The organism is Micromonospora sp. CA-246542, assembly GCF_050942905.1.
GTDB lineage: Bacteria > Actinomycetota > Actinomycetes > Mycobacteriales > Micromonosporaceae > Micromonospora.
Map to the genome: position 1 here is coordinate 6,095,173 of NZ_CP192040.1, position 57,671 is coordinate 6,152,843.

Sequence of the window (57,671 nt, forward strand, 5' to 3'; positions counted from 1 at the left end):
GAACGTCTCGGATTGGCTTGGACGTGAGCCACCAGCCAGGTCAGGGTGATGCCATTCGTCCAGCCGCAGAACCTCGGGCAGGTCGACGGGGACTCGGCGTCGCAGTTCCCGTTCGTCCGCCAGGAGAAGCTCGCGATGACGCGGAACAAGCCGACGCAGCACGTCGATCAGATCCTCACCTGGTTCGCCGGCAACGGCGATGTCCTGACCGCGAAGCACCAAGGGGCCTCCCCGGTACGTCTCCGGCTCCTCCGGATCCTCTATCTCGTCCCAGTTGTCGACCCGATCGAGAAAGTCGCCGTTGTCGGTGCCGGGTTCGCCGCTGATCAGGCAGTTGCCGAACACGTGGAGCACGTCGGTGAGGTTCCCGGCCCGTGGCGAGTAGCCGATCAACTCGACGACGAGCGCCCATCGCCCCGCGTCCCGATATCCGTGCAGCCGGGCGTCGACGGCGTAGTAGTAGCCGTTGTCGAGGTCCGGAAACCGGAACTCTCGGGCTGCGGCGTCGAACTGTTCGAGGATGTCGGCCGGGCGCACAGCCGAGCACTGTAGTGCCCAACGCGGTGACCAGAGCATTCACCTCGTCCTTACGTCAGCTCTCCTGGGGCCTGATACCGATCCGGGGCGGACCGCCATGCTTACAGCACCCCGAGGTTGATGGCGAGCTGGGTGATCGTGGGTGGGGCGTCCGGGTGGCGGGCGGCCTGGGCAACAACGTGCCGCGCACAAGGCCGGTGGCGGATCTCGGCGGGCGCGATGCTGTGGACCCGCACCAGAAGCCCGGCCGCATTGCCGGGGTCGTTCGTCTGGAGGTGGGCACGCGCCGCGTCGATGAGGTGCGCGGCGCGATGTTCGACCGGCAGCCACCGCCAGCCGTCCCGCCCGATCGCCCCCCGATGCCGGGCGACCGCCTGCGGACCGTCGCCCAGTTCCACTGCTGCGGTGACCCGCGCCAGCTCGACGGCCGTAGGCCCAAAGGCCGTCCGGTGATGATCGTGTCCATCACCTACCCGAGCGGCCAGCCCGGCGGCCTCGTCCAGCAGGTCACCGCTCGCCCGGTCGTCACCCGCCACGGCTGCCGTCAGGGCAGCTTGCACGAGCAGCGATCCGCACAGCGACAACTCCTGGGGCGTTTCCGGGGTGATCTGGGAAGCGGCAGCCAGCAGCACCGGCCTGGTTCGCGCCGATGCTCGCAGCACCTGGCCAAGCTGCACCGCCGCGCAGGCGAGCAGCACCCGGTCGCCGGCGGCGGCGGACATCGCCCGATCAGCGGCCAACCAGGCCAGACTTTCCTCGCCCAGCTTGACCAGCAGCGCTGCCGTCACCCGGTACACCTCCACCACTGTTTCCGGCCCAGCCGCCGGCACCTGCGCGTCCACGCGGTGAACCTCGGTGACCAATGCGGGCAACAGTTCGACCACACGCGGGTACCGGGCGTACTGGTACGTCATCCACACCTGCCATACATCCCGCGCCAGCCGGTCCGGCGACATCACCGCCTGGTCCGCCGGACGATGAAAGGCCATGGGATACGCGGACAGCGCTGCCCGAATCCGCGCGACGCCTTCGCGGCACTCGGCCACCCCAGCGGGCTGTGCATCTCGCCCGAGTAGCGCGGCGGGATCGACTCGCAGCACCGCCGCGATCTCCCGGATGGTCGATACCCGCTCCAGCGAGCGAACCCCTCGCTCAACCTTGTCCACCCAGCTCTTCGACTTTCCCAACCGATCGGCGAACGACTGCTGCGACAACCTCCGCCGAGCCCGTAGGTACGCGACCCGCCGACCGATGGGAACCGGATCACCGCCCACGTCGCCACCGCCGATCCGGCACCGCCCGAGTCGTCTCCTCCACCGGTATCCGCTCCGACTCGGCCTGCGCGAGCAACCGGCGCTTGGCCGCCTCTCGTTCGGCGGCGTCGATCTGCTCGCCCGTGTTGGGCATCTCGTCGTCGCGCTTGGACATCATCACCTCGCCGCTGGGCGTATCGGCATAACCGCCGTCGTCGCTGACCACGATGACGCCGATTAGTCGCCGGATGCGACGGCACAGGAAATGACATAAGGGATACCTCGGGGGCGACATTTAGACGACCTAGAGTTATCGTGGCGAACATGAACGCCCCGAATACCGCCTTGCGCTCGGTCCGCATCGGGATGCGCATGAGCCAGGACGACTTCGCCCGCGCGCTCCAAGCCGCCGGCCTCCGCATCGGCGAGCCCAACGACGCCAACAAGAGGCTCGTCCAACGCTGGGAGGCCGGTGTGATCGCCGCACCCCGGCCCGTGTACGCCCGCGCCTTGGAGGTCGTTACCGGCCTACCGGTCTCCCTACTGGGCTTCGCCGCGATCCCCGACGGTCATGCCGACAGCGACCAACAGGGTGGTCACGACCTGACCTCGCCCATGTCCAGCCTGGCCACCCCGACGCCCAAGCCCTTCACCGTGCACAAGTCTTATGAGGGGGTGTGGCTCAGTCGCTACCAGTACCACTCCAGCGGGCGAAGCGAATCATTCGCCGGCCAGCACTTCGTTGTCGTACTCCAGCACGGCGACCGCCTGACCGTGCGCAGTCTGCCTGGCTCGGCGGCATCGTCACTGTCGCTGGATCTCACCGTGGACGGTGCCGTGGTCACCGGGACGTGGGTGGAACAGACCGATCCCGCCGGCTACTACCGCGGAGCCCGTTACCACGGCGCCATCCAGCTTCTGGTGGAACCGACGGGCAGGCGGATGGCCGGAAAATGGGTCGGATTCGGCAAGGACATGGACGTCAACACCGGCCCATGGGAACTGACCTTCCGCGATGCCTCCACCTCGAAGGCGACGCTCGACCGGTACAACACGTCACCCGAATAGGCTGCCCTCTTGCGGTCAGGCGCGAGGCCTGGCAAGAGCTCTGCTGAACAGGGCGAGATAGCTGTCGTGGGCCAGGCACAGTCCGCCGAGCTCGTCCTCGGTGAACCAGCCGATGGCGTCGTGTTCGTCGGGCGCGGCGTTGACCGGGGACCCCTGCCACGCGTCGACCAGCCAGATCTGCATGTCGAACGTGTCGGTATGCACCTCGTGCACGGGCGGCGCCGTGGGTGCCGTGATGTCGATGCCCACCTCCTCCCGAAGCTCCCGGGCCAGGGCCTCGCCGGGTAGTTCCCCGGGCTCCACATGCCCGCCGGGCATGTCCCAGACGTCGGGGTACCACCGCCGTCGCCGAGAGCGGTGACACAGCAGCACCCGATTCCCGTCGCGCAGCAGGCCGGCAACTATGCGTGCCTTGGCAGAGCTGTCCGCGGTGTTCGACACGGCCCTATGGTGCCGCCTGTCGCGGCTCAGCGATGCCCCGCGCCCCGCGCAACATCACCGATGTTGCTGCTCTAGAGGCTCGGCACACAGCAACATCAGGGTTGTTGCTGCCTCAGGGGCTCGGCAGGCACCACCGTCGGCGTCGTTGCTGGGGCGGTCAGGGAAGGTCGCGCCGACTCGGCGGCCAGCGGTCGGCGCGCCAGTCGTTCCAGGTCGCAAAACCGGCCGGTGGGTCGTCGACGGGTTCGGAGCCGTCGAGTTCGCCTGGCGTCGGGATGTCCATGCGGGTGGCCCACTCGGCGAGTTCCTCGTCGGTCATCGGCCACGTCGTGTGCGGCGCATCCGCCTGGCGCTGATCGACCCGTTCGCGCTGCTCGGCCGGGGTGAGTTCGAAGTAACGCAGCTCCACCTCCGCGCCGAGGTCGGCCGCGGCCCGCCGCAGAGCGGAACGCTCGTCCCGACTCCAGAGGCCGAAGTCGATCACCACGTTGTTGCCGAGTTCGAGGGCGCGCAGCCCGATCTCGATGAGCCGCCCCTCGATCACGTCCGAGGCAGCGGGCGGATTGTCGACCCCGTAGAGAGCCTTCACCCACTCGTCCTTGGTCAGACGAAGCGCCTTCTGCTCGACCTCGATCCGCCGGGCGGCAGTGGTCTTTCCCGTACACGGGAGCCCCACCGTCAGGAACAGTGTCGGTCGCGTCATCACGGCTCCCATCCGGTCAGCGTGCCCGGGCCTCCCAGACCGGCTTCTGCGGCTCGTCATTGTGCACGACGAAGTCGACGTGATCGGTCGGGCGCACGGTGTCGAAGTAGAGCTGTTGGGCGGGGATGTAACGCTCCCGCCAGCGCCGTTCGACCTCCGCCCGGGATGACACCCGCCGCTCTCGGATCACGGCACGGTCCACCGTCGTCTCGATCGCCGTGGAGACGAGAATCCGCAGCTCCCACCGATCGATCAGTTCCGGGCGCATCAGGAAGACGCCGTCGAACACCAGCACGGCGTCGGCGGGGGCCGTCCTGCTCGGCGGGGACAGCACGGTATCCGTGGCGCGGTCGTACACCGTGGGTCGGAAGCCCCGGTCGCCGCCCGGTCCGAGCGGATCGAGCAGAGCCCGGTTCAGCGCCGCCCAGTCGTGGGTGTCGAAGTAGCAGCCTTCAGCCGAGTACTCGCCGCGCGGATAGCGTCGCGCCCGCGGAAAGAGGAAGTCGTCGATCGTCGCGCGAATGACATGTCGGCCCTGACTCCGCAGGACGACGGCGAGTTCATCGGCGAGGGTGGTCTTGCCGGTGGCCGGTGGACCGTCGACGGCAACCCGTACCGGATGTGCGACGTCAACGGACCCGACCGCCTCGGCGAGACGGCCGAGCAGCTCCACCCGGCGCGACCCCGGCCGTACCTCACTCACCGCAACTCGCAATCTTGGATCTGCCACCACAGCCTCACGTCAGTCCTCCTCGATGCGCCCGGTGGCGGGATCGACCATGGCCAGGAAGTCGCGGATATTCTCCCGGTGCTCGTCGAGCGACAGGCCGAGAGTCGGACCAACACCGAATCCGTAGCCGGGGTTCGGCCCGGTGAGCCACGTGTAGTCGGTGCCGTCGCACTCGTTCGGGCGGAGAGCGAACATCTCTCCGTCAACGTCGACCGTGACTGACGTCGCGTCGTCCGTAGGTACCGGGCGCAGGCCGGGTACGGCGTTCCGATCGACATGGCCGTCATCGGGGTAGATGGGCTTCACCTGGCCATCATCGCGCGCAGGGGCCATGCGCTGGCGATCCGGCCACGACTACCCCCTGCTGCTTCGCCAACCAACCCGCAACCACGCCGAGCACGACGCTGGCGGTCGCCGTCATCCCGGTGCCAGAACGGCCGTCGACCGGTAGATCATGATCGACGAATGGACCGTCGCACACATCAACCATCGAGAAAGCGTTGACAGTTGCGCCTAAACTGTCGCACGTGAATCGACTACCCCCGAACAAGATCGGCGTAGCAAAAGAAGGTGGGAATCGCCCGCAGGTCCACGACCTGTTCATCAGCTACTCGCACAGCGATCGCTCGCTGGTTGAGAATTTTGCATCCGCACTGCGGGCGCGACGCATCCGAGGCTGGTTCGACGGTTGGGAGATGAAGCCCGGCGACGTCCTACGCGAACGCATTTCCGCAGGCATCGACAACACGTCGTTCTTCCTCGTCATTCTGTCGCCGGAGGCCCTGGCGTCGAACTGGGTGAAATACGAACTGAACTCCGGGATGGTTCATGAGATCGAACGTGGGCACGTTCGAGTAATCCCGGCGATGGCACGGGATGTGACCGTGACGGACCTGCCTGCGGACCTCAGATCAAAGTTCTGTCTGGATCTGCGCACGGCGGCCGCACGGCGGCTCGCGGTTGACGCAGTTGTCGATCTGGTCCAACCAGAAAAGAGACTGCGGAAGGAGTTGATGGCATCGCTGCGCTCCCCCACGGACCACACGCCCGCGACCATAGCGCTCCTGCGGGAGTACGCGAATCGCTACGGAGACCAAGGGATGCAGTCATCCGCGCTCAGAGGGCTGGCGAAGATCAAGACGCCGGCGGCAACCCTGGTCATCGCCGAACGAGTGTTCGACGACTGGGGGGTGCAGGCCATAAAGGTGGCACTGAGGATGCTGGCTCGTAACCGCGACTCTGGCGGACTGCTCGCGCTGACCGCCCTCATCTTTGACGATCTACGCTTTCTGCACGACAAGATTAATCTTATTTGCGACCTTGTCGCGAACGATGAACCCGACGTGACACATCTCTTGCGGCAGCATGCGCACCACGGCCGGGGAATTTTCGTTCGACTAGCCGACATTTTCGACAAAGCCACCGATCTCGACCTGCGTCATGGTAGTCGTCTGGCCGCATCCATCGGCCATTGGGAACTATATGATCGCCCTCCCCTCGCAGCGCCCCACGAACTGGCCATGGCCGAAGCCTATGCGAACCACCGGATGCCGGGACTGGTCGACCTCCTGCGAAGCAGGATGTGAGCCGCCGATGGCGGAGCACGAGTGGGGATTGCCATTCCTACGCCGCGCACCCGCACCGCCTGACGTCACTGCGGGAACAGGCCCGCAGATCGCGACCGGACGGCGAGCCGTACAGGTGGTACGCGACGTCGACCTAGAGCGGCACCACGGGCGTGTGCTCCTTTATGTTCCGCTCGTCCAGCCTGGCCCACTCCGGGCCCTGGTCGGCCGATGCGAGCGCCAGGATCCGGTCCATCTCGGGCGTTGATCGTCGGATCGTTGAAGTAGGACTGGTTGCTGTTCTGGCGGCGCTGGGTCGTCCGGAGCTGTTCACGCGCGACATCGCCGGCGCCACATGACCTCTGCCGCGAAGGACTCGTCACGAAGGGCGACATCGGCTACGGTCTCTGCAACAAACGCATGTGACAACGCGGGGGCCACCCTGATCGTTGAACCGGCGCCTGCCGAGCCGGCCGTCACATCACGGGAGGACAACGTGTCGGATTATCCGAAGATGATCGTCCCGGTCGACCACATTGAGCCGGTGCCTCGCCGGATCCGGGCCTTCCTCGGCGGCGAGCAGGTATTGGAGACCACGCGGGCGTTGTACGTGTGGGAATGGCCGTACTTCCCGCAGTACTACATCCCCGTCGACGACGTGAATCGCAACCTGTTGATCGAGGGCGAGCGCACCGAGGAGTCCCGGCGCGGGACCGCGCGGCTGCACGGGTTGCAGGTCGGCGAGACGGTCCGCCCTTCGTGCGGGCGGTTGTACGGAGACGACGCGTTAGCCGGGTTGGCGAACACGATCCGGTTCGACTGGGCAGCCATGGATGCTTGGTTCGAGGAGGACGAAGAGGTCTTCGTGCACCCCCGCAACCCGTTCTCGCGGGTGGACGCAGTGCGTTCCACCCGCAGCGTCAGGGTGGAACTGGAAGGAGTCGTCCTGGCCGAGTCGACATCGCCCGTGATGGTCTTCGAAACCGGTCTACCGCCCCGTTACTACCTCAACCGGACCGACGTGAACTTCAGGCACCTCGTGGCGTCGGCCACGAGGACCGCCTGCCCGTACAAGGGCCAGACCAGCGACTACTGGTCCGTCCGTCTCGACGACCAAACCCACCCGGACCTGGCCTGGTCGTACGACTTCCCGACCGCCGCACTCCTGCCGATCGCCGGCCTGATCGCCTTCTACAACGAGAAAGTCGATCTATTCGTCGACGGCGAGCGACTGAGCCGGCCGGCAACGCCCTTTCACTGAACCAACCGCACGCCCTGGCACCGCGTCGAACTGGATTGATCAAAATCCGGCAAGGGTCCCCGCCCGACGGCGTTGTCGGGCGGGGACCCTTGCCTTTCCGCGGTGTGACCTACGGCTTCACGTACGCGTTGACGAACGCCGGGTAGCCGAACACGCTGGAGACGAAGACGCCGCCGGCCTTGGAGCCGTGCACGTGGTACGCCACGTCGACGTAGAGCGGCACCACGGGCGCGTGCTCCTTCATGATCCGCTCGTCCAGCTTGGCCCACTCCGGGCCCTGCTCGGACGGGGCGAGCGCCAGGATCCGGTCCATCTCGGCGTTGATCGTCGGGTCGTTGAAGTAGGACTGGTTGCTGTTGCCCTCGGCCTTGATGCTGCGGCCGTCGTACAGCACCGGCAGGATCGCCGCGCCGCTCGGCCAGTCCGCCGCCCAGTTACCGATGTACAGGTCCCACGGGTTGTCCTTCTTCTTGATCTCGTCGAGCTTCGCGTCGTCGGAGATGTTCCGCAACGTGATCTTGAAGCCGGCGCGCTCCAGATTGGCCTTGAGCTGGGCGCCCTGCTGCTGCTCGGTCGAGTTGTCGGCGACACCGAGGACCAGCTCCGGCGTCTGCCCACCGAGCAGCTCCTTGGCCTTGGCGACGTCGCCGTTGGGGCCCGCCGGGTACGCCTCGTACGCCTTGTAGCCGATCGTGGCCGGCGGCATCAGCGTGGTCAGCGGGGCGGCGACGTTCTGCCCGCCGAGCGCCTTGACCATGCCCTCCCGGTCGATGGCGTAGTTCAGCGCCTGGCGGATCTTCAAGTCCTTGACCCGCTGGTTGTTGATGACGAGCTGGTTGGCGCTCGGCGTCGGCGAGAGGATGCTGCGCGACTTCAGCGCGGCGTCCCCGGCCACCTTGGCGACCAGCGAGGCGGGTACGGCGTTGAAGGCGAGCGCGCTCTGGTCGGCGCCGTTGTCGGCGATGACCCGATTGTTGGCGGCGTCCGCGGTCGGGCCGAAACTCCAGACGAACTGGTCCGGGTACTGGTGCCGGACCGGGTCGGTGTTCGGGTCCCAGTTGGTGTTGCGGTCGAGCGTGATCTGGACGCCGACCTGGTTCTTGGCGACCTTGTAGGGGCCGGACGAGAACGGCTGCTTGTCCAGGTCGATGCCGGTGTCCTTGTCCGGGGGCAGCGGCGCGGTGGTCGGCAGCGACGCGGCGAACGGCAGGTCACAGCGCGGCTTGGCGAACTCGAACCGCAGCGTCTTCGCGTCCGGCGCGCTCAGGCCGGGCGGCAGGGACGTCTTGTTCTTCTTGAAGTCCCACTTGGTGTCGAACTGCGGGGTGTCGGCCAGCCACTCCTGAATGTAGGTCGGGCCACCGGAGAGGTCGGGGTCGAAGGAGCGGGCGATGCCGTACGCGATCTCCTTGGCGGTGATCGGACGGCCGTCCTCGAACTTCACCCCGTCCTTGATGGTGAATTCCCAGACCTTGCAGTCGTTGTTGACGTTCTTGCCCGGCGTCTCGGCGAGGTCACCGACGAGGACGAGGCCACCCTTGCCGTCGTCCTTCCAGGTGGTCAGGTAGCGGGCGAAGAGCGGGTTGGTCATGAGGCCGGCGAACGAGTACGTCCGCTGCGGGTCGAGGTGGGAGATCGGCGACTCCCGGATGATGGTGAAGGTGCCGCCCTTCGCGGCGCCGCTCACCTCGGCCGCCGGCCCCTGCGAGTCCTTGGGGTCGGTCGCGATGACCCCGGTCTGCTGCCGGTTGTTGTCCACCGTGGTGCCCTCGCCCGTGTTCTTCGAGCACGCACCCAACGTCACAACCAGAGCGATCGCGCCGCCTGCGGCAACCGCCACGCGTGGTCGCATGAAGTACCTCCTTCACCCATGTGTCGTGCGGTTCCGTCGGGGCGGGAACCGCCGACGTCCCGAGGATCGTAAGGAAGAAAACCTACAAGTTGTGTAACAGTTGTCGATAAATTCCGCCAGCAGCCACGCGCGGCACGGCGCACGGCTCAGCGCAGCCGCACCCGTGGGTCGATGGCCGCGTACAGCAGGTCCACCAGCACGTTCGCCAGCACCACGAAGACGGCGGCGATCAGCACAGTGGCCATGATGGTGGGCAGGTCACCCGAGCGCACGGCGTCCACCGCCGTACGCCCCAATCCCTGGATGCCGAACGTCGTCTCGGTGATCACCGTGCCGCCCAGCGCCCCGCCCACGTCCAGCCCCGCGATGGTCACCACCGGGGTGATCGCCGCGCGCAGCGCATGTCGCCCGTACACCGTGGGTTTGGCCAGGCCCTTGGCCCGCGCGGTCCGGACGAAGTCCTCGGACAGCGTCTCCAGCATCTGCGCCCGCGACAGCCGGGCGTAGATCGCCGAGAACAGGAACGCCAACGACACCCAGGCGAGCACCAGCCCACTGGCCCACTTCGCCGGATTGTCGAAGAGCGAGGTGTAACTCGGCACCGGCAGCCACCGCAGGTTGTAGACGAACACCAGCAGCAGCACCGCGCCCACGAAGTAGAGCTGCAACGACGCGCCGGTGAGCGAGAAGCCGATGGCCGCCCGGTCCAGCCAGGTGCCCCGCCGCAGCGCCGAGACCATGCCCAGTCCCACACCGAGCAGCAGCCAGAGGATCGCCGCCGGGATCACGATGCTCAGCGTCACCGGCAGCACCCGGGCGATGGTGTCCGAGACGGCCTCGTTGGTGACGTACGACCAGCCCAGGCAGGGCGCGTCGCACCGGCCGCCCTGGGCGCTGCCCAGGTCCCGGCCGGTGACGATGCCCTTCATGTAGCCGGCGTACTGGCTGATCAACGGGTCGTTGAGGCCCAGGTCGTCGCGGACCCGTTCCAACCGCTCCGCGTTGCAGTTCTTGGAGCAGATGCTGCTCACCGGGTCGCGGGGCAGGGCGAAGAACATCAGGAACGTCAACACGCTCACCGCGAACAAGGTCAGCGTGGCGGAGAAGAGTCGCTTGATCAGAAATCGCGCCATGATTGTGACCCCTACCGGGACGACTTCGGGTCGAGCGCGTCCCGCAACGCGTCGCCGAAGAGGTTGAAGGCGAACACCAGCGCGAAGATCGTGATGCCCGGGAAGAACACGTACGCCGGGTCGGTCTGGAGGAAGTCCAGACTGCGGTAGATCATCCGGCCGAAGCTCGGCGTCTCGTCGCTGAGGCCGACGCCGATGAAGGACAGCGCGGCCTCGCTGGTGATGAACTGTGGAACCGCCAGGGAGAACGAGACCAGGATCGGCGCCCAGATGTTCGGCAGGAGCTGCCGGAAGATGATGTGCCCCAACCCGGCGCCGCTGGCCTTGGCGGCCTCCACGAACTCCCGCTCGCGCAGCGCGATCACCTGCCCACGTACCAGCCGGGCCGTGCTGGTCCAGCCGAAGATCGCGAACACGGCGATCAGCACCCCCACCCCGAACGCGGACGACACCTGCCCCCGCTCGCCGTAGAAGCGCAGCGTGATCGTGGGGGTGAGCGCCAACGCGATGATCAGGAACGGCATGGCGAGGGTCAGGTCGGTGATCCAGTTGATCACCGCGTCGAGCCAGCCGCCGAGGTAGCCCGCCAGCGCGCCGAGCGCGATGCCGATCGCGGCCGTGATCAGGGCCGCGGCGAACGCGATGAACAGTGACGTGCGCAGCCCGTAGATCAACCGGATGAAGATGTCCCGGCCCAGCCCCGGTTCCAGGCCGAACCAGTGCTCCCCGGTGACCCCGCCGACGTAACCCAGTGGCATGCCGAACCCGTCCAGCAGGCTCTGGAACTGCTCGCGCGGCCCGACGCCGTAGACCATCTCGATCAGCGGGGCGGACAACCCCAACACCATGAAGAACACCAGGAGTACGCCGCTGACCACGGCCGTGCGATCGCGGCGCAGCCGCATCCAGGCGAGCTGACCGGGCGAACGGCCGACGACACCCTTCGCTGCCGGTCCCTCCGCGTCCGAGCCGGACTCGATCTCGGCCAGCGCCACACCCTCCACCGGGGACAGGCTCACGACGACACCTCCTCGACGGTCGGGGCCGCTACCTCGGGGCCGGTGCTGCCTGTCTCCCCTTCGGGGCCGGTGCCGCCTGCTTCCCCTTCGGGGCCGGTGCTGCCTGCCTCCCCTTCGGGGCCGGTGCCGCCTGCTTCCCCTTCGGGGCCGGTGCCGCCTGCCTCCCCTTCGGGGAAGTGACACGCGGTGGCCTGCCGGCCTCCGTCGCGCGACGTCAGCGCGGGCTGCTCGGTGGCGCAGACGTCCTGCGCCTTCCAGCAGCGGGTACGGAACCGGCAGCCGGACGGCGGGTCGAGCGGCGTGGGAACGTCACCGGTCAACCGGATCCGGCCGGCCGGACCGAGCTGCGTGACGTCCGGGATCGCCGAGAGCAGCGCCCGGGTGTACGGATGTTGCGGGCGCTCGTAGATGTCCTCCCGATCGCCGATCTCCACGATCCGGCCCAGATACATCACCGCGACCCGCTGGCAGAAGTGCCGGACCACGGCCAGGTCGTGCGCGATGAACACGAAAGCCAGCCCGAGTTCTCGTTGCAGGTCCCGCAGCAGGTTGACGACCTGCGCCTGGATCGAGACGTCCAGCGCGCTCACCGGCTCGTCCGCGACGATCAGCTTCGGTCGCAGCGCCAACGCGCGGGCGATGCCGATGCGCTGGCGCTGCCCGCCGGAGAACTCGTGCGGGTACCGGTTGTAGTGCTCCGGGTTCAACCCGACCAGCTCCAGCAGCTCCTGCACCCGCGCCTTGATGCCGCCCGGCGGCTTGATCCCGTTGACCTGCAACGGCATCGCCACGATCCGGCCGACCGTGTGCCGGGGGTTCAGCGACGCGTACGGGTCCTGGAAGATGATCTGGAGTTCCTGCCGCAGCGGACGCAGCTCGCGCCGGCCGGCGTGGGTGATGTCCCGCCCGGCGAACTCGATGCTGCCGCTCGTCGGCTCCAGCAGACGCACCAGCATCCGGCCGGTGGTCGTCTTGCCGCAGCCCGACTCCCCCACCAGGCCGAGCGTCTCGCCGGGGCGCACGTCGAAGTCGAGGCCGTCGACCGCCCGCACGGTGCCGGTCGCGCGCAGTCCCTGCCGTACCGGAAAGTGCTTGGTCAGCCCGCGGACCCGCAGCAGTGGTTCGTCGCTCATCGGGCCACCCCCACGGATGCCACGTTCTCGGCGTAGATCGCCGCACGCTCCTCGGCGCTCAGGTGGCAGGCGACCAGGTGGCCGTCGCCGCCCGCCGGTCGCAGCTCGGGCACCTCGACACGGGACCGGTCGCCGACGCGGTCGTCGTAACGGCAGCGCGGGTGGAAGGCACACCCGGACGGCAGATTGATGAGGCTCGGCGGATTGCCGGGGATCGGCACCAGGTCCGCGTCCGCGTCGCCGTGCAGCGACGGCACGCTGGAGAGCAACCCCCAGGTGTACGGATGCTGCGGCGAGCGGAGCACCTGCTCCACGCTGCCGTGCTCCACGGCCCGCCCGCCGTACATGACCAGCACCTCGTCGGCGACCTGGCCGACCACACCGAGGTCGTGGGTGATCAGGATGATCGCGGAGTGGAACTCGGCCTGGAGGTCGGCGAGCAGGTCGAGGATCTGCGCCTGCACCGTGACGTCCAGCGCGGTGGTCGGCTCGTCGGCGATCAGCAACGCCGGGTCGTTGACCAGCGCCATGGCGATCATCGCCCGCTGACGCATGCCGCCGGAGAACTCGTGGGGGTACGCATCGAAGCGGCGGGCGGGCTGCGGGATGCCGACCCGGTCCAGCATGTCCACCGCCCGCTGGCGGGCCGCACGCCGACCGGCCTTCGGGTGGTGCACCCGGTACGCCTCGGCGATCTGCCGGCCGACGGTGTAGTACGGGTGCAGCGCGGACAGCGGATCCTGGAAGATCATCGCCATCTCCCGGCCGCGCAGTCGGCGTACCTCCTCCTCGGGCAGACCGACGAGCTGCCGTCCGCCGACGGAGATCTCCCCGGTGATCGTGGCCCGCTTGGGATCGTGCAGACCGAGGATGGCCAGCGACGTGACGCTCTTTCCAGAGCCGGACTCACCGACGATGCCGAGCGTGCGCCCCCGCTCGACGGCGAAGGACACCCCGTCGACCGCGCGCACGACGCCGTCCGAGGTGTCGAAGCGGACCCGCAGGTCACTCACCCGCAGGTAGGGATCCGAGCTGTCCACGGCACCTCCCTCAGTGACGAAGAGAACTTACAACAATGTCCAGAGGGTGAAAATAAGCTACAAGTTCGGCACGTGTCAGCGGGCCCGAGCGTAACGACTCCGCATCGGCCCCGCACGCCCCGCGCCCCGCACGCCCCGCGCCCCGCACGCCCCGCGCCCCGCGCCCCGCGCCCCGCGCCCCGCGCCCCGCGCCCCGCGCCCCGCGCCCCGCGCCCCGCGCCCCGCGCCCCGCGCCAAGATCCTCACAACATCCCCGATGTTGCTGCCTCAGCCGTGCCGGAGACAGCAACATCCCCGATCCTGCGCAGATCTTGACGACGGACCCACCCAGCGTCGTCAAGATCATGCTCGAACCAGGATGTAGTGGCCTCGATGCGTCAGGAGACCACTACATCCACGATCGAGCGCGATCTTGACGAGTCACCCTCCGCGATCACGAGACCCGAGCCGCGTCCATGCGTGCTCGCACCACAAGTGCCACTTCAGCAGGCGGAAATGAGGTGCGCTGATCGAGTGATACCCACCGGCATTCCTGGCCGCGGCCTGCCGTGGAGTGAATCGGACTACCTTGCCCTCGGGAGACGGCCGAACGGATCGAGCTCCTCGACGGCGGCCTGCTCATCGAACCGCCACCGTCTGTACGACACCAGGTGATCTTCGGTGCGCTGGCGGCCGCGCTGACACCGGGCTGCGTAGCGGCGGATCGCACCCTGCTGCCGGTGGTCAACCTACGACTCAGCACCACTCGGATCCTCAACCCCGACCTCGTTGTGACGGCGGAGCTGGACCTCACCGCCGATTGCGTGCCGGCGAGCGCGGTCCTGCTTATCGGCGAGATCGCCGCGCCTCACACCGCCGTCATCGACCGTCTGTTGAAACCACACGTCTACGCCGCGGCCGGCATCGAGTGGTATCTCCTCGTCGAGCAGGAAGCCCTGACCCTGCGCCTTCATCGACTGAAGCGTTCCGATACGTGCAGCAGTCGATGACCAGGGTCGGCGAGGTGCTGGAACTGACCGAGCCGGTGCGGGCAACGATCCGGCCGGAAGAACTTCTTCCCTGACGGGCGTCGGTCCGCTGCCCTAGGGTCGTCGCATGACCGAGTTCGACGCGGCCACCGCCGCCGTCCAGGCCGCTCTCGACGCGGGGGCGCGGTACGCCGACGCGCGGGTGATGCACCGCCGATACGAGTCGATGACCGCACGCAACGGCGACGTGGAGGAGCTGACCCAGGACGAGAGCATCGGGCTGGGCGTCCGAGCGCTGGTCGGGGCCAGTTGGGGCTTTCACGCCGTACCCGATCTGTCGGACGCCGCCGCCCGCGACGCCGGCCGGCGCGCGACCCGGACCGCGATGGCCAGCGCCCGGGTGCCCGGCCCCGCGGTCGACCTGGTCGCGGTCGAAGCCGTGACGGCGAGCTGGTCCTCGGACTGCCGGATCGACCCGCTCGGTGTTCCGCTGTCCGACAAGGGCGACCTGCTGGTCGGCGCGACCCGCACCATGACCGAGCACGGCGCGGACCTGGCCGAGGGGCTTTACCAGATCTGGGACACCGCGAAGTGGTTCGTCTCCAGCGAGGGTCACCGCATCGACCAGCGCATCCGTGAGTGCGGGGGCGGCATCTCGGCCACCTCGATCGGCGACGGCGAGACGCAGCGGCGGTCCTGGCCCAGTTACCGGGGGCAGTACGGCACCACCGGCTGGGAGTTGGTCGACTCGCTCGACCTGGCCGCGCACGCCGCGCAGATCGCCGAGGAGTCACGGGCGCTGCTCACCGCGCCACCCTGCCCGGCCGGCGAGACGGATCTGATCCTCGGCAGCGAGCAGCTGGCCCTGCAGATCCACGAGTCGGTCGGCCATGCCATCGAGCTGGACCGGATCCTCGGCTGGGAGGCCGCGTTCGCCGGTACGTCCTGGCTGGACCTGGCCCAGCTCGGCTCGCTGCGCTACGGCTCCGAGCTGATGAACATCACCATCGACCCGACGATCCCCGGCGCGCTGGGCAGCTTCGGTTTCGACGACGAGGGCTCCCCCGCCGTCAAGCGGGACGCGGTACGCGACGGCCGGTGGGTGGGGGTGCTCGCGGGCCGCGACTCCGCGGCCGTAGCGGGTCTCGACTACGGCGGCAGCGTACGCGCCGACGGGTGGGCCCGGCTGCCGATGGTGCGAATGACCAACGTGGGCCTGGAGCCAGGTCCGCACACCCTGGAGGAGATCATTGCGGCCACCGACGACGGGGTGCTGATGGACCTCAACCGCTCGTGGTCGATCGACGACAAGCGGCTCAACTTCCAGTTCGGTTGTGAGATCGGCTGGGAGATCAAGAACGGTCGGCGGGGGCGGATGTTGCGCAATCCGACGTACACCGGGATCGGCCCGCTGTTCTGGCGTTCGATGGACATGCTCTCCGGCGAGACGGTGCCCTGGGGGACCCCCAACTGCGGCAAGGGCCAGCCGGGCCAGGTCGGGCACACCGGCCACCCGGCCGCGCCGGCCCGCTTCCGCAACGTCCGGGTGGGGGTGTCCGCGTGAGCGCGAGGAGTGAGCGGGTTTTGCGAGCCCCGCAGCCGCGAACGAAAGGCGGCCCAGCGTGAGCGCGAGGAGTGAGCCGGTCCTGCGAGCCCCGCAATCGCGAACGAAAGGCGGCCCAGCATGAACGAGTTGGATCTGGCGGGGCAGGTCGTCGAGTTGGTCCGGCGGCTCGGTGGCCCGGCCGTGCAGGCCGAGGTGGTGGCGACGCGTGCGGATCTGGCGCTCACCCGCTTCGCCAACTCGGCCATCCACCAGAACGTCTCCGAGTCGACGGTCGGCGTCCGGCTGCGGGTGCACCTCGACGGACGCACCGTCGCCGGCAGCGGGAGCATCGTCACCCCTGACGGGCTGCACGCGCTTGTCGAGCGGACCTTGGCCGCGACCCGCCTCGGTCCACTCGACCCGGGATGGCCCGGCCTGGTGCCGCCCACGCCCGCGCCGGTCGCGCCGTCCGTCGACGAGGCGACCGCCCACTCCGAGCCGGACCAGCGGGCCGACCGGGTGGCCGCGTTCGTGGCCGCCGCCGGCCCCTCACGACGGCGGGTTACTGCCGTACCGCGCATCGCTCGTCGGCGTTCGCGAACTCGGCGGGGCACAGCGCGTACGGCCGGTCGGCGGAGGCGGCGATGGACGGCATCGCCCGCCGCGACGGCGCGGACGGCGTCGCGCGGCACAGTGCGGACCGGCTGTCCGACCTCGACGGGGCCGAGTTGGGCGCGCATGCCGCCGCGAAGGCGCAGGCGGCAGCCGATCCGGTCGAGTTGCCGCCGGGGCGCTACGAGGTGGTGTTCGAACCGGCCGCCGTGGCGGACCTGCTGCAGAACCTGTCCTGGTACGGCTTCAACGGCAAGCGGTACGCCGAACGGCAGTCCTTCGCCGAGCCGGGGGCGGCCCAGTTCGACCCGCTGGTGACCCTGGTGGACGATCCGCTCGGCGCGTCCGGCCTGCCGTTCGATGCCGAGGGCACCGGCCGGCGGGCGGTGACCCTGGTCGAGGCGGGCACCACGCGGGCCGTCGCACACGACCGGCGGACCGCCGCCGACGCGGGCGCGGAGTCCACCGGACACGCGATCGCGGGCGGCGCCACCTGGGGCCCGATGGCCCGCAACCTCCGACTCTCGCCCGCGGCGGCCGGCCCGGCCAGCGCGGTGGGCCGGAACACCACGGGCACGGCCGCCGGCGCGGTGGTCGACGCGGACACGGCGGCGCTGGTCGCCGGAGTACGACGGGGGCTGCTGGTCAGCGACCTCTGGTACACCCGCGTGCTCGACCCGAAGAGCCTGGTCGTCACCGGGTTGACCCGCAACGGGGTGTGGCTGATCGAGGACGGCACGGTCGTCCGGGCGGTCCGCGACCTGCGGTTCACCGAGTCGTACCCCCGCGCGCTCGGGCCGGGCGCGGTACTCGGGCTGGGCTCGGAGACGGTGCGCCAACCGGACCGGGTGGACGGTGCCTGGTGGGCGGCGCCCTCGGTGCGGCTGGCGTCCTGGCACTTCACCGGAGGCGCGTCGGGCTGATGACCGCGACGGCCGGCTCGCCTCGGCGTTTTACCAGGCCAGACACACGGGACACTCCCTTGCGCGGACGGCTCGCAAAGATCGGCGTAACGTGTGTCACTTAGCTGCGTCGGTCGATCCGGCGTGGTCGTTGGTGTGCGCATGACGTGGCAGCGGGTGCGGGTTCGCCGGTCCGCGTGCCGACCGGAGACAGCAGCCCGCCCGTACGGGCCCGTCGAGGAGACGACTCGAATGACTTCAACGGCAACGAGGCCGCGGGGGGCGCGGGCGCGCGCCGCCATCACGGCGAAGACGTTGCGTACCGACCGATGGTGGTTCGCCCCGCTGATCACGGTGATCGGGCTCGGCGCCTGGGTGGCGTACGCGACGGTCCGGGTGTTCATGCACAAGTGGTACTGGGTGGACCAGTTCCACTACCTGACCCCGTTCTACTCCCCGTGCGTGACCGACCGGTGTGTCGAGCAGGCCTCGCACTTCGGCCGGTTCCTGCCCGGCTGGTGGATCATCCCGGACGCCGCGCTGACCCTGCCGTTCCTGCTGCTGTTCCGGCTCACCTGCTACTACTACCGCAAGGCGTACTACCGGTCCTTCTGGCTGTCGCCGCCGGCCTGCGCCGTCCCGGACGGTCACAAGGAGTACGGCGGGGAGACCCGTTTCCCGCTGCTCGGTCAGAACCTGCACCGCTACTTCTTCTACGCCGCCGCGATCATCTCGCTGATCAACACTTGGGACGCGATCCTCGCGTTCCACTCACCCAAGGGCTTCGGCTTCGGGCTGGGCAACCTCGTCCTGCTGCTCAATGTGGTCATGCTCTGGGCGTACACGATCTCCTGCCACTCCTGCCGGCACATCATCGGCGGCCGGCTCAAGCACTTCTCCAAGCACCCGGTGCGCTACCGCGCGTGGACCTTCGTCTCGGCGTTGAACGTCCGGCACATGCAGCTCGCCTGGATCACCCTCGGCACCCTCGCGCTGACCGACTTCTACGTGATGGCGCTGTCCGCCGGCTGGTTCAACGACCTGCGGTTCATCAACTAAAGGGCCCCTGACATGACCACTACCACTCGTATCGAACGACACCACTACGACGTCGTCGTCATCGGGGCCGGCGGCGCCGGCCTGCGCGCGGCCATCGAGGCCCGCCTCGCCGGCAAGAAGACGGCGATCATCTCGAAGTCGCTGTTCGGCAAGGCGCACACGGTGATGGCCGAGGGCGGCGCCGCCGCCGCGATGGGCAACGTGAACAGCCGTGACAACTGGCAGGTGCACTTCCGCGACACCATGCGCGGCGGCAAGTTCCTCAACAACTTCCGGATGGCCGAGCTGCACGCGAAGGAGTCGCCGCAGCGGATCTGGGAGCTGGAGACGTACGGCGCGCTCTTCGACCGTACGAAGGACGGCAAGATCTCCCAGCGCAACTTCGGTGGGCACGAGTACCCCCGACTGGCGCACGTCGGCGATCGGACCGGCCTGGAACTGATCCGTACCCTCCAGCAGAAGATCGTCTCGCTGCAACAGGAGGACAAGCGCGAGTTCGGCTCGTACGACGCCCGGATCAGGGTCTTCTCCGAGACGACAATCACCGAGTTGTTGCTCGACGGCGACCGGGTAGCGGGTGCGTTCGGCTACTACCGCGAGTCCGGCGAGTTCATCCTCTTCGAGGCGCCGGCGGTGGTACTGGCCACCGGCGGTGTCGGACGCTCCTACAAGGTCACCTCGAACTCCTGGGAGTACACCGGGGACGGCCACGCGCTGGCGCTGCGCGCCGGGGCAACGCTGATCAACATGGAGTTCCTCCAGTTCCACCCGACCGGCATGGTCTGGCCGCCCTCGGTGAAGGGCATCCTGGTCACCGAGTCGGTCCGTGGCGACGGTGGTGTCCTCAAGAACTCCGAGGGCAAGCGGTTCATGTTCGACTACGTCCCCGACGTCTTCCGCAAGCAGTACGCGGAGACCGAGGAGGAGGCGGACCGCTGGTACACCGACCCGGACAACAACCGGCGTCCACCGGAACTGCTGCCCCGCGACGAGGTGGCCCGAGCGATCAACAGCGAGGTCAAGGCCGGTCGGGGCTCCCCCGCCGGCGGTGTCTTCCTGGACATCGCGAGCCGGCGCTCGGCCGACGAGATCCGCCGGCGGCTGCCCTCGATGTACCACCAGTTCAAGGAGCTGGCCGACGTCGACATCACCGCCGAACCGATGGAGGTCGGGCCGACCTGCCACTACGTGATGGGCGGCGTCGAGGTGGACCCGGACTCGGGCGCCGCCTTCGGCCACGTACGCGGACTGTTCGCCGCCGGTGAGGTGTCCGGCGGCATGCACGGCTCCAACCGGCTCGGCGGCAACTCCCTGTCCGACCTGCTGGTCTTCGGCAAGCGGGCGGGTGGGCACGCGGCCAGCTACGCCGACGGGCTGTCCGCCCGACCGAAGGTGGCAGTCGACGCCGTCGAGGCCGCCGTGGAGACCGCCCTCGCCCCGCTTCAGCGCGACACCGGCGAGAGCCCGTACACCCTCCAGCAGGACCTCCAGGCGGTCATGGGGGATCTGGTCGGCATCATCCGGCGCGAGGGTGAGCTGGCCGACGCGCTGGTCCGCCTCGCGGAGCTGCGCGAGCGGGTGGCCAAGGTGAGCGCGGCCGGTGGTCGGCGCTACAACCCGGGCTGGCACCTCGCCCTGGACCTGCGCAACATGCTCGTGGTCTCGGAGTGCACCGCGAAGGCGGCGCTGGAGCGGCAGGAGTCGCGCGGCGGGCACACCCGCGAGGACTTCCCGGCGATGGAGCCGAAGTGGCGGCAGGTCAACCTGGTCTGCGCGCTCGACGGTGACACCGTGCAGCTGACCCGCAAGCCGTTGCCGACGATGCGACCGGAGTTGATCGGCCTCTTCGACCGGGCGGAGCTGGCCAAGTACCTCACCGACGAGGAGCTCACCGACTTCGACGCCCTCGTCGCCGACGCTGGAGAGGCGGACAACCGATGAGCGCGAAGCGTCAGTTCCGGATCTGGCGGGGCGACGAGACCGGCGGCGACCTGCAGGACTACATGGTGGAGGTGAACGAGGGCGAGGTCGTCCTCGACGTCATCCACCGCCTGCAGGCGACCGACGCGCCCGACCTGGCCTGCCGGTGGAACTGCAAGGCCGGCAAGTGCGGCTCCTGCTCCATGGAGATCAACGGCAAGCCGCGGCTGGGCTGCATGACCCGGATGTCGACCTTCGGCGACGACGAGACGGTCACGGTCACCCCGCTGCGGACCTTCCCGGTCATCCGGGACCTGGTCACCGACGTCTCGTTCAACTACGAGAAGGCGCGGGAGACGCCGGCGTTCGCCCCGCCGGCGGACGTCGCGCCGGGTGACTACCGGATGCAGCAGGTCGACGTCGAGCGCTCGCAGGAGTTCCGCAAGTGCATCGAGTGCTTCCTGTGCCAGACGGTCTGCCACGTGATCCGTGACCACGAGGAGAACAAGCAGGCGTTCTCCGGGCCGCGGTACTTCATCCGGGCGGCCGAGCTGGACATGCACCCGCTGGACGCCCGGACCGACCGCAAGGAGTACGCGCAGGCGGAACAGGGCCTCGGTTTCTGCAACATCACCAAGTGCTGCACCGAGGTCTGCCCCGAGCACATCAAGATCACCGACAACGGGATCATCCCCATGAAGGAACGGGTCGTCGACCGCAGGTACGATCCCCTTGTGTGGCTTGGTAGCAAGATCTTCCGTCGGGGCGAGACGCCCCAGACCAGCGTGACCACCGCCCGTCAGGGCTCGGCGAACCTGCCGGGTACGAGCCGAGGTGGCGTGCACTCGCACGCTGGCGGCTCGCACGACCCGCAGGCCGAGGCGCAGGCGCAGAGCGGCGTCAACTGGGATCGCGAGGTGCCCCACCCGACCGCGCCAGCGGTCGACGACCGGGGTCGCCTGCCGCTGACCGAGCTCACCTTCGACCGGCCCGCCGCGCCGTCGCCCTTCGGTGACGACGTGACCTTCCCGCTGCCTCCGGAGCACCTCAACTTCGCGCACCCGGACCAGGACGACAAGCACTAGCAGGACCACCGGATACGGGGGCTGTCGGCGATGCCGACAGCCCCCGCCCCCATTCCCCCACCCACCCAACCCCCACCCTTCGCCCCGTTGATCATGAAGTTATTGCGCTTCCCGCCGGCGAGTCGTGGCAATAACTTCATGATCAACGGGGGCGGGGGCGGACCCGGGGGCCGAGGGCCGGCGCGGACCGGGGGCCGGGGGCCGGTGGGGTTAGGGGGTTTTCAGGTGGGGGCGTAGGGCGGCCACGATGGGGGCGTCGGCGGGGAGCCAGGTGACCGAGTCCAGTTCGTCGACGGTCAGCCAGCGCAGCGCCTGGTGCTCCAGCGCCTGCGGCTCGTCACCGTGGAGCAGGCGGGCGGCGTACACCTTCAGCACCGACCGGCCATGGGCCATTCGGACGTTGCGGCCGACCCGAGCACCGATCTCGACGCGTACGGCCAGCTCCTCGGCGCACTCCCGGATCAGCGCCTCGGTCTCGCCCTCCCCCGGCTCGACCTTCCCACCAGGGAACTCCCACATGCCCGCCACCTCCGGCGGGGCGGAGCGCGCGCAGGCGAGCACCCGTCCGTCCCGGATGATCGCCGCTCCCACGATCACCTTCAGGTCCCGTCGCTGGGCCTGCCCGCCATCATTAGCCCGTTCGGTCTGCACGGGCGTCCAGGGTGCCAGATCAATCGGCGGTTTGGGTACCGACACCGTCCGCTAGGCCAATAGAACACGGAAGTGTGGGCGTGGACACCCCTACCGAGCGACGACAGACTAGGAGGCACCGACAAGACACGGGATGGCGACGATTTGGCCACAAGCCGGCAACGGCGCTTGGGGGGTGCGGTAATGCGCGTGCTGTTCAGCAGCCGAGCCAAACACGACTACCTTTCCGACGCGTTGACCTTGCTATCTGGTTGGACGCGGGACGGTGAACAGATCCGGCGCACGCTGGTGATCGACGATACCCAACACGCGGCCCTGACTGAACGGGTCAAGGTCGTGGCGGACGCCCTGCACCTGCGTCCCGAGATAAGCCGCCGGTCCGACAGCACCCTGATCCGGGTGGGGCATGGCAACGGTGAGCCCCTGACCGAGGGCGAGGTCCTGCTGGCCGCCCGTATCGAGGACGCCTACCGGGCGGTCACCGAGTCCTGACGAGCCGGCGCGTTGGCACCGGTTTTCTAGCCTGGATCGTATGGCGAACATCGCGTACGACCGCAAAGAGCAGGTCCAGCAGATCGAGAGTGGGCTGCTCGACGGCGAGCAGATCATCGCCGTCTACGACGCCGTCGGCACCGGCACCGGCTTCATCGGGCTGACCGACCGGCGCGTGATCATCCAGGACCGCTCCTTCGTCGGTAAGCGGTATGCGATCACCAGCATCCCGTACTCGAAGATCACCAGCGTGAGCGTGGTCAGCAACAAGTCCTGGGGTGGGTCGTTCTTCTCCACCGGCGCGATCGCGATCCACGTCGGCACGCACACGTACGAGGTGGAGTTCCGCGGCGCGCAGAAGAGCCACCACGTGCACAACGTGATCCTGCACCACATCTCCTGACGATCTTTCCGACCGGGAGCCCGGCGGGCGTAAATGCCTTGCCGGGCTCCCGGCGTCTCTGGTGTCCTCGGTGCACAGCCGCCCGAAGGGAGCAGTGCCATGCCCAACACGACGAAGTCCCCCCGACCGAACGTCATCCGACTTGAGGAAACGAGGCTTCGTGAGCAGAACTGCTCCGCAGAGGACGCGCGTCACTGAGCACAACCGCGGAGGCCGCTGATGTCGGTCTTCGACGATCCCGGCCTCTTCGGCCGGCTGTGGGCTGCCGGATACGACAGCCCTGGCAACCCTGACCCGGCTCCCGCCGTGGACTTCCTGGCCGATCTGGCCGACGGCGGTCCGGTCCTGGAACTGGCGATCGGCACCGGCCGGGTCGCACTGCCACTGGTCGAACGCGGCCTCAGCGTGCACGGCATCGAGGCGTCCGAGGAGATGCTGGCGCTGATGCGGGCCAAGCCCGGTGGCGACCAGATCCCCACGGTCGTCGGTGACATGGCGGACGTGGGCGTGCAGGGCCCGTTCCGCCTGGCGTACCTGGTCTTCAACACGCTGTTCAACCTGGTGGACGCCGAGCGGCAGGCGGACCTGTTCCGCAACGTCGCCCGGGTGCTGTCGCCCGGCGGGGCGTTCGTCATCGAGACGTTCGTCCCCGACCCGAGCGGTTTCGACGCGGACGAGCAGTTGCAGGTCCGCGAGGTGACCGAGGACTCCGTGACGATCCGAGTGCACCGGTACGACCGGCCGGCGCAGCGCTTCATCCGCCAGACCATCACCTTCGACGGCAACGGCGTGCACCTGAAGCCGTTCGCGATGCGGTACGCGTGGCCGCACCAGATCGACGAGATGGCGCGGCAGGCGGGCCTTGCGCTCACCGAGCGGTACGCCGACTGGCACCGGCAGCCGTTCACGGCGGAGAGTCCGTCACACATCTCCGTCTACCGGGTGCGGTAACGGTCGGTCGACTCGGGTCCGCGGTGGCCGTCCACCGGGGACCCGAGTCGATCCCGACACCCGAACCGAGCGCATTGCGCACTTGGCTGAATCTGCTGACAGCAGCCCCGGCTGGCCGCTGGCGTCGATGCCCGGTCGACTGCTCTCATGCCTCGTTCTCCGCGTACCTCGCCGTACTGGCCGGTGGTCAGTCATCCCTTGCTGCGACGCGTACTACCCGGGTTGGCCGTGTCCGCTCTCGGCGATGGCATGGCGGTGGTCGCGGTGACCTGGCTGGCCATCCAGCTCGCACCGACCGGTCAGCGCGGTCTCTGGATCGCGGTCGCCGTGGCCGCGTACACCCTTCCCAGCGCTGTCGGAACGGTGGCCTTCGGTCGGCTGCTGGGCGGGCGCGGCGGCGCCCAGCTCGCCGGGTGGGACGCGATCCTGCGCGCCGCAGCGCTCGCCGCGATCCCGATCGCCCACCTGGCCGGCATGCTGACGGTCGAGCTGTACGTCCTCCTGCTCGCCGCGTCCGCCCTCCTGCACTCCTGGGGTTCGGCCGGGCGGTTCACCCTGATCGCCGAGTTGCTGCCCCGGCGACACCACCTGCCGGCGAACGCGGTGCTCACCACCATCTCCGGCTTCGCCACCGTCGTCGGCCCACCGCTGGCCGGCATCCTGATCGGCTGGGTGGGGCCGGTGTGGGTCATCGCCGTCGACGCCGCCACCTTCGCGGTGCTTGCGCTCACCTATCGGCTCGCGCTGCCCACCACCAGGACGATCCCTGGGTACGAGCGCAGCGCCTCCCGTACCGCCGGCTTCGCGTTCATCCGCCGTCAGCCCACACTGCTGGGCCTGCTGGTGCTGAGCGTCGCGTTCTTCTTCCTGTTCGGCCCGGTGTACGTCGCCATGCCGCTGCACATCACCGACGACCTGCGAGGTTCCGCGACGCTGCTCGGCGCGTACTACACCGCCTTCGGCATCGGCGGCCTCCTCGGCGGTGTGCTCGCCGGCCACCTCCGGCACTGGCCGCTGCGCGCGACGATCATCGGGATCGTCATCGGGTTCGGCGCGGCGATGCTGCCGCTCGGTCTGGGAGCGCCAGTCGTCCTGTCCCTGCCCGCGTTCGCCCTGGCGGGCCTGATCTGGGCGCCGTACATGTCTACGTCGATGGCGCTGTTCCAGCGCAGCGTGTCGACCGGGCAGCTGCCCGCCGTACTCGCGGCGAACAGCGCTGTGCTTGTGCTCGCGGTGCCTCTGGGCACCATGCTCGGCGGCCCGCTGGCCGGCGCGATCGGTCCCCGCCCGACGCTGCTCCTCTGCGGTACGGCGATTCTGGCGCTCGGGCTGGCCGCCGCAGGGCTCGCGATGCTGCGGCGGAGCGCAGGAGGCCCGGTCGGAGTGCCGCGCCGGTCCAGCTCGCGGCCATGTCACTCACATGGCGAGCGCGAGCCCCAGGCCGATCAGCACCGACGCGGCGGCGCCCGTCGCGAAGACCCGCCTGCTCCGAGGCCGCATTCCCCAGGTGTTGTCCCTGAACGGCACGCGCTGGCCGCTGATCCTGCCGTGCAGCCACCTGGCGGTGAGGAACAGCAACGTCCAGACCATGGCGGCACCGAACGCACCGACCAGCCCGGAGGCCAGCGCCTCGCCAACGGGAGTGTGGGCGGCCAGCCGGTAGGCGTCCGAGGAACGCCGTTCCTTGCGCAGGATGGTGGGCACCTGGCCCGCCAGCACGAGGCCGGACAGCGCTATCGGGGTGAGCCAGGGCTGCCGCATCGGCGGCGCGTCGAGCCGTGCCGAGTCCGCAGCGAGGAAGAGGATGAACGACCCGAACGGCAGCCAACTCGCCACGACGACCAGCGGCAGCCAGGCGCCGGACATGACATCGACCAGCATGACCATCAGGTCGTCACCGACGAGGGTGCCGGCACCGAAGATCGCGAACCACAGCACCAGGTAGGGGAAGCCGAACCGTCGTAGATCCTGAGGCGTCACGGTCGAGGAGTGTATTCAGCAGCGGCGACAGGTCGGCCGAAGGCGTGGCGCCGGATCGATAAACCCGTGCAGCCCTACGACGGCTGTCAGAGTCGGCGGGCGCGAAGGACGCCGGTCAGCATGGGCAGGGTGAAGTCACCCTCGGCGGTCTCGGGCCTTCCGGCGAGGAACTCGCGGATCCGGTCGAGCGTGGCCGTCCGCTCCGGCCCCGGCATGACCAGCAACCCGGCCCGGGTGGCGAGCGTCCCGACCAGGGAGTCGGCGCTCCGGCGCTGCCCGTGGGGGAACTCGGCCTGCTCGGGCGTACCGAACCGGCCGGCGACCCCGCCGCTCGGAGCGAGCAGGTCCGCCGTCGCCGCACGCCAACTGCTCAACGTGTCACGTGGGCCGATGGTCGCGCTTCCACTGACCCGTTCGAGTGCGGCGACCCAGGCGACCCGGTCGTCCAGGATGTTCCACAGGCCGGCCAGGACGCCGCCGGGCTTCAGGACCCGGGCGATCTCCGGCCCGGCGACGGCCATGTCGAACCAGTGCAGGGCGTTGCCGGCCAGCACCGCGTCGACGGACGCGTCCGGCAGGGGGATCGCCTCCGCGCTACCCGCGAGGGCCCGTACGGTCGGCAGCGCGCGGCCGAGCTCGGCGCGCATCGCCGGATCGGGCTCCACCGCCACGACGTCGACGCCGAGCGCGATCAGCGTGGCGGAGAGTTTGCCGGTGCCGGCGCCGAGGTCGAGTACTCGCGGGCCGGGCGCGAACTCGAGCGCCCACCGCGCAGCGGCCTGCGCGTAGTCCGGGCGATGTCGGGCGTACGCGGACGCCGCCGTACCGAACGACGAGCTGAGCACCATCGATCCCACCGTCCTCTTGCTGCCGCTGTCCACATCATCCCCCGGCTCCTGGATGTCGGGGTGTCCCAATCGGCCGGACACCCCGACATTCAGGAAGCCGGGAACGGAGATCTGCCGTCAGCAGCAGCGCGAGCCGACTCCGCTGGCCACCGGCTCGGCGTCGGTCACCTTGCCGAGCGTGTCGGCGTCGGCCTTCACGGTGTAGACCTCCCAGCGCTCGTCGCCCGGGCCGCGGACCCAGACCTTGTCCTGCAGGGCGTAGCAGCACTCGGTGTCGTTCTCCTCCAGCGTGATCAGGCCGGAGTCGGTGAGGCGCCTGGTGGCGGCGGTGACGTCGTCGGTGCTGAACACCTCGACACCCAGGTGGTCCAGCGCGGTGGGTTGGTCGGCCTCGCCCTCGATGAGGACGAGCTTCAGCGGCGGGTTCTCGACGGCGAAGTTGGCATAGCCGGGCCGGCGCTTGGCCGGTTCGACGCCGAACAGCTTCGAGTAGAAGGCCACGGAGCCTTCGAGGTCGGACACGCGCAGGGCGAGCTGAACACGGGACACGATCATCTCCTTGCCTAGATGTTTATCGAATCAAGGCCTACGTTGCACCCTGTTTTGAAGTCTGTCAAGCTAGAGAAATGTCGAAACAAGAGCTGCCGGTGGTGGACCTCAACGCGGTCGCCTGCTGCTCCCCGATCGCGGCCCGCCCGATGGACGCCGATCAGGCAGCGGTGGTCGCGCCGCTGTTCAAGGCCCTGGGCGACCCGGTCCGGCTGCGGCTGATGTCGATGATCGCGTCGGTCCCCGAGATCTGCGTCTGTGACTTGACGCCGGCATTCGACCTGTCCGGGCCCACCATCTCCCACCACCTCAAGCTGTTGCGCGAGGCTGGCTTGGTCGACTCGGAGCGGCGCGGCACCTGGGTCTGGTACCGGGTCAAGCCGGAGGCGTTCCGCCAGCTCGGCGCGCTGCTGGACATCTCCGCCGCCCCGGCTGCCGCCACGTGAGCCTCACCCTGGCCCGGCGGGCATCGGCGGAGTTCGCCGGCACCGCCCTGCTGGTCGCCGCCGTGGTCGGCTCCGGGATCGCCGCCGCCCGGCTCTCCCCCACCGACGTCGGCCTCCAACTGTTGGAAAACGCGATCGCCACCGCCCTCGCGTTGGGTGCGCTGATCCTGACGTTCGGTCCGGTGTCCGGGGCACACTTCAATCCGGTCGTCTCCGCCGTGGACTGGTGGCTCGGCCGGCGCGCCGGCACCGGCCTCACCGGTCGGGACCTCGCCGCCTACACCGCCGCCCAGACCGGCGGAGCCGTCACCGGCGCGGTGCTGGCTGACCTGATGTTCAACCTGCCGGCTGTCGCCTGGTCCCGTACCGAACGGGCCGGGGGAAACCTGTGGCTGGCCGAGGTGATCGCCACCGCCGGACTGGTCGTCCTCGTCTTCGCCCTCGCCCGCTCCGACCGCACCACGGCCGCCCCGGCCGCCGTGGGCGCCTACATCGGCGCGGCCTACTGGTTCACCTCGTCCACGTCGTTCGCGAACCCCGCCGTCACCATCGGCCGGGCCTTCACCGACACCTTCGCCGGCATCGCCCCCACCTCGGTGCCCGGCTTCGTGGCCGCCCAACTCGTCGGCGGCCTGGTCGGCGTCGCCGCGCTCGCCGCGTGGTACCCCCACGCCGGAGACGCCGCCGACGATGTTCTCGTACCCCACCTCCCCGAGGAGACAGAGGCCCGATGAGCGACAACCCCAGCGTCCTGTTCGTGTGCGTGCACAACGCCGGCCGCTCACAGATGGCCGCCGGCTGGCTCCGCCACCTCGCCGGCGACACCGTCGAGGTCCGCAGCGCCGGCAGCGAGCCCGCCGAGACGATCAACCCGGTCGCCGTCGACGCCATGCGCGAGGTCGGCATCGACATCACCGACCAGACCCCGGTCCGACTCACCTGGGACGCCGCCGAAGCCAGCGACGTCATCGTCACCATGGGCTGCGGCGACGCCTGCCCGGTCTTCCCGGGCAAACGCTACGAGGACTGGAAGCTCACCGACCCGGCCGGGCAATCCATCGACGTCGTCCGCGAGGTCCGCGACGACATCAAGGGTCGCGTCGACGCCCTGCTAAGGGAGCTACGCCCCTGACGCCGCCACCGCGCATGCAAGGCCCTACAGCTACATTGTCGCCACCAACACTGCCGATCATGGGGGCATCGTGGCCAGGGACGACGATGGAGCAGGCCGCGGAAGGAACGCGCTCAGGAGCCTGTTCGCCATCGGCAGTCTCAGCGGGATCACTCTGCTCGCCATCGTGGCGCTCGTCGTGCTCCTCTGCTGCGCCCCCTGCCTCTGGTACCGGTCCCTGTCGCCAGACCTGCCCTTCAACTGAGGCAGGACGAGACCTCGACCTGACCGGGGCCAGACGTTGAAGCGGAGCTTCTGAGGGCTGAGCGCCTAGCAGCACTGATCAGCGCGATAGCCCTCTGAGCTGCTCGTATACGTGTTGGACAACGTTGATCATCCTTGGTCATTACTGGTCATCCTGCGGACTTGGCGCGGACTCTGCGGACTGCGTGCGGACCGTTCAGCCCTGCAATCGGCGGTCCCGGCACGGACATGGAGGTTGCAACTCCGGCCGTTACGTTGGCGGTGGCGACGTCGCCGTCTGCGCGTCGCCGGTGGCGTCCGCACTATCAGGCGAGCAAGTCGGCTGCCCACGTCGCCGGAATTTAGGCTCATGGTCGACAAACCCAATCAGCCCCTGCCCTCCAGCCCGTGGGCGCTGAAGTGCCGGGCCGCCTGCAATGAGCGCCGAAACGCGCTTTCATCAGCGACCGGAAGCCCAGGTTGTTGCCGATGATCTTCCGGAGGTTGCTGTAGACGCCGGCGGGGTCCTTCAGCCGAATGAGGCGAGGGCCCGATGCAGGCTGCCGTGCGGTACTGATTTGTCTATTCTATCGAGAGCGGGCCATGGTCTACTCGGGCACGGGAATCCGTGCCCGAGTAGACGTCACCACATCGTCAGCTGGTCACCGCCGGTCGGACTTGTCAACCGCCTCTGGCGCTGGTCAGGCGCGCACGAACTGCCACTGTTGGTTGGTCCCGTTGTTGGCGGTCCACTGCACGACCTGCGCCCCGTCGTTGGTCGAGGCGGCGTAGACGTCGGCCGCCAGTCCGCTGGCCTGGCTGACGATGGTGTAGTAGCCGTCGCCGGTGGGCCGCAGGTACCACGACTGGTTGGTGCCGCCGTTGGCCGACCACTGTTGCAGTTGCAGGCCCTGCGTGGTGCTGCCGGCGTTGACGTCGAGCATCTTTCCGGAGGCGGTGTAGCGCAGGGTGTAGGCGTCCTGGGTGGTGCTGATCGTCCAGGTGGGGGTGCCGCTTTGCTGGACGGCCTTGGCGCCGTCGGCGGTGGAGTTGCCGGCGATGGCGAGGGGCTTGCCGCTGTTGCGGTTGACGATGCGGTAGGTGCCTGCTGCGGGCCCGGTTCCGCCGCCGCTTCCACTGAGGTTGAGGTATTCGACCGAGTCGGTGAAGACGGTGCTGCCGGACTTGGCGGTCGACAGTTGCAGGTACACGCGGCTGCCGGTGGCGGGGGCGGTGAAGGTCACCGGTTGGGTGACCCGTGAGCCGAGTGGGACGGTCAGGGTGGTGCTGCCGGACGCGACGACCGCGCCGGTGGGGCTGTCGAGCCGGGCGGTCCAGGTGAAGTCCACCGAGGTGTTGGTGAGGTCGTCGTTGAACACGGTGATGGTGCGGGTCACCGTGGCGTTGCGGGCGTAGCTGGGCACGGCCTGCGCCAGCGGGAAGTTGCCGTTCGAGTCCGAGTTGCCGGAGGCGGACCAGTAGGGGAGGTCGATCGCGGCCACTGGGTTGAACGCCGCCTGCACGCGCTGGATCTGCGGGTTGCTCCACGGGTCGGGCAGGTTGTCGACGCCGTAGATCGGGCGTCTGTTCTCCTCCGTGGTGAAGTCGGTGGTTCGCACGCCGGGCACGACGCTGGCCCAGGCAGAGAGCAGCGTGTACGGACGCAGGTCGCTGGCGTCCTTGCCGCGCTTGGCAGCGGTCGCGGTGGCGAACCACGTGAAGCCCTGCTTGGTGCTGCAGGCGGGCCAGATGTACTCGCCTTCGCCGTCCGGACGCCCGGAATTGCGGTTCAGTGCCTCGCCGTAGCGGCCGACGCCGTCCAGGTAGTGCGCGAAGATGGCGAAGTTGGGGTAGTTCATGGCCGGGTACCGGCTGGGCGAGTCCCCGCCAATGCCGGCGTCGATGCTGATCGGCCGGGTGCCATCGTTGCCGTTCATCGCCGCGTACAGGTCCTGCTCGAACTGCTGCGAGTCGTTGCTGTTGGAGGTGGGCTCGTTGATCTGGCTCCAGCGGATGATCGCCGGATGGTTGCGGTCGCGCAGGGTCAGCGCACGGGCGTGGGCCACCATGTTGGTGCGTCCGGACACGAAGTCCTGGGAACCACTGCGGATGGCGGTCTCGTCGATGACCATCAGGCCCATCTCGTCGGCCACGTCGAGCATGAACGGGCTGGCCGGTTCCATGTGCATGCGTACCACGTTGTAGTTGAGACGCTGGTAGTTGTCCACCGCCTGCGGCCAGCCGCCGTTGCCGGACGACGGCGGCAGGAAGCCGGGCAGAGTGTCGTACGCGTCGCCCTTCCCGCCGTTGTTGACCCGGTCGTAGTCGGCGCCCTGCAGGCTGTCGCCACGGAAGTTCACCCGCACGCCGTTGAGGTAGTAGTACTCGCCGTTCTGCGTGCTCTCCCGGAACCCGAAGCGGTACGTGGCGTCACTGGTGCGGCCGTCGTCAGCGGTGGCGTGGATCGCCAGGCGGTGCAGTTGGGCCCGGTACCCGGACCGGTACGGCACGTTGGGCCACCAGTACGAGGTGGGGCCGAGGTCCCACGCCACGGGGCCCACCGTGACCTTCGCCGTCGAACGTGCCGCCACCGTCACGCTCTGCTGCGGCAACTGTGGGTAGCTGAAAGAGCCCGCGCCGTCGGACGTGATCGACCCGCCCAGGGTGACCGTTCTGGTCGCGGCCGATGAGTTGGTCACCGACACGTCGTAGCTGAGGGTGCGGTTCGCCACCGAGGTACGGACGAAGGCGTCGCTGACGTACACCGCCGGGTACACCCGCAGGGACGCGGACCGGTAGATGCCCTGCGGTACCGCCTCGGACCAGTCGGCCGCGATGGGGACCAGGTACTTGCCGTCGGACGACCGCAACGCACCGCGGCCCTTCACCTGCACACTGATCGTGTGGGTGGTGCCCGGCGCGGCGTAGCTACTGATGTCGAAGTTCGACGGGGTGAACGCCGTCGTCTGGGTCGCCACCACCCGGCCGTCGACCGACAGCGTCGCCTGGTGGTTGACGGCGCCGAACTCGATCCAGGTCGACTGCGGCTGCCCCGAGTCCGGCACCGTGATGCTGCGCGAGTACACCGCCTCGTTCACGTCGGTGAAGCCCTGCTTGTACCAACCGCCACCGGGCACCGTGATCGACGTCGTTCCCCGACCCGAGGGCGTGAAGCTCCACGTCCCGCTCAGATCGACCGAGACGATCGCACCGTTACCGGCCGCCACACCGTCAACTCCGGCGGCCGCGACACTCTGCGTCGCGACCGGCACGGCCAGGGCCGACTCGGGAGTCGCCAGGGTCAGGCCACCCAGCGTCAGGGGCAGGGCGAGCGCCACGGCCGCGGCCAGCCCTCTGGCCGACGCCGACAATCGGCCACCCCAGCGGACGTTCGTACGATGCACGGCAACCTCCTGTGACTCACCCGACAGCCTTGCAACTCCGCGTCCAGGCTTCACTGCTGGCGGTAGTCGAATCGATTCGACGGTCCGCCAGGGCGTCGGTCACCCGGGAGGGTGAACACGGCCGACACGTAGATGTGATTAACCGGCAACATGGGCACTGAGTCAAGGATTCGGACTCATCTATCTTGTGCCGAGGCCTGTAATTCCATCAATGCCGACAAAAGCCGCAGCATAGATAGGATGAAAGGCCGGTCGGCACCACCGTCGACGCAGCGGCCTCCGACCGAAGCGCCTGCGGGATGATTAAGCGTGTCGGTGCGGCCGAGGCGTTCGCCGTGTTGAGCAAGAAGCGCCGGCTGAACCCGGACAAAGCTGCTGAGCTGTACGACGATCCGGCGATGTCGACGACGGTGCCGATGAACATCGAGGCGGGCCGCCGCCAAGCACCGAGAGCACGGACCCCCGGCGCTGGCTCTTCGAGGGCAAGCCCGGCGACCCGCCGCACCAGAACGCCGTCGGCTACTGGTGGCGCAGGACCTGCCGAGACGCCGGGGTTACCGGCTTCACACTGCACGACCTACGCCACTACACAGCCACCTGTGTTCGACGGCCGAGGATCGGACCCGCGAAGCGACGGCCGCTCTGATGACCGAAACGCTGGGCCGCACCGAACGGCCTGCGGACTCCCTGCGGACCATGGAGGCGTGACGTAGCCCGTGACCTGCGCGAACGCGGCCCACCTAGACGTTGAAGCGGAACTCCACGACGTCGCCGTCCTGCATGACGTACTCCTTGCCCTCGATGCGGACCCTGCCCGCCGCCTTCGCCGCCGCCATCGAGCCGGCCTCGACCAGGTCGCCGTAGGAGACCACCTCGGCCTTGATGAAGCCGCGCTGGAAGTCGCTGTGGATGACACCCGCGGCCTCCGGCGCGGTCGCGCCGACCGGGACGGTCCAGGCCCGGGCCTCCTTGGGGCCGGCCGTGAGGTACGTCTGGAGCCCGAGCGTACGGAAGCCGACGCGGACGAGCTGGTTGAGGCCGGGCTCGTTCTGCCCGATCGACTCCAGCAGCTCGCGGGCCTCCTCCTCGGGCAGGTCCACCAGCTCGGATTCGATCTTGGCGTCCATGAAGACAGCCTCGGCGGGGGCGACCAGGGCACGCAGCTCGTCGAGGAACGCCTCGTTGGCGAGTTCGGCCTCGTCGACATTGAAGACGTACAGGAACGGCTTGGTGGTGAGCAGGTGCAGCTCGCGCAGGTGCTCCAGCTCGATCTTCGCGGCGGCGGCCCCGGAGTAGAGGGTGGTGCCGCCGTCCAGCACCTCGATGGCCTGCTTCGCGGCGGCGACCGCGGCGGCCCGGTCCTTGCGGAGCTTGGCCTCCTTCTCCAACCGGGGCAGCGCCTTGTCCAGGGTCTGCAGGTCGGCGAGGATCAGCTCGGTGTTGATCGTCTCGATGTCGTCGGCCGGGGAGACCTTGCCGTCGACGTGCACCACGTTCGGGTCGGAGAAGGCCCGGACCACCTGGCAGATCGCCGAGGCGTCCCGAATGTTGGCCAGGAACGCGTTGCCCCGCCCCTGCCCCTTCGACGCGCCGCGCACGAGGCCGGCGATGTCGACGAACGACACCGGAGCCGGCAGCACCTTCTGCGAGGAGAAGATCTCGGCGAGCTTGCCCAGCCGCTCGTCGGGCAGCCCGACCACGCCGACGTTGGGCTCGATGGTGGCGAACGGGTAGTTCGCCGCCAGCACGTCGTTCTTGGTCAACGCGTTGAAAAGCGTGCTCTTGCCGACGTTGGGCAGGCCGACGATGCCGATGGTGAGACTCACGACGAGCCAGCTTACGCCGGTGCCGAGCGGGCCGGTCGCCGCGGCTCCGATTCCACCGGACCGAACGGGGCCCTGGTCGCTCCTCAGCGTGTCTGCCAGGGTGGCAGACGTGCCGACGTTGCAGTTCCTCATCATGGTCGACGGCCCGCTGACGGCGGCGGAGCTGCTCGACCTGATCCGCGCCCGGCTGCCCGACGCGAAGCCCTACCGCCGGGACTCGGTCGACGTCCGGGGCAACCTGCTGGAGATCAACACCAACGAGGGCGCCGACCCGCGGCTCGCCGCCACCGACGAGGACGGCTATCTCTATTTCCGGTGGCGGGTGGAGGTGACGCCGATGGACCGGTCGGTCGACGAGGCGCAGCAGATCACCCTGGCCCGGGAGCTGCTGCGGGCGATCGACGGCCAGCAGGCGCGGGCCACCGTGTGTGCCGCGTTCGAAGATCGGGTCTGACCGGCGCTCACGGGAGCAGACGGGGCGCGATGACCTCTTCCCGCACACTGCCATCGGCGCGACGACTCACCTCGTACGCCGAGACGCCCTCGCGGTCGGCGACCGCCTCGACCAGCCGGGTCCCCCGGTAGACCAGGCCGACGCCGTCGTCGGTGCAGTGGCTGGTCGGCAACGTCCCGTCGCCGACCAGCTCGTGCATCAGCGGCCGACGCTGACTCTCGCTGTCGTAGTGCACGCCATTGCCGTACGGCAGCCAACCCAACGCCCCGGTGTAGCCGCGCAGCCGGGGTCCGAAGCTGTCGGTGGCGCCGCCCACGTGCCAGCAAATCGAACCGGCCGAGACACCGGCCAACACCACGCCGGCCTGCCAGCACTCGTGCAGGATCTCGTCCAGCCCGTGCACCCGCCAGACCGCGACGAGATTGGCGACGCTACCGCCGCCGACCCAGATCACATCCTGTGCGAGCAGGTGGGCTCGGACGTCGTCGACGTTCGGCATCGGGAACAGCGCCAGGTGCGACAGACGGAACCGCGTGTCGGCGAACGCCCCGTAGACAGCGGTGAACGAGGTCGGCTGGTCACCGACGGCCTGCCCGAGGTAGCAGATCCGTGGCTGCGGACCGGCCTCGGCCAACTCGGCGGCCAGCTCGAAGATCGGGCCGGGACGCAGGTCGGACGGCCCCCGGTCGCCACGGAAGAAGCCCATGCTGGTGGCGAGGATGGTGGGTTCACTGGCGGGCATGAGCGGTCCTTCCGTCGTGTGCTGTGCCCAGCATCCTGCCGTAGTCGATCATTCTTCAAGGTCTACCAGCAGCCGGGCGCGTCGACCTGTCCGACCTCCGTCGATACGTCGGCGCGGCCGCTCAGCCGAGGCGGCGTCGACCCAACCCGCCCAGCCGGCACGGCGTCGACCCAACCCGCCCAGCCGGCACGGCGTCGACCCAACCCGCCCAGCCGGCACGGCGTCGACCCAACCCGCTCAGCCGGCGCGGCGTTGCCGGGGAAGGAGAGCGGGCCGCGCGCTGGCCGGGTCGGCGGTGACGCTCGACGCGCCCGACGGAGACGCCTGCGGATCGGGCCGGCGCCTCGCCGCCGTGCCCCCGGCGGAAGGCTCGATCTCGGCGGGCAGGTCGTCGAACGGCCGCTCGGACGCGGGCAGTTGCGCGCACGCGGCGCGGGGCAGGGTGAACCGGTCCGCCGCCGCCGGGCCCGCGGAGATCGACTCGCGCAGCATCCAGCGCACCTCGTCCGCCGTCCAGCCGAGGCTGGGCCGGCCCGCGATCTCCCCGATCAGCCGCCGGCCGACGGTGGTGTCGTCGTCGTAGAAACGCATGCACCGGTGATGCGTCCACATCCCGAGCGCCCGCAGGCCGGCCTCGTCGAGCGACCGGACCAGCCGGCCGCAGGCGGTGTCGGCGAACGGCTCCGCCTGGTCGGCGGGCCGGTCCCGTTCGATGGCGCCGACGGCGGCCGGCGCGACGGCCCGCATCCGGCGGTAGAAGGACTGCACCACGGCGCGGGGCAACGGCGGAATCGAGCCGTGTGTCGACGCCGCCACCCAACCCGCAACGCTCGCCATCGCCGCCCCCCTTCTTGAGTTGGTGGCGAGACGTTACCCGGGACGACCGACACTCCCGGGCGGAAATCCCCCACCCTGCCTCTCCGCCCTGGTGATCAAGAGGTTCGCGTCACGGTGCACGGCGTGTCGTGACGCGAACCTCTTGATCACCGGAAGAAAGGGGGCCGAGGGCCGGGGTGGCACGGCCAGGTCTGATTTCCGCCAGCCGGGGGCTTGAGCAGCGGGGCATCATCGGTGGCGTGGAGATGGACTTCGAACGGTGCTACCGGGCGGTGGACAGTCGCGACCAGAGGTTCGACGGCTGGTTTTACACCGGCGTGACGTCGACCGGGATCTACTGCCGGCCGTCCTGCCCGGCGGTCACCCCGAAGCGGCAGAACGTCCGGTTCTTTCCGTCGGCCGCTGCCGCGCAGGGCGCCGGGTTGCGCGCCTGCCGCCGCTGTCGGCCGGACGCCGCGCCGGGCTCGCCGCAGTGGGACGTCCGCGCCGACGTGGTGGGCCGGGCGATGCGGCTGATCGCCGACGGGGTGGTCGACCGGGACGGCGTGCCGGGGCTGGCCGCCCGACTGGGTTACACCGAACGGCACCTGCACCGGATGTTGCGCGCCGAGATGGGGGCCGGGCCGCTCGCACTGGCCCGGGCCCAGCGTGCGCAGACCGCGCGAATCCTCATCGAGACGACCGGGCTGGGGATGGCCGAGATCGCGTTCGCCGCCGGCTTCGGCAGCGTGCGGCAGTTCAACGACACGGTCCGCGAGGTGTACGCGAGCGCCCCCTCGGAGCTGCGGACCGCTCGCGGCCGACACCTGGCGGCAATCGGGGCGGGGACGATCACACTCCGGCTGGCGTACCGTCCGCCCCTGCACGCCCACGCGCTGCTGGACTTCCTCGCGGTGCGCGCGCTGCCGGGCGTCGAGGAGGTACGCGACGGGACGTACTGCCGGGGGTTGCGGTTGCCACACGGCCCCGGCCAGGTGGCCCTGACCCCGGCGGACGGGCACGTGGCGGCGACGCTGCGCCTGACCGACCTGCGCGACCTCGCGCCGGCGGTGGCCCGCTGCCGACGTCTGCTCGACCTCGACGCGGACCCGGAGGCGGTCGACGCCACGCTGGCGGCGGACCCGGCCCTGGCCCCGGCGGTGGCGGCCGAGCCCGGCATCCGCGTCCCCCGCGCGGTCGACGGTTTCGAAATGGCCGTACGCGCGATAGTGGGCCAACAGGTCTCGGTGCGCTCCGCGAGAACCACCCTGACCCGCCTACTGGCCAGCCGCGCCGATCATGAAGTTGTTGCCACCGACGACGGCGTGTCGCGACAACAACTTCATGATCAACGGGGTGACCTGCGGGGGTTTCTGACGCCGGAGGAGGTTCTGGGGATTCCGGATGGGGAGTTCGGGATGCCTCTGCGGCGGCGGGAGGCCATTCGCGGGCTGGCCCGTGCATTGGTGGACGGGGCCGTGGATCTCGCGCCGGGGGGCGACCGTCAGGAGACCAGGCGGCGGCTGTTGGCGCTGCCCGGGATCGGGCCGTGGACCGCCGACTACCTCGCCATGCGCGCCCTCGGCGACCCCGACGTCCTCCTCGACAGCGACCTCGCGATCCGCCGGGGCGCGACGGCGCTCGGCCTACCCCACAAGAACCTCGACGCGCACGCCGAACGGTGGCGCCCCTGGCGGTCCTACGCCACGATCAGACTCTGGAGAGCGGCATGAGCATCGACAGCACCGTCCTGACCACCCCGACCGGCCCGCTGAGCATCCTCGCCGACCGCGACGGTCAGGTCCTGGCGGCCGGCTTCACCCCCGACCCGGAGGCGCTGCCGCCCCTGATCCACCCGAGTCTGCGCGCGTCGGTACGGCAACGCGCCGACCTCGGGCCGACCACCGTGGCCGTCCGGTCCTACCTGGACGGGGATCTCGCCGCCATCGACTCGGTGCCGGTACGGCAGCACACCGGCGGCGAGTTCATGGCGTACGCCTGGCAGGTGCTGCGGGACGTGCCGCCGGGCGCGCCGGTCACCTACACGGGGTACGCGGCGCTGGCCGGGAGGCCACCCGCGGTGCGGGCCGCGGCGGCCGCCTGCGCGCGTAACGCCGCAGCGCTCTTCGTGCCCTGCCACCGGGTGCTGCGTACCGACGGGAGCCTCGGTGGCTACCGCTGGGGGCTGGACGTGAAGAAGTGGCTTCTCGGTCATGAGCGGCGGTTGACGGCAAGCTGACAACTACACGGGCACCCAATGACGCTACCGTCGGGTAGTGCCTGTGGAGAGCGACGGCGACCGGGCCGCCCCGGTCGCCGCGGGCCGCCACCCCGTGCACAACCTCTGGCGGCTGCGCCGCTACCTGCGCCCGTACGCCACCGAGTTCGTCTGGTTGCTGGTCGCCGGGCTCGCCGGCACGGCCGCCGGGATCGCCGTACCCCTGGTGGTGCAGCGCGTGGTGGACGGGCCGGTGGCCCGCCACGAGCCGGCGGGCCTCCTCCAGCTCGGGGGTCTGGCGCTGCTGCTCGGCGTGGTCGAGGCGGTGCTCATCTTCATCCGCCGGTGGGTGCAGTCGTCCTCGGCGGTGGGCATGGAGGCGGCGCTGCGCGCCGACGTCTACGCGCACCTGCAACGGCTGCCGGCCAGTTTCCACGACCGTTGGCAGTCCGGCCAACTGCTCTCCCGGATCACCAGCGACCTGTCGGTGATCCGCCGGTTCCTGTCGTTCGGTGTCTTCTTCCTGGTGCTCAACCTGACCACCTACGTGGTGGTGGTGCTGCTGCTGATCCACCTGCACGCGGCGCTCGGGTTGCTGGTCGCGGCCAGCGCCGTGCCACTGCTGCTGATCACCCGCCGGTTCGGTCGGCACTACCACACCGCGTCCCGGCGAATGCAGGACCAGCAGGGCGACGTGGCGACGCTGGTCGAGGAGACCGCGCAGGGTCTGCGCACGATGAAGGCGTACGGGCGGGGGCCCGAGCTGGCCGCCCGCTTCACCGACGGGGCCCGGACGCTGCACGACACCGGCGTGGGCAAGGGCCGGCTGCTGGCGAACACGGCGGCGCTGCTCGACCTGGTGCCCAACCTGACGCTGGGCGTGGTGCTGGTCGCCGGTGCCGCCGCCGCTGCGCGGGGCGTGCTCACGCTCGGGGAGCTGGTGGCGTTCGCCAGCCTCCAACTGATGCTCATCTGGCCGGTGCAGTCATTGGGCTGGATCATCGCCAACGGGCAGGAGGCCGCCACCGCCGCCGACCGGGTCCAGGAGGTGCTGGACACTCCACCGCAGATCGTGGACGCTCCCGACGCGCTCACGCTCAGCCGCGACGCGGTCCGGGGTCGGCTCCGCTTCGAAGGGGTCGCCTTCCGCTACCCGGGCGCGGCCACGGGCGTCCTGGACGAGATCGACCTGACCATCGAGCCGGGCGAGACGCTGGCCCTGGTCGGTGCCACCGGCTGCGGCAAGAGCACCCTGCTCTCGCTGGTGCCCCGACTGCACGAGGTGACCGGCGGCCGAATCACGCTCGACGGGCACGACCTGCGCGACCTGCGGCTGGCCTCGCTGCGCCGGCTGGTCGGGGTGGCGTTCGAGGAACCCACCCTCTTCTCCATGTCGGTGTGGGAGAACCTCACTCTGGGCCGCCCGGACGCCGACGACGACGAGGTCCGCGCGGCTCTCGCGCTGGCACAGGCCGATTTCGCGTACGACCTGCCGTGGGGCCTGGCCACCCGCGTGGGTGAGCAGGGGTTGTCCCTCTCCGGGGGCCAGCGGCAGCGGTTGGCCCTGGCGCGGGCGGTGCTGGGTCGCCCGGCGCTGCTGGTGCTCGACGACCCGCTGTCCGCCCTCGACGTGCACACCGAGGCGCTGGTGGAGGCGGCGCTACGGCAGGTGCTGCGGGCCAGCACCGCGCTGCTGGTGGTGCACCGGCCGTCGACGATCGCGCTGGCCGACCGCGTCGCCCTGCTCGACGGTGGACGGATCGCCGCGGTCGGCCGGCACTCGGAACTGCTCGCCACCGTGCCCGCCTACCGGTCGTTGCTCGCCGCCGAGCCACCACCCGCGCAACCGGCTCACCCAGGAGCCGCCGAGCCACCACCCGCGCAACCGGCCACCGCCGTCCACGCAGCCGGAACCGGGCCCGGGGTGTCGGGCCGCCGGGGCCCGGCGCGTCCACCTCGGACGGCTGGGGCCTGGTGCGCTCGTGACAACCCCGGAGCAGGCCGATCCGTCTCCCGGTGGGGAGCCGGAGCTGGCCCGCTGGCGGGGGACGGCCACCGACCCGGAGGCCGACCGGAGCCGGGCCGAGGAGAACACCCCGGAGGCCGTCGCCCGGCTGCGCCGGCACAGCCGGGCCCTGCTGGCCGACCTGCTGCGCCCGCACCGGGGGCGACTCGCCGCCGCCGTCGGTCTGCTGCTCGCGCAGAACGCCGCCGCGATGGCCGGCCCGTACCTGGTCATGGTCGGCATCGATCGCGCCATCGCCCCGCTGCGCGCCGGGAACGCCACCCCGCTGGTCGCGGTGGCCGGGGCGTTCGCCGCCGCCGCCGTGACGGAGTACGCGGCCCGCCGCGGCTTCCTGACCCTCTCCGCCCGCATCGGCCAGGCCGTTCTGTTGGACCTGCGACAGCGGGTGTTCGGGCACTTCCTGCGACTGTCGGTGGGCTTTCACGAGCGGTACACGTCGGGTCGGATGGTGTCCCGCCTCACCAGCGACCTGGACAGCATCGCCGAGTTGGTCGACGGGGGAATCGACAGCCTGGTGCTGGCCGCGCTGTCGATCCTGTCGGTGGCTGCCATCCTGCTCTGGCTGGACCTGCCCCTGGCCGCGGTGACGCTGCTCGCGTTCCCGTTCCTGTTCTGGCTCTCCCGCTGGTTCGCCCGGGCTTCGGCCACCGCCTACCGGCGGACGAGGGAGGCCATCGCCCTGGTCATCGTGCACTTCGTCGAGTCGATGCGGGGCATCCGGGCGGTGCAGACGTTCCGTCGGGAGCCGCGCAACCAGCGGATCTTCGTGACGCTCGGGGACGACTACCGACGGGCGAGCCTGCACGCGTTCCGGCTGATCGCCACGTACTCGCCGGCGATCAAGTTGATCGGCAACCTCACGGTCGCGATCGTGCTCTGTTACGGCGGGTGGCGGGTGCTCGACGGACGGACCGAGATCGGCGTGCTCGCCGCGTTCCTGCTCTACCTGCGACGCTTCTTCGAGCCGATGCAGGAGCTGAGCCAGTTCTACAACTCGTTGCAGTCGGCGACGGCCGCGCTCGAGAAGCTGGCCGGGGTGCTCGACGAACGGCCCGGCGTCGCCGAGCCGGCCCGGCCGGTGCCGCTGCCGCGCGGCCCCGGTCACGGCGAGCTGACGTTCCGGGGCGTCTCGTTCGGCTACCGCGCGAACACCCCCATCCTCGCCGGACTGGACCTGCGGGTGCCGGCCGGGCAGACGGTCGCGCTGATCGGGCCGACCGGCGCGGGCAAGTCGACCATCGCCAAGCTCGTGGCCCGGTTCCACGATCCGGACGCCGGCACGGTCCTGCTGGACGGCATCGACCTGCGCGCGGTGTGCGACGCCGACCTGCGCCGCGCCGTGGTGCTCGTGACGCAGGAGAACCACCTGTTCAGCGGCACGGTGGCGGAGAACATCCGGTTCGGCCGGCCGGGCGCCGACGACGCCGAGGTGCGGGCCGCCGCGCAGGCGATCGGCGCGCACGAGTTCATCGCCGCGTTGCCCGAGGGGTACGCCACCCAGGTGCACCGGCGCGGCGGGCGGCTCTCCGCCGGCCAGCGACAACTGGTCGCGTTCGCCCGGGCGTTCCTCGCCGACCCGACCGTGCTGATCCTCGACGAGGCGACGTCGTCGCTGGACGTGCCGACGGAACGGCTGGTGCAGCGCGCGCTCGGCACCATCCTGCGGGACCGGACGGCGCTGGTGATCGCACACCGCCTCTCCACAGTGGAGACCGCCGACCGGGTGCTCGTCGTCGACGGCGGGAAGGTCGTCGAGGACGGCCCGCCGGCCGTGCTGGTCGGGTCCGGCGGCCGGTACGCGGCCCTGCACCAGCAGTGGCGCGACTCGCTCGTGTAGGACCGGCGATGCGCAACTCCGTGGTCCGGCACCCTGCTGATGCCTACGATCGGCAGATGACCGATACGGCGAGGACGGCCCGCGCCGGCGTTCCCGAGCGTCCCAGTCTGGACGGGCTCGAGCAGCGTTGGGCGCAGCGTTGGCAGGAGGAGGGCACGTACGCGTTCGACCGCGCGAAGGAGCGCAAGGACGTGTACTCCATCGACACCCCGCCGCCGACCGTATCGGGCGAGCTGCACATGGGGCACGTCTTCTCGTACACGCACACCGACACCGTCGCCCGCTACCAGCGGATGCGCGGCAAGGCGGTCTTCTACCCGATCGGCTGGGACGACAACGGGCTGCCCACCGAGCGTCGCGTGCAGAACGTGTACGGGGTGCGCTGCGACCCGGCGTTGGCGTACGACCCGGTGTGGCGGCCGCCGGCCACCCCGGTCGACGACGCGGCCCGCCGCGACCCGACGCCGATCTCACGGCGCAACTTCATCGAGCTGTGCGAGCGGCTGACGGTCGCCGACGAGCAGGTCTTCGAGGCCCTCTGGCGGCGGCTCGGGCTCTCGGTGGACTGGTCCCTGACGTACACGACGATCGGCCGGGTGGCCCGCGCCACCAGCCAGCGGGCGTTCCTGCGCAACCTGCGCCGGGGTGAGGCGTACCAGGCGGAGGCGCCGACGCTGTGGGACGTCGGCTTCGCCACCGCGGTGGCCCAGGCCGAGCTGGAGGACCGGGAACGTCCCGGCGCGTACCACCGGCTGCGGTTCGCCGGGCCCGGCGGGCGCGAGGTGCTCATCGACACCACCCGGCCGGAGCTCCTGCCGGCCTGCGTCGCGCTGGTCTGCCACCCCGACGACGAGCGGTACGCCGACCTGGTGGGCGCGACCGTGCGCAGCCCGCTGTTCGACGTCGAGGTGCCGGTGCGCGCCCACCCGCTCGCCGATCCCGCCAAGGGCACCGGCATCGCCATGGTCTGCACGTTCGGCGACCTCGCCGACGTGACCTGGTGGCGTGATCTCGACCTGGACACCCGGGTCGTCATCGGCCGCGACGGCCGGCTGGTTCCGGAGCCGCCGGCCGGGGTGCCCGCGGGCCCGTACGCGGGGCTGGCCGGGCAGACCGTCAACGGCGCCCGCCGGGAGATCGTCGGGATGCTGGCCGACGCGGGTGACCTGATCGGTGAGCCGCGTCCGGTGACCCACCCGGTGAAGTTCTACGAACGTGGCGACCGGCCACTGGAGATCGTCTCCACGCGCCAGTGGTACCTGCGCAACGGCGGACGGGACGCCGAACTGCGGGCGACGCTGCTGGCCCGGGGCGCGGAGCTGCACTGGGTGCCGGCGCACATGAAACACCGCTACGACAACTGGGTGGGTGGCCTGACCGGCGACTGGCTGGTCAGCCGGCAGCGCTTCTTCGGAGTGCCGGTGCCGGTGTGGTACCGACTCGACGACACTGGCGAGCCGGACTGGTCCCACCCTCTCACGCCGGACGAGTCGGCGCTGCCGGTCGACCCGTCCAGTGACCCGGCGCCCGGTTTCGACGAGTCGCAGCGCGGGCGGCCGGGCGGCTTCATCGGCGACCCGGACGTGCTGGACACCTGGGCGACGTCGTCGTTGACGCCGCAGATCGTCGGCGGCTGGGAGACCGACCCGGAGCTGTTCGCGCAGGTCTTCCCGATGGACCTGCGCCCGCAGGGGCAGGAGATCATCCGGACCTGGCTCTTCGACAGCGTGGTCCGCTCGCATTTCGAGCACGGGGTGCTGCCCTGGCGGGACACCGTGCTGTCGGGCTGGATCCTCGATCCGGACCACAAGAAGATGGCCAAGTCGAAGGGGAACGTGGTCACCCCGCTCGCGCTGCTGGAGCAGCACGGTTCGGACGCGGTGCGCTACTGGGCCGCCAGCGGCAAGCCCGGCATGGACCTGGCCTTCGACCCGGCGCAGATCAAGGTCGGCCGGCGGCTGGCCACCAAGCTGCTCAACGCGTCGAAGTTCGCGCTAGGCCTGGGCGCCGCGGACGCGCTGCGCGCCGCCACGACGACCCCGCTCGACCGCGCCATGCTCGCCGAACTGGGCACGGTGGTCAGCGCCGCGAGCACGGCCTTCGACGGGTACGACCACACGGCCGCCCTCCAGGTGACCGAGGCGTTCTTCTGGCGGTTCTGCGACGACTACATCGAGTTGGTCAAGGAACGGGCGTACGGCACCGGAGCGGCGGCCGACTCGGCGCGGGCGGCGCTGGCCTCGGCGCTGTCGGTGCAGTTGCGACTGTTCGCGCCCGTGCTGCCGTACGTCACCGAGGAGATCTGGTCGTGGTGGCGGTACGGGTCGGTGCACCGCGCGCCCTGGCCCACCACCTACGAGGTGGCCCGCGCGATCGAGGGGACGGGCGAGCCCGCGCTGCTGCGGCTGGCCGGGGACGCGTTGGGCCAGGTGCGGCGGGCCAAGTCGGAGCGGAAGCTGTCGATGAAGGCGGAGGTGCCGCTGGCCGAGGCGCTGGGCCCGGCGGCGATGCTGGAGCAGCTCACCCTGGTCGCCGACGACCTGCGGGCGGCGGGCCGGATCGGCAAGCTCGACCTGCTGCCGGACCGCACCCCGGAACTCGTCATCGCCTGCGCCTTCTGACCGGGTCCGCCGCCGCCCACCCCCCGGGGGCGGCGGCGGACCGGCCGTCACCAGCCGCGCAGGAAGCGCAGGCCGAGCAGGAAGGCCACCACGGAGGGCCCGACCAGCAGGGTGATCGCCTGGAGCCGGTACGGCATCCGGTGCCGGGCCAGCTCAGCCGCGTTGCCCAGCACGATGACCCCGGCGAGCATCATGAACGCGCCCCACCAACCCGTCTCCAGGTGGATCACCCGGGCGTGGAGCAGTTGCAGGGTCACACCGACCAGCGCGCCGGTCAGCGCGAGCAGCGCCACCGCGCGGTGCAGACCACGGGCCAGCGGGTGGCCGGCATGCCAGCCGTACGTGCCGGCCACCGCCAGGCAGGGCAGCACCACCAGCAGTGGCCAGCCCTCACCCATCGCGCCGAACATCAGCAGAGCGCCCACCACGAACGCCAGGGCCCCGACGCAGGCGACCACGTAACCCGCGAAGGCGCGACCACCGCCGCGGGCCAGCAGCGGGCCGCCGCTGGCCGCGATCAGCGCGGCCGGGATCAGGATGAAGCCGGCCCACCAGTGGAACCGGCCGCTGCCCTGGGCGGCCGTCGCGACCGTCGCGGACGCGAGGCCGGCAGCGGCGAGGCTGATCAGCCACGCCCGGCTACCGCGGGAGTACGGGTCAGCCAAGGGTCTGCGCTCCGCTTCGACAGTCACGTCCACCAGCCTCGTGGGTGGGGCCCGCCCGGTCCATCCGGCCAGCCCTACCCGTCGCCGGAGGGCTGGCCGGACTCCGCACGCCTCAGCTCGTCTCGCCGGCCACGCTGAACGAGCGCAGGCGGTCGATCGCCAGCACGGTGAAGCCGACGCTCACCAGCGCGGTCATCACGCCGGCCACCGGCACCGAAACGCTGGTCTCCAGCAGCCCGCTGGGGGCGAGCCGGTCGGCGAGTGCGATCACGTACTGCTGGATGGAGAGCACCTTCGTGCCGCTGACGAAGTTACCCAGCAGCCCCTCCCAGATCAGCACGTAGACGAGGCCGAGCAGCACCGGACGCCGGGTGATGAGGCTGAGCGCGAGGAACAGCGCCGAGTACGCCAGCGCGCCGAGAGCGGACGCGGCGGCGAGCGCCAGTCCGAGGCGTACCGAATCGGCAAGCACGCCCGCGACGTAGAGCGGCACCGCGACGGTGGCCGCGGTGACGCCGGTGGCGACCGCGAGCTTCGGCAGCACGATCTGCCAGCGCGGCAGCGGCTTGGTGAGGATGTGCACGACCGTGCCGTCGTCGATCTCCGCGCCCAGCACGCCCGTGCCGATGATCAGGGCCACCACCGGCAGCACCACCGCCAGGCCGAGGCCGACCAGCACCGGCGGGCCCCACTCGCCCGGGTCCACGCCCAGGGACCGGCAGAGGACGGCCAGGCCGAGCAGCACCAGTGGCAGGGGCAGCAGCAGGAGGAACCGCCGCCGGCCGAACAGCCCACGCGCGGTGATCCAGGTAATCGTGGACATGTTCTCAGGCCTCCACCAGGTAGGAGAAGACGCTCTCCAGGGACTCGTCGGACGGCACCAACTGACGCACCCGGATGCCCTGGCGCAGGGCGATCCGGGGCAGCGCCCGGGTGAAGGCGCCGTAGTCGCCGGCGCGCACGGTCAGGCCGGCGCGGTCCAGCTCGACGCCGCTCACCGACGGCTCGGCGATCAGGGCGACGGCCAGCGCCCGGTCGTCGGTCGAGCGCACCGCGAAGACGTGCGGCCGGTTGGTCATGAGCCGGCGGATGGTCCGGAAGTCGCCGGAGGCGGCCAGCCGGCCCGCCACCATCACCTGCACCGTGCCGGAGACCTGCTCGACCTCCTCCAGGATGTGCGAGCTGAACAGGATCGTCCGGCCGGAGTCGCCCAGGGAGTGCAGCAGATCCATCATGTGCAGCCGCTGACGCGGGTCCATCCCGTTGAACGGCTCGTCGAGCAGCAGCACCTGCGGGTCGTGCACCAGCGCCGCGGCCACCCGCGCGCGCTGTCGCATGCCCTTGGAGTACGTGCCGATCCGGCGGTCCTGCGCCGACTCCAACTCCACCAGGTCGATGGCGCGTCGGGCCGCCGCCGCCGGATCGGCCAGTCGGTGCAGCTTGGCGCTGGCGAGCACGAACTCGTACGCGGTGAGGAAGCTCTGCACCGCCTCCCGCTCGCTGACCAGGCCCAGCCGACGGTAGACGTCGGGGTTGCGCCAGGTCGGCTCGTCGTCGAGGGTCACCGTGCCCCGCGACGGGGAGAGGAACCCGGCCATCATGTGCAGCAGCGTGGTCTTGCCGGCGCCGTTCGGGCCGAGCAGACCGGTCACCCCGGGGCCGAGGGTCATGCTGATGTCGTTGACGGCCACCACGTTGCCGTACCACCGGGACACCCCGGTCAGGCTCAGGGTGCTGCTCATCAGGAGGCGACCTTCCGGTAACGGGCCAGCAGGAGGGTGGTCGCCCCGGCGACCAGCAGCACCGCCACCAGGGCGTAGACCGGGCCGAACCCACCGATCGGCAGGCCGCCGCCCTGGTTGTCGGGGACCAGCAGGTCACCGAGCGACCAGACGCCCACCCCCTGGACCAGGGTGGTGGGCGAGGCGAGCCCGGCCAGTTCGTTGGCCGTGCGCGACGGCAGGATGCTCAGCACACCCACGATCGGCGTGGTCATCAGGAAGACGGCGACCACCCCGCCGGCGGCGAACGCGCGCTTGCCGGTCAGCGACGCGACGAGCAGCCCCACCGAGGCGAAGACCACCGCCCACAGCCCGGCGTAGAGCAGGCCGGGGAGCAGGTCGAGCAGCTCGTTCCAGACGCCCTTCAGGCCGTCCTTGGTGGTGAACGCGGCACCCAGGAACATGATCAGTTGCGGTCCACCGAGCAGCAGCCAGAGGCCGGTGACCAGCGCCAGCAGCTTGGCGATCGCGTAGTCGGCGCGCGGCAGAGGGCGGGAGAAGTAGAGCGGCAGCACACCACTGCGCAGGTCGCGGGAGACCAGCTCCGGAGCGGCCACCGCGACGAAGAACAGGACCAGCCAGCTCATCGCGTCGGCGAACTGGGCGTACGTGGCGACCGGTTCACCGAGTTGGCTGCGTACGGCGGCCAGGGCCACCGCGACCAGGGTGACGATGCCGATCACCAGCCACGGAAAGATCTTGGCCTTGGCGCTGCGACCGAGCCCGAAGATGGTGCGCAGCCCGTGCAGGTAGAGCGCGCCGAAGACGTGCCGGCGGCCCAGGCGGGGGCCGTCGTAGCGCTGGTAGCCGATGTCGTGGATGACGCCGGCCGGCGCGGACCGGACGGCGGATGACGGCTCAGGCATGGGTGAGCTCCCTCGTGGCGAAGAGTTCGGCCACCCGGTGCCGGCGCTGGTCCAGCCGGTGCAGCGGCAGGTCCAGTTCGGCGACCGCGCCGAGGATCAGGTCGTAGGTGCTGTCGTCGGCGAGCGGTACGAGCAGCAGCCGGCCGTCGCGCGCCACCGGCAGGTCGAGCGCGGCGAGTCGGGCGGCCAACTCCTCGGTGCCCTCGCTGACCTCGACGGCCAGCACGTCGGTGGCCGAGGTCATGGCGGAGATGTGGTCGGCGCGCAGCAGCCGGCCACCGTCGATGGCGATCAGCGTGTCGCAGATCCGCTCCACCTCGCCCAGCAGGTGCGAGCACACCAGGACGGAGATGCCGAACTCGGTGCCGATCCGGTGCACCAACGCCAGCATGGCGTCCCGCCCGGCCGGGTCCAGACCGTTGGTCGGCTCGTCCAGCAAGAGCAGGTCGGGGTCGTGCACCAGCGCCTGGGCCAGCTTGACCCGCTGCTTCATGCCGGTGGAGTAGCCGCCCACCGGCCGGTAGCGCTCCTCGTAGAGCCCGACGTGACGCAGCGCCTCGGAGGCACGCTCGCGGGCCACCGTGCGCGGCAGGCCACTGATCCGTCCGAGGTGGGTGACCAGCTCGGCGGCGGACAGGTCGGGTGGGAGGCAGTCGTGCTCGGGCATGTAGCCGACGCAGGCGCGGACCGCCGCCGGTTCGGTGGTCGGGTCGATGCCGAGCACCGAGACCTGCCCGCTCGTCGGGGCGATCAGGCCGAGCAGAATCTTGATCAAGGTGGATTTGCCGGCGCCGTTCGCCCCCACCAGGCCGATGATCCCGGGCTCGACGGCGACGGTGAGGTCGGTGAGCGCGGTGACCCGACCTCCGTACGTCTTGGTGAGCGACTGGGTCGCGATCAGTGTCACCAGGCCAGCGTAGGGAGTCGATGCCCCAGGTCGACACCGGCACGCCCCCGGCGCTCCCCTGATCCTCGCGGCGCCGTACCCCTAGGGTCTGTTCCATGCGCGCGATCGAGCCGGGGCGAACGTTTGCGCCGGTCCTGCGCTCACCCAGACCCCGCCGCCGGAAAGTCCACTCCGGGGTGGCACGATTCACTTCCCGTTCACCGGGCAGTGTTCCGGGGGATATTCGACCGCCGACGCGGGAAGGATCGTGATGGTCGAGGTTGGCGTCCCCAAGGTCAGTGTCGTGGTGCCCGCGTACAACTGCGGCCCGCACATCGAGAAGCTGGTGGCCTCGCTGCTGAGCCAGTCGCTACCAGCGGACGAGTTCGAAGCGATCTTCGTCGACGACGGATCCACCGATGGCACGGGCGCGCGGCTGGACCAGCTGGCCGCCAAGCACCCGCACATCCAGGTGGTGCACATCGAGAACTCCGGCTGGCCGTCGCGCCCGCGCAACGTGGGCATCGAGCGGGCCCGAGGCGAGTACGTGTTCTTCGCCGACGACGACGACTGGTTCGCCGACCAGGCGCTGGAGCGGCTCTACGACTGCGCGAAGAAGTACGACGCGGACCTGGTGATCGGCAAGATGGCCGGGCACGGGCGCGGTGTGCCCCGGGAGCTGTTCCGCAAGAACCGCTTCGACGCCACCCTGGAGAACGCACCGCTGATCGACAGCCTGACGTGCCACAAGCTGTTCCGCCGCGCCTTCCTCGACGAGCAGAAGCTGCGGTTCCCGGAGGGCGGTAAACGGCGGCTCGAGGACCATTCGCTCGTCGTACGCGCCTACTTCGCGTCCCGCCGCACCTGCGTGCTGTCCGACTACACCTGTTACCACCACACCCAGCGGCCCGATGCCAAGAACGTCACCGCCGCCCGGCTGGAGCCGGTGAGCTACTTCGCGAGCGTGCGCGACGCGCTCGACGTCGTCACCGCCCACACCGAGCCGGGGCCGCTGCGCGACCGGCTGCACCGGCGGTGGCTGCGCAACGAAATGATCAACCGGCTGCGCGGCAAGCGGCTCCTGGACGCTCCCGAGGACTGGGTGGCGCAGGTCGCCGTCGAGGCCCAGAAGATCATCCAGGAGCGGTTCGCCCCCGGGGTCGCGGCTGGTCTGCCGCCGCTGCAACGGGCCGTGGCGTACCTGGTCGAGCGGGGGCGGGTCGCGGACCTGCGCCGGCTGGCCACCTGGGAGTCGGGTATCGCCGGGCACACCCGGATCGACGCGCTGGAGCCGGACGGGCACTCCGTCACGGTGAGCGTGGCCGCCGAACTGCGCTCCGCCGACCAGCCGATCAGCTTCCGCGCCGACGGCGAACGCGACGTGCTGGTGCTTCCGGTCGACGAGATCCCCTCCGACGTGCTCGACTCCACCGCGCAGGTCCGTAAGGCCCGCCTGGACGTGGTCGCCCGCCGCCGGGAGACCGGTGACGAGATCTTCCTGCCGGTGAAGTTCCAGGTCGAGCGGGTCGCCGCGCCCGGCGGCGCCGACACCGTCCATCTGGTGCACCGCGCCACCACCACTGTCGACTTCCGGGCCCTCAACGGCGGTCGTACGCGGGGTAGCTGGTTCCTCAAGGCACGGATCACCAACGCCGGATGGACCGAGGACGCGCGGCTGCCGCTGCTCTTCATCTGCTCGGCCGACGGCGCGACGCCGAGGATCCGGGACGAGCGGAAGGTCTGGAACTGGCTGCGGTCGGCGGTGGGGCGCCGGGTCCGTCGCTGACCCGACCGCGCACGTCGTGGAGTGGCGGCCTCGACCGATCGGCGGTCGGCTGCGAAACTGTGTGCCGTCAGCGAGTGGGGGGTGTGGATGAGCAACGGCTGGGTGCTGCCCGACGAGGTGCTCCGGGACGCGCCGGCGTACACGCCGCGTCCCGGTGAGCTCGCGGATCTGGAGCTGCTGCTGACCGGCGCGTACGCCCCCCTGACCGGCTTCATGACCCGTGCGGACCTGGTGTCGGTGAGTCGGCGCGGCCGGCTGGCCGACGGCACGCCGTGGCAGGTGCCGGTGACCCTGCAGGTGCCGGCCGCGCTGGCACAGGGCTTCGACCCGCGCGACGAGGCCCGCCGCGCGCTGGTGCTGACCGACGCCGAGGGCGCGCCGGTCGCCGCCCTCCACGTGGCGGACGTCTGGCCGGTACGCGAGGGCGTCGCGGGCCTGGGTGGCCCGCTCCGGCGGCTCGGCGACGGCGCCCAAGGCCCGTTCCAGCGGCTGCGACGCAGCCCTGAGGAGGTTCGGGCGCTGCTTCCCCCGGGCCGGGTGCTCGGAGTCATCGCCGACCGCCCGCTGCACCGGCCACAGCTGGCCCAGATCGCGCACGCCGCCCGTACCCTGGCCGCCCACCTGCTGGTGATGATCCCGGTCGGCGAGGGCGGTGTCGGTGGGCTCGCACCGGAGGCGCTGGTACGTACGATCTTCGCCGCCCGCGACCGGATGCCCCCGGCCACCCTGGTGGCCGTGCCGCTGTCGCACCGCCGCGACGAGATCAGCGACGCCCTGCTGAGGGCCCGCGTCTCCGCCGCGTACGGGGTCACCCACCTGCTCTCCACCGGAGAAATGCTCTCCGGGGCGGGCCTGCGGGTGCTGGTGCCGCGCGAGCTGGCGTACGACAACCGGGACGGGCAGTGGCGCTGGCGGGAGGACATTCCGCCGCGTAACCGGCGTCTCGCGCTCACCCAGGACGAGATCGACGACCTGCTCGACCGCGGCTTCCCCCTGCCCGAGTGGCACACCCCTCCGGCGGTCGCGAAGGAGTTGGCCCGGGCTCGGCCACCGCGCCGGCACCGGGGGCTCGTGGTTTTCCTGACCGGCCTCTCCGGCTCCGGTAAGTCCACCGTCGCCCGCGGGCTGGCCGACGCGTTGCGGGAGAACGGCGACCGGTCGGTGACCCTCCTCGACGGCGACGTGGTACGCCGCGAACTGACCGCCGGGCTGGGCTTCAGCAAGGCCGACCGGGATCTCAACGTCCGCCGGATCGGGTGGGTGGCGGCCGAGATCGCCCGGCACCACGGTATGGGCATCTGTTGCCCGATCGCTCCGTACGCGGCGGCCCGTGCGACGGCACGGGAGATGGCCCTGGCCGCCGGGGCGGGCTTCGTGCTGGTGCACGTCGCGACACCGCTCGAGGTGTGCGAGCAACGGGACCGCAAGGGCCTGTACGCGCGGGCCCGCGCCGGTCTGCTGACCGGGATGACCGGCATCGACGACCCGTACGAGGAGCCGACGGACGCGGACCTGGTGCTGGACACCTCCCGCGTGAGCATCGCGGAGGCGGTACAGGCCGTACTCGATCACCTGACCGAGACCGGCTGGGTGGAGTTGAAGATCCAGTCCGCCTGACCGTCGCCCGGCCCCTTTCCTTCCGCCGGTTCCGGGCACGCGCTAGTGTTCATCTTTGTTGGAACACGTTCGACCGCGTGAGAGTACGTGGACCCCTGGGAGGCACGGCGGATGCTCGCACGGCAGCGGCAGTCGGCCATCCTCGATCGGGTCCGGGCCACCGGCGGTGTCCGGGTGAGCGACCTGGCGACCGAGTTCGGCGTCTCCGACATGACCATCCGGCGCGATCTGGAGGCGCTGCACGAGCGCGGCCTGCTGGCCAAGGTGCACGGCGGAGCGACCTCGGCCGGCACCAGCTCGACCGACGAGCCGGGCTTCCACGCCAAGTCCGTCCGGCAACTACCGGAGAAGGCCGCCATCGCGGACCGGGCGGCGGCGCTGGTCCGGCCCGGCGCGGCGGTCGCCCTCTCCGCCGGCACCACCACCGCCGAACTGGCCCGCAGGCTGGTGGACGTTCCCGGTCTGACCGTGGTGACCAACTCACTGCCGGTGGCCGAGATCCTGCACGCCGGCGGTCGCTCCGACCAGACGGTGGTGCTCACCGGCGGCGTCCGGACACCGTCGGACGCGCTGGTCGGACCGCTCGCGGTCGGGGCCGTCCGCCGGCTGCACCTCGATCTGCTCTTCCTGGGCGTCCACGGCATCACCGAGCGGGCCGGCTTCACCACCCCGAACCTGATGGAAGCCGAGATCGACCGGGCACTGGTCGCCGCGGCGGACCAGCTGGTGGTGCTCGCCGACCACACGAAGTGGGGCACGGTCGGCATCTCCTCGATCGTCGAGCTGACGGCAGCCCACGTACTGGTCAGCGACGAGGCGTTGCCTCCGACCGCGCGACGGGTACTCGGCGAACAGGTGGGCCAACTGATCATGGTTAAGGCGACGAGGGCGGGCCGCGCGACGCGCACGCCGACGAGTGAGGGGACGGCGCCGTGAAGCGCACCGCGATCAACCTGGCCGACGGCCGGGAACTGATCTACTTCGACGAGAGCGACGACGCCGTCCGCGACCAGCCGGACCGCCGTGACCTGCCGCCGCCGCCACCCGCGTCGCAACTGCGCTACGACCCGCTGACCGACGAGTGGGTGGCGGTGGCCGTGCACCGGCAGACCCGTACGTTCCTGCCGCCCGCGAACGAGTGCCCGCTCGACCCGTCCGAGGGCGACCGGCTGACCGAGATCCCCGCACCGGACTACGACGTCGTGGTCTTCGAGAACCGGTTTCCCTCGTTGAGCGGCCGGGTCGCCGACGAGCCCGGCGAGATCACCCCGTTCACGCCGGTCCGACCGGGCCAGGGCCGGTGCGAGGTGGTCTGCTTCACCTCCGACCACAACGCCTCCTTCGCCAGCCTCCCGCCGCGCCGCGTCCGCACCGTGCTGGACGCGCTCGCCGACCGGACCGAGGTGCTCGGCGAACTGCCCGGGGTCGAGCAGATCTTCTGCTTCGAGAACCGGGGTGTCGAGATCGGCGTCACGCTGCACCACCCGCACGGGCAGATCTACGCGTACCCCTTCGTGACGCCGCGCACCCGGGCGTTGCTGGCCGCGGCTCGCCGGCACGCCGAACGCACCGGCGGGGGCAACCTGTACGCGGACGTGCTGGCCGCCGAACGCGCCGCCGGCGACCGCGTCGTCACCGAGAACGAGCACTGGACGGCGTTCGTGCCGGCGGCGGCCCGCTGGCCGTTCGAGGTGCACGTCGCGCCACGGCGCGTGGTGCCGGACATCCCGGCGCTCGACGACCGCGAGCGGGACGCCTTCGGGCCGCTCTACCTGGATCTGCTGCGCCGCTTCGACGGGCTGTTCGACATGCCGATGCCCTACATCGCGGCGTGGCACCAGGCGCCGGTGCGCATCGACCGCGAACTGGGCCACCTGCACCTTCAGCTGTTCAGCATCCGGCGGGCCAAGGACAAGCTGAAGTACCTGGCCGGTTCCGAGTCGGGGATGGGCGTCTTCATCAACGACATCTCGCCCGAACGCGCCGCCGAACTGCTGCGCGCCGCCTGAAGGAAGGGCACCTTGTCAACGCCTCGCGTATAGGAGGGGCCCTTCCTGACACCTGCCAGCGCGCTGGAGAACAGGGCGCGGGGGGCCCGGGACAGGGCCCCCCGCAGGGAAGGGACGGCTGGCTGTGCGCGACACAGCCGGGAAGGCTGGCTGATCGGCACGCAGACCGCGGTCGACCTCGGTCAACCTTCTGGACGCGACTGGCATCTCGTCCACCCTGGTCAACGAGACGTGCCGGGCCGGGGTGACGCCGCACGCGTGTCGCCCGCCGGACACAGCGGAGCCCGCCGGCGGGTGCCGACGGGCTCCGGTGCTGGTGCTGTCGAATCAGGCGGAGAGCCGGCGGGCCAGGTTCTCGTCGAGCGCGTTCATGAACTCGTCGGTGGTCAGCCACGGCGCGTCGCGCGAGATGAGCAGCGCGAGGTCCTTGGTCATCTGGCCACCCTCGACGGTGTCGATGATGACCTGCTCCAGGGTGTTGGCGAACTCGGTCACCGCCGGCGTGCCGTCCAGCTTGCCCCGGTGGGCCAGGCCCCGGGTCCAGGCGTAGATCGACGCGATCGGGTTGGTCGAGGTCTTCTCGCCCTTCTGGTACTGCCGGTAGTGCCGGGTCACCGTGCCGTGCGCCGCCTCGGCCTCGACGGTACGGCCGTCCGGGGAGAGCAGGACCGAGGTCATCAGGCCCAGCGAGCCGAAGCCCTGCGCCACGGTGTCGGACTGCACGTCACCGTCGTAGTTCTTGCAGGCCCAGACGTACCCGCCCTCCCACTTGAGCGCGGCGGCGACCATGTCGTCGATGAGCCGGTGCTCGTAGGTCAGGCCAGCGGCGTCGAACTCCGCCTTGAACTCGCTCTCGAACACCTCGGCGAAGATGTCCTTGAACCGGCCGTCGTACGCCTTGAGGATGGTGTTCTTGGTCGACATGTAGACCGGGTAGTTGCGGTCCAGGCCGTACCGGAACGAGGCGCGGGCGAAGTCCCGGATCGACTCGTCGTAGTTGTACATGCCCATGGCGATGCCGCCGCCGGGGAAGTTGGCGACCTCCATCTCCATCGGCGTGCCGCCGTCGGCCGGCGTGTAGGTGATGGTCACCGTGCCCGGGCCGGGGACGACGAAGTCGGTGGCCTTGTACTGGTCACCGTGGGCGTGCCGGCCGATGATGATCGGCTTGGTCCAGCCGGGGACCAGGCGCGGCACGTTGGACATGATGATCGGCTCACGGAAGACGACGCCGCCGAGGATGTTGCGGATGGTGCCGTTGGGCGACCGCCACATCTTCTTCAGGCCGAACTCCTCGACCCGGGCCTCGTCCGGGGTGATGGTGGCGCACTTGACGCCGACGCCGTGCTCCTTGATGGCGTTGGCGGCGTCAATGGTCACCTGGTCGTCGGTCTCGTCGCGGTACTGGATCGACAGGTCGTAGTAGTGCAGGTCGACGTCGAGGTAGGGCAGGATCAGCTGCTCCCGGATCTGCTTCCAGATGATCCGGGTCATCTCGTCGCCGTCGAGCTCCACGACCGGGTTGTTTACCTTGATCTTCGCCATCGGCCGGCGCTCCTCTCGGGGGACACGTGCTCAAGCAGTACGAGCGTACTGCAATTGGGCCGGCAGCCCCCAGCCGGCCTCGGCCGACCGGTGAAACCGGGCTGCACGGCACAGCAGTTCCCTGCCACGATCGCGCGATGCCACTGAGCCGCACCTTCGGGTCTATCACGATCACCGCGCTCATCGACGGTGAGGGCGCGTTCTTCCAGCCCCGCGACGAGGCATTTCCGCACGCCACGGCCGCGCACTGGGCGGAGGCCGACCGCCGCGACCCCGGTTCGGTCACCGCGGACGGGCAGTGGTGGCTGCCGTTCCGCAGCTTCGCGATCCGCTCCGGCGACGGACCGGTGACCCTGGTCGACGCCGGAATCGGCCCGACCGACGCGCCCGCCGCGAGCTGGGCGCCGGTCCCCGGCCGGCTACCCGCCGAACTGGCCGCCGCCGGCATCGACCCCACCGACGTCGACACGGTCGTACTGACCCACCTGCACACCGACCACATCGGCTGGGCGGTCACCGGCACACCCGGCCGGCCGTACTTCCCGAACGCGAGCTACCTGCTGCAGCGCGCCGAGGCGGACGCCGCCGAGGCGCTCAACCCCGAACTGCCGGCCGGCCTGATCGCGCCGTTGCGCGCCGCCGGCCAGCTCCGGGTGGTCGACGGCGACACGGACCTCACCCCAGGGGTACGACTGCTGTCCACCCCCGGACACACCCCCGGCCACCAGTCGGTGCTCGTGACGGTGGCCGACGAGCGCCTGCTGGTCACCGGCGACCTCCTGGTCCACACGGTGCAACTGGTCGACCCCACGCTGGCGTACGTCCACGAGGACGACCCCGACGAAGCCCGCCGTTCCCGGGAAACCACCCTGACCACGGCAAACCCCACCCTGCTGGCCACCCCCCACCTAGGCACCCCCTTCACCCCCCACCCCTAACCCCGCCCAGCCAGGCCCCGCCGCCCGCGCCCCCGCCCGCCCGGCCGGCCGGCCGACCTTCCGCCCGCCCGGCCCGCCCTCCGGCCCGCCCTCCGGCCCGCCCGGCCCTCCGGCCCGATCTCCGCCTGCCCGG

General features: G+C 70.3%; 48 protein-coding genes and 4 pseudogenes (1 of these 52 running past the window's edge). 27 read left to right on the forward strand and 25 right to left on the reverse strand.

Annotation, left to right across the window (positions count from 1 at the left end; all coding sequences use genetic code 11):
- The 3 genes from ACQP0N_RS28260 to ACQP0N_RS28270 all read right to left on the reverse strand — a co-directional run.
- A protein-coding gene (locus ACQP0N_RS28260; RefSeq protein WP_433115352.1) for a DUF7003 family protein crosses the window boundary here: on the reverse strand, positions 1-537 show its 5' portion. 105 nt of this gene lie to the left of the window's left edge; 537 of the gene's 642 nt are visible here — the first part of the coding sequence; its start codon is at positions 535-537; its stop codon lies off the left edge, out of view.
- Between the two features lie 101 nt (positions 538-638).
- Positions 639-1,811 (reverse strand): helix-turn-helix domain-containing protein, encoded by a 1,173-nt coding sequence (locus ACQP0N_RS28265; RefSeq protein ID WP_433115354.1) that lies wholly within the window; start codon positions 1,809-1,811, stop codon positions 639-641.
- On the reverse strand, positions 1,801-2,016 hold the full coding sequence (locus ACQP0N_RS28270; protein ID WP_433115356.1) for a hypothetical protein: 216 nt from the start codon (positions 2,014-2,016) through the stop codon (positions 1,801-1,803). The genes ACQP0N_RS28265 and ACQP0N_RS28270 overlap by 11 nt, the downstream gene beginning before the upstream one ends.
- 98 nt (positions 2,017-2,114) lie before the next feature.
- On the opposite strand from ACQP0N_RS28270, the gene ACQP0N_RS28275 reads away from it, so the two are divergent.
- Positions 2,115-2,858: an XRE family transcriptional regulator gene (locus ACQP0N_RS28275; RefSeq protein WP_433121868.1), complete on the forward strand. Its 744-nt coding sequence runs from the start codon at positions 2,115-2,117 to the stop codon at positions 2,856-2,858.
- Between the two features lie 15 nt (positions 2,859-2,873).
- On the opposite strand, the gene ACQP0N_RS28280 is transcribed toward ACQP0N_RS28275, so the two are convergent.
- The 4 genes from ACQP0N_RS28280 to ACQP0N_RS28295 form a co-directional block, all read right to left on the reverse strand.
- Positions 2,874-3,299: an NUDIX domain-containing protein gene (locus ACQP0N_RS28280; protein ID WP_433115358.1), complete on the reverse strand. Its 426-nt coding sequence runs from the start codon at positions 3,297-3,299 to the stop codon at positions 2,874-2,876.
- Between the two features lie 157 nt (positions 3,300-3,456).
- Positions 3,457-4,002, reverse strand: coding sequence for an ATP-binding protein (locus ACQP0N_RS28285; RefSeq protein ID WP_433115360.1), 546 nt, complete (start codon positions 4,000-4,002; stop codon positions 3,457-3,459).
- 16 nt (positions 4,003-4,018) lie between these two features.
- Positions 4,019-4,705, reverse strand: a complete 687-nt coding sequence (locus ACQP0N_RS28290) for a uridylate kinase (RefSeq protein ID WP_433115362.1) — start codon at positions 4,703-4,705, stop codon at positions 4,019-4,021.
- A 39-nt stretch (positions 4,706-4,744) separates the two neighbouring features.
- Positions 4,745-5,065: a hypothetical protein gene (locus tag ACQP0N_RS28295; RefSeq protein WP_433115364.1), complete on the reverse strand. Its 321-nt coding sequence runs from the start codon at positions 5,063-5,065 to the stop codon at positions 4,745-4,747.
- 194 nt (positions 5,066-5,259) lie between these two features.
- Here ACQP0N_RS28295 and ACQP0N_RS28300 point away from each other — a divergent pair, with 194 nt between their 5' ends.
- Together ACQP0N_RS28300 and ACQP0N_RS28305 are read left to right on the forward strand one after the other, a co-directional pair.
- Positions 5,260-6,318 (forward strand): toll/interleukin-1 receptor domain-containing protein, encoded by a 1,059-nt coding sequence (locus ACQP0N_RS28300; protein ID WP_433115366.1) that lies wholly within the window; start codon positions 5,260-5,262, stop codon positions 6,316-6,318.
- Between the two features lie 334 nt (positions 6,319-6,652).
- Entirely contained in the window at positions 6,653-7,558 is a 906-nt protein-coding gene (locus tag ACQP0N_RS28305) for a DUF427 domain-containing protein (protein ID WP_433115368.1), read from the forward strand.
- 109 nt (positions 7,559-7,667) lie between these two features.
- Here the strand turns inward: ACQP0N_RS28305 and ACQP0N_RS28310 are convergent, their stop codons facing one another.
- From ACQP0N_RS28310 to ACQP0N_RS28330, 5 genes are all read right to left on the reverse strand, one after another.
- Positions 7,668-9,410 carry an ABC transporter substrate-binding protein gene (locus tag ACQP0N_RS28310; protein ID WP_433115369.1) on the reverse strand — a complete coding sequence of 581 codons (1,743 nt, stop codon included), beginning with the start codon at positions 9,408-9,410 and terminating at the stop codon, positions 7,668-7,670.
- 146 nt (positions 9,411-9,556) lie between these two features.
- Positions 9,557-10,543 (reverse strand): ABC transporter permease, encoded by a 987-nt coding sequence (locus tag ACQP0N_RS28315; protein WP_433115371.1) that lies wholly within the window; start codon positions 10,541-10,543, stop codon positions 9,557-9,559.
- A gap of 11 nt (positions 10,544-10,554) precedes the next feature.
- Positions 10,555-11,562, reverse strand: a complete 1,008-nt coding sequence (locus tag ACQP0N_RS28320) for an ABC transporter permease (RefSeq protein ID WP_433115373.1) — start codon at positions 11,560-11,562, stop codon at positions 10,555-10,557.
- Positions 11,559-12,695, reverse strand: a complete 1,137-nt coding sequence (locus ACQP0N_RS28325; protein ID WP_433115375.1) for a dipeptide ABC transporter ATP-binding protein — start codon at positions 12,693-12,695, stop codon at positions 11,559-11,561. Before ACQP0N_RS28325 ends, ACQP0N_RS28320 begins: the two co-directional genes overlap by 4 nt.
- Positions 12,692-13,735: an ABC transporter ATP-binding protein gene (locus ACQP0N_RS28330; RefSeq protein WP_433115377.1), complete on the reverse strand. Its 1,044-nt coding sequence runs from the start codon at positions 13,733-13,735 to the stop codon at positions 12,692-12,694. Before ACQP0N_RS28330 ends, ACQP0N_RS28325 begins: the two co-directional genes overlap by 4 nt.
- A 620-nt stretch (positions 13,736-14,355) precedes the next feature.
- On the opposite strand from ACQP0N_RS28330, the gene ACQP0N_RS28335 reads away from it, so the two are divergent.
- The 6 genes and pseudogenes from ACQP0N_RS28335 to ACQP0N_RS28360 all read left to right on the forward strand — a co-directional run bounded on the left by ACQP0N_RS28335 (position 14,356) and on the right by ACQP0N_RS28360 (position 21,827).
- The gene (locus ACQP0N_RS28335; protein WP_433121869.1) at positions 14,356-14,724 is read left to right on the forward strand and encodes a Uma2 family endonuclease; all 369 of its coding nucleotides are present in this window, start codon (positions 14,356-14,358) and stop codon (positions 14,722-14,724) included.
- Positions 14,725-14,830: 106 nt separating this feature from the next.
- Entirely contained in the window at positions 14,831-16,267 is a 1,437-nt protein-coding gene (locus tag ACQP0N_RS28340) for a TldD/PmbA family protein (RefSeq protein ID WP_433115379.1), read from the forward strand.
- 120 nt (positions 16,268-16,387) lie between these two features.
- Positions 16,388-17,784 (forward strand): annotated as a pseudogene (locus ACQP0N_RS28345) (TldD/PmbA family protein).
- Positions 17,785-18,015: 231 nt separating this feature from the next.
- Positions 18,016-18,822 carry a hypothetical protein gene (locus ACQP0N_RS28350; protein WP_355050620.1) on the forward strand — a complete coding sequence of 269 codons (807 nt, stop codon included), beginning with the start codon at positions 18,016-18,018 and terminating at the stop codon, positions 18,820-18,822.
- 12 nt (positions 18,823-18,834) lie between these two features.
- Positions 18,835-20,763: a fumarate reductase/succinate dehydrogenase flavoprotein subunit gene (locus tag ACQP0N_RS28355; protein ID WP_355050621.1), complete on the forward strand. Its 1,929-nt coding sequence runs from the start codon at positions 18,835-18,837 to the stop codon at positions 20,761-20,763.
- The gene (locus tag ACQP0N_RS28360) at positions 20,760-21,827 is read left to right on the forward strand and encodes a succinate dehydrogenase/fumarate reductase iron-sulfur subunit (RefSeq protein WP_396804774.1); all 1,068 of its coding nucleotides are present in this window, start codon (positions 20,760-20,762) and stop codon (positions 21,825-21,827) included. Before ACQP0N_RS28355 ends, ACQP0N_RS28360 begins: the two co-directional genes overlap by 4 nt.
- Positions 21,828-22,037: 210 nt before the next feature.
- Here ACQP0N_RS28360 and ACQP0N_RS28365 read toward each other — a convergent pair whose 3' ends face one another.
- Positions 22,038-22,478: a (deoxy)nucleoside triphosphate pyrophosphohydrolase gene (locus ACQP0N_RS28365; RefSeq protein ID WP_433115381.1), complete on the reverse strand. Its 441-nt coding sequence runs from the start codon at positions 22,476-22,478 to the stop codon at positions 22,038-22,040.
- A gap of 183 nt (positions 22,479-22,661) precedes the next feature.
- Between ACQP0N_RS28365 and ACQP0N_RS28370 the strand changes: the two genes are divergently transcribed.
- From ACQP0N_RS28370 to ACQP0N_RS28385, 4 genes and pseudogenes are all read left to right on the forward strand, one after another.
- On the forward strand, positions 22,662-22,970 hold the full coding sequence (locus ACQP0N_RS28370) for a 4a-hydroxytetrahydrobiopterin dehydratase (RefSeq protein ID WP_355050624.1): 309 nt from the start codon (positions 22,662-22,664) through the stop codon (positions 22,968-22,970).
- Between the two features lie 40 nt (positions 22,971-23,010).
- Positions 23,011-23,373: a PH domain-containing protein gene (locus ACQP0N_RS28375; protein WP_355050625.1), complete on the forward strand. Its 363-nt coding sequence runs from the start codon at positions 23,011-23,013 to the stop codon at positions 23,371-23,373.
- A gap of 219 nt (positions 23,374-23,592) precedes the next feature.
- Positions 23,593-24,324, forward strand: coding sequence for a class I SAM-dependent methyltransferase (locus tag ACQP0N_RS28380; RefSeq protein ID WP_433115383.1), 732 nt, complete (start codon positions 23,593-23,595; stop codon positions 24,322-24,324).
- 147 nt (positions 24,325-24,471) lie between these two features.
- Positions 24,472-25,692 (forward strand): annotated as a pseudogene (locus tag ACQP0N_RS28385) (MFS transporter); the annotation flags it as partial.
- Positions 25,693-26,390: 698 nt separating this feature from the next.
- On the opposite strand, the gene ACQP0N_RS28390 reads toward ACQP0N_RS28385, so the two are convergent.
- Both ACQP0N_RS28390 and ACQP0N_RS28395 read right to left on the reverse strand, forming a co-directional pair.
- Positions 26,391-27,152: a class I SAM-dependent methyltransferase gene (locus ACQP0N_RS28390; RefSeq protein ID WP_433115385.1), complete on the reverse strand. Its 762-nt coding sequence runs from the start codon at positions 27,150-27,152 to the stop codon at positions 26,391-26,393.
- A 117-nt stretch (positions 27,153-27,269) separates the two neighbouring features.
- Positions 27,270-27,701 carry an ArsI/CadI family heavy metal resistance metalloenzyme gene (locus ACQP0N_RS28395; protein WP_433115386.1) on the reverse strand — a complete coding sequence of 144 codons (432 nt, stop codon included), beginning with the start codon at positions 27,699-27,701 and terminating at the stop codon, positions 27,270-27,272.
- Between the two features lie 77 nt (positions 27,702-27,778).
- Here ACQP0N_RS28395 and ACQP0N_RS28400 point away from each other — a divergent pair, with 77 nt between their 5' ends.
- The 3 genes from ACQP0N_RS28400 to ACQP0N_RS28410 are packed head-to-tail and all read left to right on the forward strand — an operon-like array spanning position 27,779 to position 29,279.
- Positions 27,779-28,147, forward strand: a complete 369-nt coding sequence (locus ACQP0N_RS28400; RefSeq protein ID WP_433115388.1) for an ArsR/SmtB family transcription factor — start codon at positions 27,779-27,781, stop codon at positions 28,145-28,147.
- Positions 28,144-28,881: an aquaporin gene (locus tag ACQP0N_RS28405; protein ID WP_433115390.1), complete on the forward strand. Its 738-nt coding sequence runs from the start codon at positions 28,144-28,146 to the stop codon at positions 28,879-28,881. Before ACQP0N_RS28400 ends, ACQP0N_RS28405 begins: the two co-directional genes overlap by 4 nt.
- Complete coding sequence (locus ACQP0N_RS28410) at positions 28,878-29,279, forward strand: arsenate reductase ArsC (protein WP_433115392.1); 402 nt, start codon at positions 28,878-28,880, stop codon at positions 29,277-29,279. Before ACQP0N_RS28405 ends, ACQP0N_RS28410 begins: the two co-directional genes overlap by 4 nt.
- 923 nt (positions 29,280-30,202) lie before the next feature.
- Here ACQP0N_RS28410 and ACQP0N_RS28415 read toward each other — a convergent pair.
- Both ACQP0N_RS28415 and ychF read right to left on the reverse strand, forming a co-directional pair.
- A complete protein-coding gene (locus ACQP0N_RS28415; RefSeq protein ID WP_433115394.1) occupies positions 30,203-32,905 on the reverse strand; it encodes an RICIN domain-containing protein in 2,703 nt (900 codons plus the stop codon).
- A gap of 740 nt (positions 32,906-33,645) precedes the next feature.
- Positions 33,646-34,731, reverse strand: coding sequence for a redox-regulated ATPase YchF (gene ychF, locus ACQP0N_RS28420; protein WP_357126155.1), 1,086 nt, complete (start codon positions 34,729-34,731; stop codon positions 33,646-33,648).
- Positions 34,732-34,840: 109 nt separating this feature from the next.
- Between ychF and ACQP0N_RS28425 the strand changes: the two genes are divergently transcribed.
- Entirely contained in the window at positions 34,841-35,185 is a 345-nt protein-coding gene (locus ACQP0N_RS28425; RefSeq protein WP_433115397.1) for a hypothetical protein, read from the forward strand.
- Positions 35,186-35,192: 7 nt separating this feature from the next.
- Here ACQP0N_RS28425 and ACQP0N_RS28430 read toward each other — a convergent pair whose 3' ends face one another.
- Complete coding sequence (locus ACQP0N_RS28430; RefSeq protein WP_433115399.1) at positions 35,193-35,927, reverse strand: Type 1 glutamine amidotransferase-like domain-containing protein; 735 nt, start codon at positions 35,925-35,927, stop codon at positions 35,193-35,195.
- A gap of 324 nt (positions 35,928-36,251) precedes the next feature.
- Positions 36,252-36,764 (reverse strand): annotated as a pseudogene (locus tag ACQP0N_RS28435) (hypothetical protein); the annotation flags it as partial.
- A 239-nt stretch (positions 36,765-37,003) separates the two neighbouring features.
- Here ACQP0N_RS28435 and ACQP0N_RS28440 point away from each other — a divergent pair.
- From ACQP0N_RS28440 to valS, 5 genes and pseudogenes are all read left to right on the forward strand, one after another.
- Complete coding sequence (locus tag ACQP0N_RS28440) at positions 37,004-38,476, forward strand: DNA-3-methyladenine glycosylase 2 family protein (RefSeq protein WP_433115401.1); 1,473 nt, start codon at positions 37,004-37,006, stop codon at positions 38,474-38,476.
- Positions 38,473-38,982 carry a methylated-DNA--[protein]-cysteine S-methyltransferase gene (locus tag ACQP0N_RS28445; protein ID WP_433115403.1) on the forward strand — a complete coding sequence of 170 codons (510 nt, stop codon included), beginning with the start codon at positions 38,473-38,475 and terminating at the stop codon, positions 38,980-38,982. The genes ACQP0N_RS28440 and ACQP0N_RS28445 overlap by 4 nt, the downstream gene beginning before the upstream one ends.
- A gap of 37 nt (positions 38,983-39,019) precedes the next feature.
- Positions 39,020-40,825: pseudogene (locus tag ACQP0N_RS28450) on the forward strand (ABC transporter ATP-binding protein); the annotation flags it as partial.
- Positions 40,826-40,943: 118 nt separating this feature from the next.
- Positions 40,944-42,824 carry an ABC transporter ATP-binding protein gene (locus ACQP0N_RS28455; RefSeq protein WP_433121870.1) on the forward strand — a complete coding sequence of 627 codons (1,881 nt, stop codon included), beginning with the start codon at positions 40,944-40,946 and terminating at the stop codon, positions 42,822-42,824.
- 56 nt (positions 42,825-42,880) lie between these two features.
- Positions 42,881-45,445, forward strand: a complete 2,565-nt coding sequence (valS, locus tag ACQP0N_RS28460; RefSeq protein WP_433121871.1) for a valine--tRNA ligase — start codon at positions 42,881-42,883, stop codon at positions 45,443-45,445.
- A gap of 47 nt (positions 45,446-45,492) precedes the next feature.
- Here valS and ACQP0N_RS28465 read toward each other — a convergent pair whose 3' ends face one another.
- The 5 genes from ACQP0N_RS28465 to ACQP0N_RS28485 all read right to left on the reverse strand — a co-directional run bounded on the left by ACQP0N_RS28465 (position 45,493) and on the right by ACQP0N_RS28485 (position 49,664).
- Complete coding sequence (locus ACQP0N_RS28465; protein WP_433115405.1) at positions 45,493-46,137, reverse strand: hypothetical protein; 645 nt, start codon at positions 46,135-46,137, stop codon at positions 45,493-45,495.
- A gap of 85 nt (positions 46,138-46,222) precedes the next feature.
- Positions 46,223-46,933: an ABC transporter permease subunit gene (locus ACQP0N_RS28470; protein WP_433115407.1), complete on the reverse strand. Its 711-nt coding sequence runs from the start codon at positions 46,931-46,933 to the stop codon at positions 46,223-46,225.
- A gap of 4 nt (positions 46,934-46,937) precedes the next feature.
- Positions 46,938-47,852, reverse strand: coding sequence for an ABC transporter ATP-binding protein (locus ACQP0N_RS28475; RefSeq protein WP_433115409.1), 915 nt, complete (start codon positions 47,850-47,852; stop codon positions 46,938-46,940).
- Positions 47,852-48,757, reverse strand: coding sequence for an ABC transporter permease (locus ACQP0N_RS28480; RefSeq protein ID WP_433115411.1), 906 nt, complete (start codon positions 48,755-48,757; stop codon positions 47,852-47,854). Before ACQP0N_RS28480 ends, ACQP0N_RS28475 begins: the two co-directional genes overlap by 1 nt.
- Complete coding sequence (locus tag ACQP0N_RS28485) at positions 48,750-49,664, reverse strand: ABC transporter ATP-binding protein (RefSeq protein ID WP_433115413.1); 915 nt, start codon at positions 49,662-49,664, stop codon at positions 48,750-48,752. The genes ACQP0N_RS28480 and ACQP0N_RS28485 overlap by 8 nt, the downstream gene beginning before the upstream one ends.
- A 250-nt stretch (positions 49,665-49,914) precedes the next feature.
- On the opposite strand from ACQP0N_RS28485, the gene ACQP0N_RS28490 reads away from it, so the two are divergent.
- From ACQP0N_RS28490 to galT, 4 genes are all read left to right on the forward strand, one after another.
- Entirely contained in the window at positions 49,915-51,429 is a 1,515-nt protein-coding gene (locus tag ACQP0N_RS28490; RefSeq protein ID WP_433115415.1) for a glycosyltransferase family 2 protein, read from the forward strand.
- An 87-nt stretch (positions 51,430-51,516) separates the two neighbouring features.
- Positions 51,517-53,046: an adenylyl-sulfate kinase gene (gene cysC, locus ACQP0N_RS28495; protein ID WP_355050646.1), complete on the forward strand. Its 1,530-nt coding sequence runs from the start codon at positions 51,517-51,519 to the stop codon at positions 53,044-53,046.
- Between the two features lie 111 nt (positions 53,047-53,157).
- Positions 53,158-53,982: a DeoR/GlpR family DNA-binding transcription regulator gene (locus ACQP0N_RS28500; RefSeq protein ID WP_433115417.1), complete on the forward strand. Its 825-nt coding sequence runs from the start codon at positions 53,158-53,160 to the stop codon at positions 53,980-53,982.
- Positions 53,979-55,055 carry a galactose-1-phosphate uridylyltransferase gene (gene galT, locus ACQP0N_RS28505; protein WP_433115419.1) on the forward strand — a complete coding sequence of 359 codons (1,077 nt, stop codon included), beginning with the start codon at positions 53,979-53,981 and terminating at the stop codon, positions 55,053-55,055. Before ACQP0N_RS28500 ends, galT begins: the two co-directional genes overlap by 4 nt.
- 327 nt (positions 55,056-55,382) lie before the next feature.
- Here galT and ACQP0N_RS28510 read toward each other — a convergent pair whose 3' ends face one another.
- The gene (locus ACQP0N_RS28510; protein WP_355050649.1) at positions 55,383-56,600 is read right to left on the reverse strand and encodes an NADP-dependent isocitrate dehydrogenase; all 1,218 of its coding nucleotides are present in this window, start codon (positions 56,598-56,600) and stop codon (positions 55,383-55,385) included.
- Positions 56,601-56,737: 137 nt separating this feature from the next.
- Here ACQP0N_RS28510 and ACQP0N_RS28515 point away from each other — a divergent pair, with 137 nt between their 5' ends.
- Positions 56,738-57,538: an MBL fold metallo-hydrolase gene (locus tag ACQP0N_RS28515; protein ID WP_433115421.1), complete on the forward strand. Its 801-nt coding sequence runs from the start codon at positions 56,738-56,740 to the stop codon at positions 57,536-57,538.
- Positions 57,539-57,671: the final 133 nt, after the last annotated feature.

Bases quoted from the DNA above. Each gene is read 5' to 3' on its own strand.
- ACQP0N_RS28275 (WP_433121868.1), top strand. From the start codon at position 2,115: ATGAACGCCCCGAATACCGCCTTGCGCTCGGTCCGCATCGGGATGCGC.
- ACQP0N_RS28285 (WP_433115360.1), bottom strand. From the start codon at position 4,002: ATGACGCGACCGACACTGTTCCTGACGGTGGGGCTCCCGTGTACGGGA.
- ACQP0N_RS28295 (WP_433115364.1), bottom strand. From the start codon at position 5,065: ATGGCCCCTGCGCGCGATGATGGCCAGGTGAAGCCCATCTACCCCGAT.
- ACQP0N_RS28305 (WP_433115368.1), top strand. From the start codon at position 6,653: ATGACCTCTGCCGCGAAGGACTCGTCACGAAGGGCGACATCGGCTACG.
- ACQP0N_RS28310 (WP_433115369.1), bottom strand. From the start codon at position 9,410: ATGCGACCACGCGTGGCGGTTGCCGCAGGCGGCGCGATCGCTCTGGTT.
- ACQP0N_RS28315 (WP_433115371.1), bottom strand. From the start codon at position 10,543: ATGGCGCGATTTCTGATCAAGCGACTCTTCTCCGCCACGCTGACCTTG.
- ACQP0N_RS28325 (WP_433115375.1), bottom strand. From the start codon at position 12,695: ATGAGCGACGAACCACTGCTGCGGGTCCGCGGGCTGACCAAGCACTTT.
- ACQP0N_RS28340 (WP_433115379.1), top strand. From the start codon at position 14,831: ATGACCGAGTTCGACGCGGCCACCGCCGCCGTCCAGGCCGCTCTCGAC.
- ACQP0N_RS28350 (WP_355050620.1), top strand. From the start codon at position 18,016: ATGACTTCAACGGCAACGAGGCCGCGGGGGGCGCGGGCGCGCGCCGCC.
- ACQP0N_RS28355 (WP_355050621.1), top strand. From the start codon at position 18,835: ATGACCACTACCACTCGTATCGAACGACACCACTACGACGTCGTCGTC.
- ACQP0N_RS28360 (WP_396804774.1), top strand. From the start codon at position 20,760: ATGAGCGCGAAGCGTCAGTTCCGGATCTGGCGGGGCGACGAGACCGGC.
- ACQP0N_RS28370 (WP_355050624.1), top strand. From the start codon at position 22,662: ATGCGCGTGCTGTTCAGCAGCCGAGCCAAACACGACTACCTTTCCGAC.
- ACQP0N_RS28375 (WP_355050625.1), top strand. From the start codon at position 23,011: ATGGCGAACATCGCGTACGACCGCAAAGAGCAGGTCCAGCAGATCGAG.
- ACQP0N_RS28380 (WP_433115383.1), top strand. From the start codon at position 23,593: ATGTCGGTCTTCGACGATCCCGGCCTCTTCGGCCGGCTGTGGGCTGCC.
- ACQP0N_RS28390 (WP_433115385.1), bottom strand. From the start codon at position 27,152: ATGGTGCTCAGCTCGTCGTTCGGTACGGCGGCGTCCGCGTACGCCCGA.
- ACQP0N_RS28400 (WP_433115388.1), top strand. From the start codon at position 27,779: ATGTCGAAACAAGAGCTGCCGGTGGTGGACCTCAACGCGGTCGCCTGC.
- ACQP0N_RS28410 (WP_433115392.1), top strand. From the start codon at position 28,878: ATGAGCGACAACCCCAGCGTCCTGTTCGTGTGCGTGCACAACGCCGGC.
- ACQP0N_RS28430 (WP_433115399.1), bottom strand. From the start codon at position 35,927: ATGCCCGCCAGTGAACCCACCATCCTCGCCACCAGCATGGGCTTCTTC.
- ACQP0N_RS28445 (WP_433115403.1), top strand. From the start codon at position 38,473: ATGAGCATCGACAGCACCGTCCTGACCACCCCGACCGGCCCGCTGAGC.
- valS (WP_433121871.1), top strand. From the start codon at position 42,881: ATGACCGATACGGCGAGGACGGCCCGCGCCGGCGTTCCCGAGCGTCCC.
- ACQP0N_RS28470 (WP_433115407.1), bottom strand. From the start codon at position 46,933: ATGTCCACGATTACCTGGATCACCGCGCGTGGGCTGTTCGGCCGGCGG.
- ACQP0N_RS28475 (WP_433115409.1), bottom strand. From the start codon at position 47,852: ATGAGCAGCACCCTGAGCCTGACCGGGGTGTCCCGGTGGTACGGCAAC.
- ACQP0N_RS28480 (WP_433115411.1), bottom strand. From the start codon at position 48,757: ATGCCTGAGCCGTCATCCGCCGTCCGGTCCGCGCCGGCCGGCGTCATC.
- ACQP0N_RS28490 (WP_433115415.1), top strand. From the start codon at position 49,915: ATGGTCGAGGTTGGCGTCCCCAAGGTCAGTGTCGTGGTGCCCGCGTAC.
- cysC (WP_355050646.1), top strand. From the start codon at position 51,517: ATGAGCAACGGCTGGGTGCTGCCCGACGAGGTGCTCCGGGACGCGCCG.
- ACQP0N_RS28500 (WP_433115417.1), top strand. From the start codon at position 53,158: ATGCTCGCACGGCAGCGGCAGTCGGCCATCCTCGATCGGGTCCGGGCC.
- ACQP0N_RS28510 (WP_355050649.1), bottom strand. From the start codon at position 56,600: ATGGCGAAGATCAAGGTAAACAACCCGGTCGTGGAGCTCGACGGCGAC.
- ACQP0N_RS28515 (WP_433115421.1), top strand. From the start codon at position 56,738: ATGCCACTGAGCCGCACCTTCGGGTCTATCACGATCACCGCGCTCATC.